Raw genomic sequence first — 41,206 nt, forward strand, 5'->3', positions numbered from 1 at the left:
AGAGACAAAAGGACTGGCTAAAGAAAAGCAGCTAGAGAATTTATTTTACTCATCAGACAGTCATTGTGTTAGAACGAATGCCGATGAGTAGGTAGTGTCTGTCAGATTAAGTTTAAGCTAGTACAGTTTTCATTACGTCGTAGTTTGCCTTTCACACCCAGATAAGTACCATTAAAATTATTGTAACCCTGGCGGTCTTCATTTTCACGGTCAAATGCTACACCGCCAATCAGTGTCAGGTTTGGCAATGTATTTTTATTCAGCCAGCGCACATCGGCTCCATAATAATAACGGGTAAAATCAATTACCCCTCCTGCATGTTTAGGTGCTGCCTCGCTTTGGCCGGAATAGACTGGTATTGCACCACATGGCGTCGGCCAGCATACATCATGACATACAGACTGTTATGTTCATTAACAGGCTTATCCCAGGTAAAGCCGGTTTGGCTCTGATCAATTTCCTTGCGCATATTATAATCCCTAACATTCTGAGCTACCTGGCGCGGATTCTCCTGCCATTGCTCGCGCGTAAGTCCGCCTGGGTCTGCGGCCCGGATACGCACTTGATTTATAATCCAGTTCAGGGTACTGCCATCATTCAGATTCCAGGTAAATTTGGCATTGTTCAGCACTTTGCGTGCATCACTGTATTGCCGATAACCATTGGTATCAAAATAACTGGAATTGATGTTATATGCTGGTAACCATGCTGTATCGCTGCCACCTTGCATCTGCAATGAAGTTTGCTGTTTAGCAAAACGGGCGGAATTAAAACCCAGACTCACACTAGGCTTGCCCTCCCCTTCTCGCGTAGTCGCCAGAATAGTTCCGCCTGAAGAATTACCATATAATGAAGAAAACGGCCCACCAAGCACTTCTATTTTCTCTAGCGAATTCAAATCAATATTAGAAGTTTGTCCCTGCCCGTCCGGCATTGATGCCGGAATACCATCAACGTAAATCCGAATTCCTCTCACCCCAAACGTTGAACGGGCGCCAAAACCGCGCATGGAAATCTGCATATCCTGAGCGTAGTTTTCCCGCTCTAAAGCCTGCAAACCGGGAATGCCTTTCAAAGCATCAGAAATATTGGTTTTTGACGTATTTGCCAGTTTTTTCGCATTCACGGTATAAACAGATGCTGCTGTATCCAGCCATACTGTATTAGTACGCAAGGCTTCCACTTCAATATCCGGCAGACGAGCTTCATCTTTATCTTCGGCATAAGCCATGGCTGGCAGTATTGCCAGTGATAAAACTAAAATCTTAAGATGGGTGCGAATCATAGTGTTAGGCACTGAGAAAATTAATATAGAATCTCCGGAACAACAACTTAGGCAAACCAATTGCTCTTATGAATATTTACCGTAACATCAGTATATTCTGTATCACACATAAAATCAGTCATTTATCAATTTTATGCATAAAAATATAAACCCGACAATATAAGCAATTTTTTGCTGCTGAACGTAAACATTACCGTCTGAAAACATATCCATTAACACAGAACCCAACACGATTATCAGACAATAAAAAATGCTGCCGGTTATCAACCAGACAGCATCTTTATAACTTTATCCAGTCCTACAACAATGGGCCAAACAGGCGCACTGTATTTTCCACCAGCCCCCACCATTTTGAACGCGCCTGCCATGCCTTGAGTTCAATAAATTCACAGTCACGCAGATAGCCGTTCTGTAATGCGACCACTGACTCAGTCATACCTTCATCATAAATCGCCAGACTAATTTCCATATTCAGATAAAAGCTGCGCATATCCATGTTTACGGTACCAAACAGGGTGTAATCGCTATCCACAGTTAAGGTTTTGGCATGTAACAACCCGCCCTTAAACAGAGCGATTTTGACTCCGGCCTGTAATAACATCGGGTAATACGCACGTGAAGCATATTTCACTAGTTTGGAATCAACTGCTTCCGGTACAATCAGCGTAACATCGACACCACGGGTAGCCGCTGTAGTCAGAGCCAGCAGCAAAGCATCATCTGGAACAAAATAAGGCGTAGTAATGATAATCCGGCGCGTGGCGGCATGAATGGCATTGACAATTGTGTCATAAATAACCGGGCTGCCCTGTTCCGGCGCAGACGGAATAACTTGCACCACGATGCCATTCTGTTCCTGCTGGGCAACCTGTAAATTATGCATAAGCGCCTGTTTACCATAGCTATCCACCCATTGCTGCACCTGCATCAGATTGGATTCAGTCTCTACCGCCATATCACCGGCAAATACCGCTGCCAGCGGCTGTACCAAACTACCCTCACAACGCATCATGACATCTACCCATTGTCCGACACCGGCATTCTTTTTGAAAAAGCGCGGATCCACCAGATTAAAACTACCGGTGTAGCCAATTTTCTGATCTATCACCGCAATTTTGCGATGATTACGCAAATCTGCCCGCACAAACAAAGTACGCCAGAGCTGAATAGGTAAAGCTTCAGTCAGGGTAATACCAGCACTGCGTAAACGCTGCGGCCAGTCACTGCGCCAGAATCTGGCACTGCCAATACTGTCGACCAACATACTGGTTACCACACCGCGTTGTGCTGCTGCCATGGCATCGTTGAGTAATGCAACAATTTCACCCTGAGGATCAACAATATAAAATGCCAGCAGACAGCTGGTTTTAGCCTGCTGAATATCATGGCGGATAGCAGCAATAATTTCCTCATCATTGGTGATCAGGGTTAGATGATTGTATTCCGTCGCTTCAAAGCCAGTTTTATCAGCTGCAATCAGGCTGATACCATGATAGCGTGCATTCAGGCCACTACAGGCATGCTGGTTAAAATCATGCAGATAAGTTTCACTAAATCCCTGATAGAACTTCACCAGCTCATGCTGCCGGCGCAAACGACGCGAACCCAGCCTTGGTTCCCCGATCAATAAATAGCCCACGGCACCAACTAGAGGAAAAGCCATCAACATCAAAATCCACGCAACAGATACACCCGTATTACGCTGGTGGTACAACACCCGTACCACCAGCACGGTTACCACCGCCACGTGTAACACAACAATCATTTCTGCCCACGGTATATTATGTAACATATAAGCCAACCTGTTGTTTCTGAAACCATCAGATACGGTAAATTATAAAGAGATAGGTAGATAATCTGAAAAAACAATTGCAATACCGGTCAGACAAAAAATTCTGGCAGGTACAGAAAATATATCCTGTGCCTGCCGTAATAATAGGCTGTACTCGCCTGAATTATCTGTTTTAACTGGTCATTCGTTTGCCAATATAGCAGCAATTAGTTTTGATGGTATTCAACTGACAAACGATGCACTGCATCTACTGCAAACTTCACCATTTCCGGATCAGTAAACTGATTAATACCATGTCCGAGATTAAATACATGCCCACTGCCTGCGCCATAACCAGCCAGCAAACGCTTAATTTCACATTCAATACTTTCTGAATTACCAAATAATGCCAGCGGATCCAAATTACCCTGCAAGGCTACCCGCTGCCCTACCTGATGGCGAGCCTGATACAAATTAACTGTCCAGTCCACACCCAAAGCATCGACGTCTAGTGCAGCCAGTTGTTCCAGCCATTGCCCGCCGCCCTTAGTAAATACAATCACAGGTATTCGCCGTCCATCTGCCTCACGCTGTAAACCAGACACTACTTGTTGCAGATAGAATAAATCAAATTCCTGAAATGCAGCATCACTGAGAACACCGCCCCAAGTGTCAAAAATCTGTACAGCCTGAGCACCCGCAGCAATCTGTTCATTCAGGTAGGCAGTTACTGTCTGCGCATTAATATCCAGTATCCGATGTAACAATTGCGGGCGTTGATACAACATGGTTTTCAATAAACGAAAATCCCGGCTACCCCCGCCTTCAACCATGTAACAGGCCAAAGTAAACGGACTACCGGAAAAACCAATCAGTGGCACACGCCCATTCAACGCCAGCCGAATACTACGCACTGCATCAAACACATAGCGCAAACGGCTCATATCAGGCACCTGTAAACGTGCCACATCCTGTTCATGCTGTAGCGGATGGGTAAATTTTGGTCCCTCACCTTCAACAAAGTGCAACCCCAACCCCATGGCATCTGGTACAGTCAGAATATCGGAAAACAGAATGGCAGCATCTAGCGTAAAGCGCTCCAGAGGCTGCAAGGTAACTTCTGTAGCCAGTTCAGGATTATGGCATAATGCCAGAAAGCTGCCAGCCTTTGCCCGTGTTGCTCGATATTCCGGTAAATAACGCCCTGCCTGCCGCATCAGCCATACCGGTGTATAGTCTACCGGTTGTTTCAGTAAGGCACGTAAAAATGTATCGTTATGTAAAACTGCCATAATTAACCTCAGGCAGCTAGCACATTAAGCACTAACTGCCTGTTAAATCAAAACTAAACTAAAGATTACAACTCATCATCACTGATGGTAGCCAATATCTGGTTGCGTTGCTGCTCGGCAGCTTCGCTCTGGCCAGACTGCTCCAGCACCTTGGCCAGCAGCAATCTGGTCACATTATTATTGCGTGATTGTAAACTGGCTTCCAGATAGCTTTTAGCCTTACCCCACAATTGCTGCTGGTAGCTCAATTCACCCATCAATAATAACAAATCCGAGTCTTGCGGATGCTGTTGCAACCATTTATCCGCCGTAACCATATTCTTTTGTTGCTCTTTGCCGCTTAAATACTGGTTAGCCTGATTAAAAGCAGGTAGCAATGCTGCATCATGAGTACGCGGATAATATTTTTTTACCCACTTCAATGCCTGAGTATACATGCCCAGCTGAAGATATTTTTCCACAATATCCACACTAAGTGTGCTTTCCTGCTCATCTACCGGTATTAACCTGAGGCTGTTTTTCAGTTCAGCCGAGTCTTTGGCCTCTGTCAATAACTGCCGATAAGCCCAGCAGCGGTAGTGTAGCTGTTCACTGTCACTTAAAGCACCTGCACGGATTAATTTGTCAACCTGCTGCAATACTCCCTGTGCATTACGCTGTTCCCAGTCATAACGTAATTGCAGCTTAACCAGCCGGGTTAAATTCGGGTTGATTTTAGCGGCGGCGTCCAAAGCATTTTTTGCCTGTTGATCATTGTGTTGTGCCAATGCAGATTGTGCCAGCAGCAGATAGCGGGATAGCTGCTGTTTTTGCGGCAGTTTGGCAACATCATTCAAATACCGGTCACGGGTTGTAATGTCATCCATCTGATCTGCACTGTGCGCAGCCAATAATAATGCCAAGGCACGGCTGTGCTGCCCCTGCTTGTTGCGTAACACCCGTTCTGCCTCTCGAGCAGCAAACTGGAATCGCCCTTCAAAATAAGCCAGACCAGCATGATTCAATGCTGTTTCAACCTGATGACGCTGATGATTAATGCGCCAATGCTGCCAGTGTCCGGGTAAATGCACAAAACCCATCACGATGCGTAACAGAATATTCAACAGCACCACAGCTAACAGAACAATACCAATAAAAAGCTGCAAATTAATGCGTACCAGAGTCTGCTCAACCACAATGTATACATCACCACTGTAATACTTCGCACCCAGTACTACAGCAACCGCAACAATGAACAGAACAATCAACCATAACAAAGATCTCATAATGTATGTTCTCCCTGCTCGGAAGAGGCTGCGGACACATTATTACTGTTTTCCAGACTGACCGGCCTTTCAGAATGTAAAGCTGCTGGAGCAGAAGCACTGCTGGCAGCAGAAGCACTTAAATCCGGCAGCGCTGTAGACATATCCATTCCAGACTGATTCTGATATTCACGTACAGCAGCCAGACTGGCAGACAGATTACTGTCCTGATTGGTTTGCACATTAAGCATTTTTAATTGCACCAGCTCTTTCAACCAGGATTGTGTTGCCACTGAGCTACCATCGAAATACTGTTTTACTGTCGCTTCGGCGCCGTTCAGATCAGCCACATACACTTCACCACGACGCTGAATAAGAGCAATACGAGCATCGAGTAAACGCAGGCGCAGATTTTCACGCACAAAATATATCTGCTCTGGTGACATCAGCATCGAATCATTATGATTGATATGACGTACTTCTACCATGCCGCGCAGAGAGTGCATAGTAGTTTGCCAGGTACGTTGCCACCATGAAGCATTCGGATTAATTGTTGCAGTAGCCGGGGCAGCACCTGGCTTTAACTGACCATCTACGACCAAAGGCAAGCCGGCAACGGCTGATTCCAGACGATTCAGGCGTAAAGAAGCACTGGCCGTGTCCAGATATGGACGGTTTTTCAGGTTTTCCAAGTCACTGCTGATGGCTTTTTTGATTGGCAATAATTGTGGCTGATCAAAACGTGATAAACGGTTATCCAGATTTTCGAGTACATTTACGGCTACCGGCACATTGCCAGAAATCAATAACTGCTGCGAGGCCAGATTAAGCGTAGCTTCAATTTCATCAACCAGCCAATCTGTGCGGCTTTTCACCAGCTCCTGATAGGCACGGGTAAGACGGTCAACATTCTCACCCTGAGTTTTCTGCTGCGATTGCAGCTCCTGCAACTGTCGACTCAATCCATCAATGCGTGCCAGGCCTGTTTCTACGGTAGCCGCAGTTTTACTGGCATCAATACCAGCATTATCGATTTTATGATCAAATTGCAGTTGTTGGGTTTTAAGCTGGTTCTGGCCTTCAACAAATAAAAAGCCACTGGCTCCTAATGCCAGCAAAGATAATACCAGAGCCCCCAGCGCAATCCCTTTACCCGAACCGGAATGTTGCTGTTTTACAGAAGTTGACTGGCTAGGTACATTGGGTGCAGACATGCCTGATCCTGTGTTGTTTTTTTGAAAATCCGTAGTTTGATGTGCGGTATCTTTATCTTTTCCTGTACTTTCAGCAGCCGCAGAAGTAGCCGATTCTGGAGGTGCACTAACCTCACCCTGTTTATTCACCAGTAATGGCTGCTTCCCCTGTTCAGGAAGCTGGCTAGACTGTGCATCTTGTTGTTCACTCATTCGGTATACTCCCTACATAATAATTGGGATAAACAACACTCCTGCGTCACTATCAAAGCGTGCTGTGAGAACGCAAAAGTTCCAATCCACGGCATAAATCCGATACCAGTAGTGTCGAGACACCATACTCTGTTAACGCAGTTGCTGTGCGCGGATGGTGAACTAAGTATAACAAGCTTTTGCTAACTGCGTACAAATCTGGCGGCAACTGCGTAAACCATGCCTGCACAGCTGCGGTTGTCGTCATATAAACCGCCTTCAAACTTCCCTGCTGTGCCTGTTGTGTTAATACTGACCAATCAACTGGCTGTGGCTGGCGCTGGTACACCTCAGCGACCTCAATCTGCCAGCCCTGCTGATGCAATTGATTAATGATTAAATCACGTCCACCAACACCACGAATCAGCAGTAGCTTACCTTTTTGCTGCTGCCACAAAGGTAAACGTAAAACTGCCTCACTATCATGTCCGTCACTGGGATTTAAAATTCGCTTGAATCCATAAGCAGCTAATGTTCTGGCTGTAGATGCCCCTACCGCCACATGCAGTAATTTTTCTGACTGAGAAACATATTTGGCCGCAATATGCACAGCACTGGGACTAACCCAGAGAACAACATTCTGAACCAGACTTTGCAAAACTAACTGTTGTAAAACTGCTGACCGTGGTTGCAATTGCTGATATTCAAGCAATAGCGGTATCCAGCCAGCGCGGATACAACAGTCTATATCAGCAGTCGCAGCCAATCGCGGGCGCATTAGTGCCAGACAGGGTTGAGCATTCATCGGCCAGATAATACGGCATTAATCAGCTGTTGTGCGCCCTGCTGGGCTAACTGCTGAGCCACTTTTAAACCAAGCAGCTCCGCCTCTTCCATGCTGGCCTGTGCACTGGCACGCAGCACAGTTGTGCCATCAACAGAAGCAACCAGACCACGCAACTCAAGCATGCCAAACTTTTCAATACAATATGCAGCCAGAGGAACCTGACAGCTACCCCCCAAAACCTTTGCCATAGAACGTTCTGCAGTAACACAAGCAGCTGTAACAGGATGATGAAGTGGTTGTAGCAGCTCCAGTAAATCCTGGCGATGGGCTGCAACTTCAATTGCTAATGCGCCCTGCCCGACAGCCGGCAACAATAAATCAGACGGTAATATATTTCGGATACGCTCATCTAACCCCAGCCGCTCGAGGCCGGCTGCTGCCAGAATAATTGCCGCATACTCCTGTCTATCCAGTTTATCCAGACGCGTCTGTACATTCCCGCGCAAAGGCTTTACCTGCAAATGCGGATATCGCAACCGAATCTGCGCTTCACGACGCAGGCTGGAAGTACCCACTATCGCTGCAGCCGGCAAGTCAGCCAGGCTGGCATATTGATGAGAAACAAAAGCATCCAGCGGATTAGCACGCTTTGTTATAGCTGCCAGTACAAAGCCTTCCGGTAGTTGCATAGGTACATCTTTCAGAGAATGAACTGCAATATCAGCAGTTTCCTGCTGCAAAGCCAATTCAAGCTCTTTGATAAACAGCCCCTTACCACCTATTTTTGATAAAGACTGATGCAATATCTGGTCGCCCTGGGTCGTCATACCCCGAATATCAACAGATAAATCAGGGTACACCGTTTGAAGACATTGCTGCACATAACGTGCCTGCCACATAGCCAGAGCACTTTCACGACTGGCAATGACTAAATTTTTTTTTGTCATACTGATACACAAGAATCAAGAAAATCAGAGCTGAAATTTTAGCACTAACTAGAGAAAGTACAGATTTTAATCAACCCTATCCAGGCTGGACAAAGAATGTGCCTCAGGACGCCGCAATAATTCACGAACCAGACTACTCACACCAGCCTGCGCTGATGCACGAATAAACTGTACATTTTGCAAACCTTCATACGGCTGTGGATCAATCAGAAAAGTTTCTGTCTCGGGCGGAATATACTGCACTAAACCAGCTGCTGGATAAACCTGTAAAGAAGTGCCGATGATTATCGCTATATCAGCAGCACGCATCAATTGTATTGCCGGCTCAATCATGGGAACTGCCTCACCAAACCAGACTATATGCGGCCGCATCAGGAATCCACTGACGTCAACATCCGCCATGGTCTGATCAGAAAAACAGTCTACAATATAATTCTCATCGACACTGCTTCTGGCTTTTAATAGCTCACCATGTAAATGCAGCACATGACTACTTCCAGCCCGCTCGTGCAAATCATCTACATTTTGAGTAATAATATTTACATCATAGCCACTTTCCAGATGCCTTAAAGCAAGATGGGCAGCATTGGGTTGAACATTTTGCAACTGGTGCCGTAAACGATTATAAAAATCCAGCACTCGTAAAGGGTTGCGGGCAAAGGCCTCAGGCGTGGCCACATCGTCTACCCGCTCCCCATCCCACAAACCACCATGATTACGAAAAGTCTGTAAACCACTTTCAGCGCTAATGCCAGAACCTGTTAAAACAACTACCCGTTGCCTGGTTGAAGAAATAGACATGTTTAAATATGCACAAAAGCGGTAATTGCTGCTTTTAACCGTTGTAGCCCGGCCTGTAAATCAGCATCAGTCAATAACAGACTTGGAGCCAGACGCAACACATCGTTACCAGCAACCAAAACCAGCAAGCCATGTTGCAATGCTAATTGCATTAACTGTGCCGCCCGCCCGCTATAGGCCTCAGACATCACACAGCCAAGCAACAGCCCCTGTCCCCTCACCTGAGAAAACACACCCGTTGTTGCACCTAATTCCTGCAATCCAGCCTGCAATTTTTCTCCCTGCTGCTGCACATTCTGCATGGTTTCCGGTGTATTGATAATATCAAAAGCAGCGCAACCAACAGCACACGCAAGCGGATTACCACCGAATGTGCTTCCGTGACTGCCGGGCGTAAAACTGCATCCAACCTTGGCGGTAGTAAGCATGGCACCTATCGGAATACCACAACCCAGTGCTTTAGCGCTGGAAACAATATCCGGCTGCACATCATAGTGCTGATGTGCAAATAATTTTCCGGTACGCCCCATACCAGTCTGCACTTCATCAAAAATCAGTAGTGCCTGATGTCGGTCACAGGCCTTTCTGGCTGCCTGTAAAAACTCTGCGGTTACCGGCAATACACCACTTTCTCCCTGTATCGGTTCAATGACAACTGCACAGGTTTTATCACTAACCGCAGCTTCAATAGCGGCAACATCATTAAACGGAATATGCCGAATCCCTCCTGGTAACGGTGCAAAGTCATCACTATATTTTGGCTGCCCCCCAACCGAAACAGTAAACAGCGTGCGCCCATGAAAACCATTAACACAGGCTATAATCTCATGTTTATCAACGCCCGAGAAATGATCGCGTGCATATTTGCGAGCCAGCTTAAATGCAGCTTCATTTGCCTCAGCTCCAGAATTACAAAAAAACACCTGCTCTGCAAACGTATGCTTTACCAGGCGCTGCGCCAAATCCTGAGCTGGTTGAGTGGTATAAATATTGGAAATATGCCACAGCTTATGCGCTTGCGCTGTAAGCGCTTCAATTAATACCGGATGGCAATGACCCAACGCATTAACTGCAATACCTCCAGCCAAATCAATGTATTCCTGCCCATTCTCATCCCAGACTCTGCTGCCCAGCGCATGCTCAGGAAGCACGGGCGCAAAATTAAAATTAGGTGTTAGATAATTATGCATCTTTCTCTCTATTTATCTATACAAACATTATTTATCAATAGCATAAAATTACAATAATCAACAGACATTAAGACCTTGATATTTAGTTATATCATAAACCTGATAAATCAAAATGGAAACCATTGCACAATTAGGTACTCTATATCCAAAAAGACTGTAGCAATTGAAGTAGGATTAGCAATCACAAGCTTACTATAGAATTTAGTTAATACACATAAAACCATAACTCATCTATTTGGTAACTTAAAATCAGATTACTTAACATTAAGAAACAAATCAAGCACAAGCACTGAATGATAGTGCACATTTCTCCTGATCCCTATTTCTACTATGCAATATAAATATTATAATTTATTTCAAATATTTATAAAAATATCGCATAATCATATGTATACAATAAGAAAAATCCATTCATCACAGCATATTAACACTTACACTGTATTTAACTTAATACCTAAACTTCAACAGCACTCAAATACATCCGCATTATTCAAATTATTACCACAAATTCATTATACCGAACCAAAGTACAGCCTCAGAATATGTACTTATACTGACTCGCCATGGCAAATTTGCTCAACTGGTTTTCTCTCTTGCAAGAAAAGGCCAAGGCGTATAAAAACAGGCCACAGAAATTTATTTGCTTGATAAGCATTACCCCAAGAAAACACATTACGAAAATAGAAACCGCTGTACCATACAGTTTAAATACCTCACTGCAATATGGAAATCATCTGTTTACGCTATTCACCATTTGTTACTGGAAAGCGATATTACAGTACTGTACCCATTATTGCTCAACGCCTCTTTATCCAATATTAAAGTGATAATAGCCCATGATGAAGCGAAAATAATTTATGTTTTTTGGGCATTGATGAAAATCACATCAACATGCTGTTTGTTAATGACGCAAGCCGTGAAAAAGCCGCAGATAGATTACTGTTGAAATACGCCATTAAATATTTTTCTGCAAGCCAAATAAATATTCATGAACATAACCCGCAGGGTAATGCGCTTTAGCGTCACATGAGGTCTGCCCAGCCTGGCCACTCTAAGCTTGAATGATCACAGAAATCCGTTTCTCTTGCTACATAAAAGGCTGGATTTATCATGTTTACTCCCTCTTCCTATGAGAGAGAGTAAACTGGTTACTGGTCTGTTACGGGATATACTAGTCCATAGAGCAAGCAAATTACATCTGACGCAAACGATTAATCCGGTTGTCCAGAGAGGGATGGGTACTAAAAAGAGGATCAGCAGCCTCACTGGCAATTCCCAAAGCTGACATATCAGCCGGCAAATGACTTGTTTCACCTTTCAAACGCTGTAAAGCCGCAATCATTTTCGGCGCCCCCACCAGACGGGCTGCGCCAGCATCTGCACGATATTCACGCTGGCGGCTAAACCACATCACAATCAAACTCGCCAGAAAACCAAAGACTATCTGTAAAATCATACTCACCATAAAGTAAGTATTCTGCGACACCTCACCCTCATCATTTCTGGCTGTAGCCTCTGCAATACGACGAGCCCAGAAAAAAACAAAGGTATTCACCACACCCTGTAACAGCGTCATTGTCACCATATCACCATTGCCAATATGTGCCATTTCATGTGCCAGTACCGCTTCTACTTCATCCTGCGACATACCGTGCAATAGGCCAGTACTGACAGCAACCAGCGAACTATTACGTGTGGCACCAGTAGCAAACGCATTAGGTTCAGGCGAATCATAAATAGCTACTTCCGGCATAGTAATATTCCACTGACTGGCCAGATTGGCAACAGTATTTAACAGCCATGCCTCTGCTGCCGTTTGTGGCTGACCAATTATTTGACCATTAACCGACCTGAGCGCCTGTGTTTTAGACATGATCAGAGAAATAAAAGAACCGGTAAAGCCAACTACAGCGGCCAGCAATAACAGACTACTGGTACCATTACCATAGACATTAATCCCCAAAAGCGCACAGAGAATATTCAGAACAACATTAATGACAATGACAACTGCAAAATTGGTAGCAATAAACAATACAATGCGTTTCACATTATGCCCTTTTAATTTCTGCAAAATTTAATCAGCACAATATTAGTGACATACTAAAACATTAATAATCAGTTTTTCATCAAACTGGTTGGTGAAAATCAAAAACAGAATTCCCATAAAAGTATTATATAAAAACGATCAGGGTATCGAATTTAATCATCCGAATTATGACATCTAAACCATTTCAACCAATTTATATATGTCTTTATAATATTATAACAGCAAAAACAGATAAGTATCAGAGACGCACTTCTCCATGGCCCAGAACAATCCATTTCTGACTGGTTAGCCCATGTAAGCCTACGGGACCACGCACATGAATTTTATCAGTAGAAATACCAATCTCAGCACCCAGACCATACTCATACCCATCTGCAAAGCGGGTAGACGCATTAACCATTACACTGGCTGAATCTACAGCACGTAAAAACAATTGTGCATGGGACAAATCATTGGTAACAATAGTATCAGTGTGATGGCTGCCATAGTGATTGATATGATTGATGGCCTCATTAACATCAGTCACAACTTTAATAGACAGAATCGGCGCCAGATATTCGGTTGACCAGTCAGCTTCGCTTGCCGGGATAACTTTATCAGCCAAAATTCGCTGAGTATGCACACAGCCACGTAACTCAACATTTTTTTCAGCATACTCTTGCTGCAGCAAAGGCAATAATTCTGCTGCACGACTGGCATGAACCAACAAAGTTTCCATGGTATTGCAAGTACCATAACGTGAAGTTTTGGCATTTACAGCAATATCAATCGCCATTTCTGTTGCAGCAGAGACATCAATATAAACGTGACATACCCCGTCCAGATGCTTAATAACTGGTACACGGGCCTTTTCATTCACCCGCTGGACCAGTCCTTTACCACCACGGGGAATAATCACATCTATATACTCAGGCAAATTCACTAAAACATCCACACCAGCTCGATCTGTTTCGGTAAGCAGATTGACAGCAGCTTCCGGTAATTCTGCCTTTTTAAGTGAGGCTGTAATAACAGCAGCAATTGCGCGATTACTGTTAATCGCTTCGCTTCCTCCACGTAAAATACAACTATTACCAGATTTCAGGCATAGAATTGCAGCATCCAGAGTAACATTTGGTCGCGATTCATAAATCATGCCAATAACACCTAACGGTACACGCATTTTACCAAGCGTAATACCACTGGGCAGAGTACGAAACTCATCCATCTCACCCACAGGATCAGCAAGTGCGACAACCTGATGCACGCCATCGATCATGGCCTCAATACTGCGCTCGGTAAGTTGCAACCGATCCAGCAACGCAGCATCCAGCCCCTGCTGACGTGCCAATTTCATATCAATTTCATTGGCAGCAAGAATTACTTCTTGCTGTGCAGCCAAATCCTCCGCAATAAAAGACAAAGCCAAATTTTTTTGTGCAGCAGAAACAGTAGTTAAAGAAAAATAAGCTTCTTTGGCTGCTTTGGCCGTTTCAGTAATATATTTGGTTAATACCATGCGAATTTACTTTCCAGAAAACAACGCAAAAATCATTCTTATTCTCATATAAAATCACACAGGACACATTTACCCAACTACAACAACCCTTGCATATACCCTGAAAGCCGAATTATACGTAAACATTATTACGCTTAATAGAGCAGCAAAACAGCGGCAAAACTAATCAATATGTGTATCTGTTGAATCTTTAAACTGAGTCTGCGGCTTTAGTACAATCAGATTATCTACTGCACCTATCGCATTAATATCCTTACCCGGATAATCAAGTTCGGTCAGAAAATGACGAATACAATTGAGGCGAGCACGTTTTTTATCATCAGACTTAATTACTGTCCACGGCGCATCACCGGTATGCGTATGAAAAAACATATCGTTTTTGGCTGCGGTATAATCATCCCAACGATCCAGAGACTGAATATCAACAGGCGAAAGTTTCCAGTGTTTTAACGGATCGTCACGTCGAGAAATAAACCGGCGCAACTGCTCTTCTCTTGAAACCGAAAACCAGAACTTAAACAAATAAATACCACTATTTACCAGCATCCGTTCCAATTCTGGCGTCTGGCGCATAAATTGTAAGTATTCATGAGGCTGACAAAAGCCCATCACCCGTTCCACACCAGCACGGTTGTACCAGGAACGATCAAAGAACACCATCTCTCCACTGGTAGGTAAACGTTCAATATAGCGCTGAAAATACCACTGACCTTTTTCTGTCTCGGTAGGTTTTTCCAGAGCCACTACCCGAGCACCACGTGGATTAAGATGTTCCATGAAGCGCTTGATTGTTCCACCCTTACCGGCAGCATCCCGACCTTCAAACAAACACACAATCTTCTGGCCAGACTGCTTAACCCAGTTTTGCACTTTCAATAATTCAATTTGCAATCTGGCTTTTTCACGTTCATAGGTTGCACGTCGCATACGTGTCCGGTAAGGATAGCTTGCTGGCAAAGGCGCTGTAGAGGAATCTTCATCCGAGTGTTTACCCTGATACTCCAGCACACTTTTTTCAAAAACATTTAATTTGGTATCTTTATCCTGGTCATTGGCTTCATTAGACTGGCCGGATTGCAATTGCTGCTCACTCATATTACTCCTTTCCTCTCTGGCTCCAAGTAAACCAAAAATTTTCTTTTTTAAGAAAAGTGATAATCCGTGTAAGTATTGTAACTCAATGTCGCATTTACTTACCAAATAATCTGTCATTATTCAAATAATCTATTGAGTTATTGATATATCTGCATAACTTCTTTAGGTAACCACCAACCTGATTACCTGCTATTGTCGCCATTTACACAGAAATACAACTTATCCATACATACATCAACATCCTGTCTATATACACCATTAAAAACGGGTAATCAAAACTGATTACCCGCTGCAAAAGGTCATAAGTATGCTGATTGCTAAAACAGTGAGTCTAACTGGCCATTATTGCCAGACTGCGGAGCAATTGGTATTTCACCAGCATCATCAGCACCCTCGTTATCATTTGTTCTGGACGTTACCGGGCCATCTGCTCGATTATCCAGCGGCAAATCAGGATTGGTTGTCTGATATTCTTTAAGAAAATATTCACCAGATTTCTGCACAATACCAGCTGGAACCGGGGTATTAACAATCGGCTTGCCCTTCAATGCATAGCGCATATAATCCAGCCACACAGGTAAAGCAATAGTACCACCAAAGGCCGAACGTCCCATGCTGCGAGGGCGGTCAAAACCAATATATACTGCACTGACCACATTCGGATTAAAACCCACAAACCATGCATCCTTATTATCATTGGTTGTGCCCGTTTTACCCGCAATATCACTTCGTCCCAGTGCACGAGCGCCATAAGCAGTACCATGATTAACCACATCCTTCATCATGTGATATAAAATATATGCATTACGCGGATCAATAGCCAGCGGCGCATTCTGATTGGCCACTAGTGGCTGCATCTGGGCGCGTAAATTACCACGACTATCATAAACTCGGTCAATCACATAATTGGAAACTTTAAAACCGCCATTGGCGAAAATAGCAAAACCTTCCGCCATCTGCATGGGCGTTACCTGACCACTACCCAGTGCCATGGATAAACTGTTCGGAATCTGATCTGAACGAAAACCGAAATGTTGCACATACTGTCTAGCATAATCAACGCCCATTGCCATCAATATACGGATTGAAACCATATTCTTGGATGCTGTTAATGCCTGACGCAGCGTAATAAACCCGGCATAACGTCCATCCGAGTTTTTAGGAGTCCAGGCACGCCCTCCAGCCCCTAGCCCAGGCAATACTATCGGAGCATCATTTACCATGGTTGCAGGAGTAAAGCCCTTTGCAATAGCTGCAGAATAAATAAATGGTTTAAAAGAAGAGCCTGGCTGACGCTTGGCCTGAGTAGCACGATTAAAACTGCGCCGATAATAATCATAACCACCAACCAGTGCTCTTACTGCACCAGTTTGTGCATCCAGAGCAACAATTGCACCTTGCAATTCCGGCTGCTGCACAACACGAAAACTCTTACCATCACTGCGCACATGCACCACTGAACCAATACGGATAGAAGCTTCTCCCCATTTAGCATTACCAATGGCACGTTTAATCCAGTTATAGCTATTGCCGCCAATACGACTTTCGCCCACACCGGCTATGTATACCACTATAGAATTTGAATCCAGTGCAGTCACGACAGCTGGCAACATACCATCCACGGCTGAACGATTAGCCAGATACTGTTCTATCTGCTCATCACGGATATCATCCGGAATCTTACTCAGATCAAAAAAACCTTCTGCTCCGCGATAAACCGAACTCTTATCAAAATTAGTCAGTACTTTACGCAATGCCTGTGTAGCTACGGCCTGATCCTGTGAATTAACTGTGGTATAAACCCGAAAACCCTGAGTATAGGCAGCATCACCATATTTTTCATACATCTGCTGACGTACCAATTCTGCGACATACAGAGCGTTCTGGTCGATAGCTTGCTGATAATGTACATACTGTAGAGGTTCAGCAAAGGCCGCTTCAGCCTGAGCAGGAGTAATCTTGCCCAATTCAACCATATTATTCAGGATATAGCGTTGACGCATTTTAGCTCGTTGCGGATTTACAACAGGATTAAAAGTGGATGGTGCTTTGGGTAAGCCTGCCAGAATCGCTGCCTCTGCCAAATCCAGTCTTTGCACCGGTTTATTAAAATACGCCAGAGATGCGGCCGCAAAGCCATAGGCACGCTGACCTAGATAAATCTGATTAAAATAAAGCTCAAGAATCTGATCTTTAGTTAATTTCTGCTCAATCTTGTAGGCAAGAAGAGCCTCATTAAATTTACGTGTATATGTGCGCTCATTAGTGAGATAAAAATTACGCGCTACCTGCTGGGTAATCGTACTGGCACCTGACTGTACGCCGCCAGTCATATTAGAAATCAATGCGCGGGTAATACCAATAAAATCAACTCCACCATGCTCATAAAAACGTTTATCTTCAGCGGCCACTACTGCGTCTTTGAGCACCTGAGGAAAGTCATTGATCCGGGTAAAAGCACGTCGTTCTTCCCCAAACTGCCCCATTAGCTTCCCATCAGCAGAATAGATTGTTAGCGGCATCTTGGGTTGATAATGTGTCACAGCCTCTAAAGACGGCAATTTAGGATAGGTAGCCAAAATCGCAATTGCCACCAGACCTGCAGCAAAAAGTCCCAGTCCGACCAACAGACCTACGGTAGATAGTAATAATTTTCTAATCATAATCAACTAATTTTCATTTAAAGGCTGCGAAACATATTCAAAATAAAGTAAACTTTGTTCTTCATTTAGTTAACAATGCACAACGGCAATTTTTAAAGCACGTAACATTTATTTGATAAACAGACAGAAAGCCCTTTCATGAAACTGAATAATTTCAAAATAAATTCAAAGAATAAGAAGGTGGCCACAACTTCCTCGGGACAGTGTCTTGGTATCAGTATTACTGATAAAAGCATTAACATGGTGCTATTGAGTGCACGCAGTTTAAATCAATTTCGTCTCGAAAAATACGTTGTTGTCCCTCTGCCAAAAAACATAGTTGGTAATGGCAACATCGAAAACCATGAAGAACTTGTTGCTCATTTACAACAGGCAAAACATAAACTACAAAGCAATTGCCGCAACATTACCGTAGCCATTTCTCAAAAACAGGCTTCCATTCAGTTCCTTGATCGGGATGAGGATACAGAGTATACCGAAGAAGAACAGGTTATGGCTGAACTAAGTCAATATGACTCTCTTGATGACGTCAGTTATGATTACCAGAGCGTTATTACCACTGATCGGGGCAAGGAAAATCTGCTACTGGTCAACAGCAAACGGGATGATGTCAATATCCTGATGGATGCTTACAGTGATGCAGGAATCACACCCACTCAAATGGATGTCGATTTACTGGCAGTAATAAACAGTGCCATTACGTGGATCAATATCAGACAACCAGACCTGGCCGATAAATGTATTGCTGTATTCAATATTGATTACAGGGAAACGCAGGCAATTATCATGCGTCATGGCAAGCTACTATACAAACAGGAAATTAATCTTGGCTATGATCATTTGATGCAGTCTATACGACGCAGCTATCAACTAACTGAAGAAGAAGCCTGGGACATGCTCTATAGCCCGTCCAAGCCTGAAGATTACAACTCAGCCGTAGCACAGCCATTTCAGCAACAGTTTATTCAGGAAATTCAGCGGGTTTTACAGTTTTACTTTACTTCTGCCATTCAAGAAAACGAAATTGAGGAAATTCTGATTTTTAGTTATGGCAACAACGGAACCAATGGTTTCACTGACAGTATCAGACAGCAAACCCGCATCCCTGCACAACAGATTAACCCCATACTGTTAGCACAACCTGGTAATAATATCGAACAGGCAAAATTACAACAGGACAGTAGCTTATTAACCATTGCCTTTGGGCTGGCTGTAAGAGGATTATAAGATGTTACCTTTATTGAAAATTAACCTGTTACCTTATCGTGAAGCATTACAGGCCAAACAAAAGAAGCAGTTTCAGACTCTATTGGCAGGAGCAGCCATAATTGGTCTCGGACTGGCGTTTCTGGGCTATATGGCTTTTGATGGTCGAGTAAGCAGTCAGGAAAGCCGCAATCAGGTTTTAAAAAATGGTATAAGCAAACTGGATGCAGAGATTAGCGAGATTGCCAAACTGCGAGAGGAGCGAAAAAACTTTATGGCGCGACAGGAAAAAGTTGCGGAACTATCTAATAAACGTTTTGAAGCAGCCCGTATACTGGATACACTGGATGCTGTAGCGCCTATGGGATTATATGTAACCAGCATCGAAGCTCAGGATGCCAATACTTACACAATTAATGGCAAAGCATTCAGTGATGCCAAAACTGCTGCATTTATGAGCGCACTACCAGGTAAACTTTTTAGTACACCTGAATTGTTAAATATTAAGCGGGTTAATAATACACAAGAATTCAGCATCCGCGTACGTTTGAATAGCAATATTGGCCAGCAGGAAGACATGATAGAAACTAATCAAGCCATTAGTTCAAATGCAACACTTGCAGAACAAAATCAGGCAACAGAAAAACCACAGAATCAGGTTACATCTGGTGCATCAGCAGCATCAAATTGAAGGAGTAGCTGAATATGGCAAAAAACATTGACCTCAAAGCAATAGATTTAAACTCCCTACACCAACAAGGCAAACCTGTACAACTGGGTATGGCCGGAGGCATTATTGTTGTTATTCTGGTTCTGGCCTATTTCTTTGTTTATAGTGGCCAAAATGGACAATTGAGCCAACTGAAACAGGAAGAGGAAACACTGAAACAAACTTACACAGAAAAAAGTCAACAGGCAACCCATCTGGATGCACTGAAAGCGGAACTAGATAGCATAAATGGTTCATTTCATTTATTATTGAAGCAGCTGCCAACACAGGCAGAAATTCCTAATCTGATTCAGGAGTTGCACGAATGTGCAACCAAAAATGGATTGAATATGGATAGTGTGACACCTGCACAAGCACAAAATACTTATTCAGGAAATTCAGGAAATCAAACAGATAATAACGCTGAGCAGCAGGTTATTCAGACATTACCCTACAATATTACCCTAACCGGTAATTACAATCAGATCAGTCAGTTTATGCGTGATGTGGGAAAATTATCACGTATTGTCACCTTAAACGCCATTGTTCTGAAACGTAATGATAAAGATAATACGCTTACCTTAAAAGCAGTTGCCAATACTTACAAAGCGTTAACCGATGCAGAAATCAAAACACAAACTAATGATAAAAAAAGATAAGTTTACGTTCTCTGTAATCACGGTACTTTAAAATAGATAAGCAATGGATTAAACATGAATAAATATCTACTCTGCCTTTGTATTCTGACATTAGGTGCATGTTCGGCAGCCAATGAAGATCTGCACGAATGGATGCAAAATACCAGTCAGCAAGCAAAATCCAAACCTATTAAATCAAAACAAACTGAAATAAATATTCAGCCCAATTATAATCCTCCGGCGCTGCCACAAATGAATATCTTTGATCCTGCACGTTTAAAAGCCGGATTACAAGGAACCAATGCCCCTGACTTAAACCGTCCCAGACAGATTCTGGAAAATTATTCTTTGAATGAGTTGCATTATGTCGGCCTGATTAAAGCTGCAGGCAAAGCACCCTCAGCATTCATTGCTGTAGATGGACATGTATATACTGTTAAACTGGGTAATTATCTGGGACAGAATTACGGACATATAACAGCAATAACACCAGATGAAATCGTTATTTCAGAATTAGTTGAAGATTCATATAGTAACTGGTCAAGCCGACGTGCCAGCTTACCATTACAGGCGGCAGACAGCACTTCTGCAAAAACATCCAGCCGGAACTGAAAAAAGTAACCCATTTAAAATTAAGAAGGTATCAATATGAAAATTAAAACCATATCTATTTTATCCACTCTGGGTCTGGGTTTACTGAGTCAGAGTCTACTGGCGGGTAATATTACCGCTATTAAAGTTGGTGCTCTGCAGAAGCAACAACGCCTGATTAAAATCCAGTTTGATAAAGATCCTGCCCTACCACGGGGTTTTACTACCGAGAATCCAGCACGAATTGCACTGGATTTTGCCAGTACCGGATTAGCAGTACCACAAAATCTGCTGAAATTTAATGACTCGGTCTTGCAGCAAATTAAAGCTGGTCAGACTTCGGGTCGCACACGCGTTATGCTGTCTTTAGCAAAAGCAGGTCAATATAATGCCGCAATTAAAGGTAACGAAGTCTGGGTATACGTACAAGAATCACTTCCAGCAAAAAATAAAGTTAACAGCAAACAGACTCCGCTTGTTAACACTAAACCTGTATTGAATGCACCATCCTATCCGGCAAGCAGCAATATTACAGAACAGGTAGTCAGCCGTCAGTCGGTAAGCGCAGATAGCAATACATATAATACCGCTGTTCCGGTTAATGTAGATTTTCAAAAGGGTAAAAATGGTAATGCCGTAGTTTCCATTATTGGGCTAAATGGCAAAGTCCAACCTGTAATTAAACGCAATCCGTCCAGCCTGACTTTAACCTATAAAAATGTACCTTTATTAACTGAACAGCAACGCAATCTTGATGTTACTGATTTTAGTACACCGGTACGCACTATTCGTTTGCACAGGATAGGTAATGATACTGAAATTAATATCCAGATGCAGGGTAGCTGGGAATACAATCAGATTAAAAGTGGCAATAATCTGATTGTAGAAGTATCACGCAAGTTTGAATTAGACAGCGAAGGTTTAAAAAATACCAATAAATCTTTTAAAGGTAAACGCGTTTCTTTAGACTTTCAAGACATTGATGTTCGTACCATTCTACAAATTCTGGCAAAAGAATCTGGTATGAATATTGTCGCCAGCGACAGCGTTCAGGGGAAAATGACTATTTCATTAAAAGATGTTCCCTGGGATCAGGCGTTAAATCTGGTGATGGAATCACGCAATCTGGATATGCGGCGTAATGGTAACGTAATTAATGTTGCTCCACGTGATGAATTACTGTCCCGTGATACTGCCACTCTTGAACAGCAAAAGAAAATCGATGATTTAGGAGCACTACTTTCCCAAACTTTCCAGCTAAAATACCGGAGTGTAGAAGAGTTCAGGAAAATTCTTAATCTTTCGGAGGATGGAACAAGTTCGGATCCAGAACATAGTATTTTAAGTCCTCGAGGTAGTGCATTACTGGATCCTGCAACTAATACCCTAATTATTACCGATCTTGGTAGTGTCATTAAAAAATTTGAGAAACTGGTAGCACAAGTTGATGTTCCCTCCCAACAGGTATTGATAGAAGCGCGAATTGTAGAAACTACCGATAGTTTTGCACGTGAATTAGGAACCAAATTTGGTTACTCCAGACTTACAGGTAAAAATATAATTGGTGGACATATTACAGAGAAGAGTTGGAATACTAGTACTGGCGAGGCATCGGTTAAATTTGATTCACCAAATGTTAATCTTGGTGTAATTAATCCAACTTCCATCGTGTCTTGGGTACATAATTTTGCTTCAGGTGCATTGTTCCTTGAACTTTCAGCTGCACAAACTGAAGGTAAAACCAAAATTATTTCTTCACCGAGAGTATTAACTCAGGATCGCAAAGAGGCCAAAATTGAATCTGGTTATGAAGTGCCCTATCAGGAATCAACTTCTAGCGGAGCCACCTCTATCAGCTTTAAAGATGCTATTTTGGGATTAAAGGTTACACCACAAATTACTCCAGATGGCAATATCATTATGACATTGAAGGTACAAAATGATAAACCGATCTCCTGTTCAAATGTTGCACCTGATGTACCGCTGACTAGTGATATTTGTATGCAAAAACGAACTGTTGATACCCAAACCATGATAGAAAATGGTGGTACATTAATTATTGGTGGTATTTATAATGAAAATAATGGAAACACTATAGATAAAGTACCTTTATTAGGTGATATTCCAGGTGTTGGTAATTTATTCAAACACAGAAAAAAAACTCAACAACGTAATGAAGTACTGGTTTTCATTACGCCACGGATTGTTGAATCCACTAATACTCCCCTAAAATATTGAGGTAGAACAGTAGATTAATTCAGCCAGTCAGTAAAACAGACTGGCTTTTCTTATTTAAACAATAAATAAATTTTGAGTTTTAGATTATGCTGGTCTTTAAAATATCAAATCAGCAAAGCCCCATATCATATTTTAATAGCTCAAAATACATAGAAACATTCTTTTGTTAATTAATGAGTCATCCATCATAGAAACTCTGCAAGTTAATAAAGGCATACTTATTTATTTTATATTTTTAAATTTAGCACTATTCATCAACTATCTACCATAGTTTACTAATGCATAAATTGCAACACTCAGTTACAATAACAAGCATGGATAATATAGCTGGCAATCTGATTCTGATCGGTTTGATGGGAGCAGGTAAAACTACTCTTGGTAAACAACTGGCAAATAAATTACGCCGTCCCTTTTATGATAGCGATCAGGTAATTTGTGAACGTACCGGTGTTTCCATCCCAACCATTTTTGAACTTGAGGGAGAAGCAGGATTTCGCTGTCGTGAGGCAACGGTTATCAGCGAGCTGGTACAACAAAAAAATATTGTTATTGCTACCGGTGGCGGCACCATTTTACAAATCGAAAACCGGCTTAAACTGCAACAGAATGGCCATGTCGTTTATCTTCATGCCCAACCGGAAGTCTTACTGAGTAGAATTCAGCATGATAAAAACCGCCCCCTGTTACAGGTCTCTAACCCACTAGCCAAACTACAGGAATTATATACTATACGTGATCCTATTTATCGTGCCACCGCACATACCGTAATAGATGTAGGCAGTCCTTATTGTACTCATACCGTTAGCCGGTTAATTCGATTACTGCGCCAGCCTTCCCAACAACTGTCTCTGTTATAAATCATCATGCATACCCTTTCTGTTGCAACCGCCTCACATCAATATCCAATTTTTATTGGCAGTAATTTGCGTGAATCCGCGCACAGTATTCTTGCACCCTATCTCAATAATAAAATTGCCATTATTAGTAATGATACAGTGGCAGCATTGTACCTGCCGCAATGGCAGCAGATTCTGACCCAGTCAGGTTATGAGCATTTCAGTATTATTTTGCCCGATGGCGAACAATATAAAACCTGGCAAACACTGAATCTCATTTATGACGGGCTGATGCAACACAGAGCTGAACGCCAGACTACTTTATTGGCTTTGGGTGGGGGTGTCATTGGCGATATGGTAGGCTTTGCGGCTGCAACTTATCAGCGTGGTACTCCTTTTATTCAGATTCCTACCACGCTTCTTAGTCAGGTAGATTCATCTGTTGGGGGTAAAACAGCAATCAATCATCCCTTGGGAAAAAATATGATTGGCGCGTTTTATCAGCCTCAGGCTGTATTTATCGACTTAAACAGTTTACAAACCTTACCTCCTCGCGAATTTTCCGCTGGTTTGGCAGAAGTAATTAAATATGCAGTATTAGGTGATGTTGAATTCTTACAATGGCTGGAAAGCAATATTGCTGCATTAATTGATCAGAATTCATCTGTACTAGCTCAGGCTATTTATCGCTGCTGTCAGATGAAAGCCGATATTGTAGGCAAAGATGAAAAAGAAACGGGTATTCGCGCTTATCTCAATCTGGGACATACCTTTGGCCATGCCATTGAAGCAGAAATGGGCTATGGCAACTGGTTGCATGGAGAAGCTGTTGCAGCGGGTACAGTACTGGCATGCCGCTTGTCTGAACAACTTGGCTATCTGCGCCCAGAAGATACTACACGCGTCATTACTATATTATCTCAGGCCAATCTGCCCGTTGTTCCTCCACGAATGTCATTGAACGCATGGCTTACCCATATGAGCCATGATAAAAAAGTAATTGATGGAAACCTGCGTTTTGTCGTGCTGAAAACCCTTGGACAGGCCACGTTAGCTGACAATATAACAGCTGAAACACTAGCGATAACATTGAAGCAATATATCTCCTGAAGCATGTTAGAATCCCTATCTGCCAAATTATCAACTTTTATGTTAAACGCAAGATAAAGTATGACCAACAAACCTGACCTGCAAGCAAAAGGCAATAAAGATCAAATTCGTAGTATCCGCAGCTTTGTTCTTCGCCAAGGCCACATGACTGCTGCACAACAACGTGCCATTGATACACAATGGGCACAATTCGGTATTGATTTCAATAAAAACATAGTAGATTTAGACACTATATTCAATAGGAATGCACCTAAAATTCTGGAAATCGGCTTTGGCATGGGTGTCGCAAGTGCCGCAATTGCCCAGAATCTGCCTGCATGCGATTTTCTGGCTATTGATGTACACGGCCCAGGTGTAGGTAATCTGCTAAAACTGATTCAGGAACAGAATATTCAGAATATAAAAGTGATGCGCCACGATGCAGTAGAAGTGGTCAATCATATGCTCAGCAACGATAGCCTGCATGGCATTCATATTTTTTTTCCGGATCCCTGGCACAAAAAGCGCCATCACAAACGTCGCCTGATCCAGATACCCTTTATTGCCCAATTACTTCCAAAACTGCAAAAAAACGGCTATATTCATCTGGCAACTGACTGGCAGGAATATGCCGAACAGATGCTTGAAGTGTTAACCAGCTTTCCGGAATTACAAAATACTGCTAATGATTTTGCTACAACACCCGCCTATCGGCCGGAAACAAAATTTGAAGCACGCGGTAAACGTCTGGGACATGGTGTGTGGGATTTGGTTTTTGTAAAAAAATAACAGCAAGAATTAATAAGAGTAAAGACATTTAAGGTACAATCACCTTGGATTGCATTACGGCAATTCATTTTTCCGTCAAATAACATTGCTGTCTTCTAAGGAACTGAGATGTTTCAGAATGTCGAATACTATCCAGGAGATCCTATATTAGGTCTGATGGATCAATACAAACAGGATTCGCGCAGCCATAAAGTGAATCTGGGTGTAGGTGTTTATTATGATGATACTGGTCATGTACCTGTCCTGGAATGCGTTAAAACCGTAGAATCGCGAATGGTTGAACAGCATCTGCCGCATGATTATCTACCCATGGACGGGCTGCCAGGTTATCGACAAGCCTGCCAAAGGCTATTGCTCGGCAGTGAACATGAAGCCATTAAAAACGGTCGGGTTGCCACTATTGCCAGCCTTGGCGGTTCTGGCGCTTTACGCATAGGTGCAGAATTTATTCACCACTGGTTCCCACACGCAAAAGCTTACGTCAGCGATCCTACCTGGGGCAACCACATCAGTATATTTGAGGGCTCAGGAATAGAAGTACATAAATATCCCTACTATGATCCTGAAACCATCGGCATTAAATTTACAGAATTAAAACAGTTTCTTCAACAACTGGAAGCAGGCAGTATTATTTTGTTACATCCCTGTTGCCACAATCCTACCGGTGTTGATCCTACTCACCAGCAATGGGATGAACTGCTGGAAATTATCAGACAACAGCAATTAATACCTTTTATGGACATAGCATATCAGGGATTTGGTGACGATATTGATACTGATACCTATGCTATTCGCAAAGCTGTTGATATGGGCTTATGTGTTTATATCAGTAATTCATTTTCCAAAAATCTATCCATGTATGGTGAACGTATTGGTGGTCTGAGCATAGTCTGTCCTACAGCTGAAGAAGCCCGCCTGGTACAAAGTCAGCTCAAATTTACTATTCGCCGTTTATATTCAAGCCCTCCCGCATACGGTGGCCACATTGTTGACCATGTGATGAATAATAGTCAATTATTTCAACAATGGGAGCAGGAAGTTTACGCCATGCGCGACCGTATTCGTGCCATGCGCTCTCGTTTGTACGAAGTATTGCAGACTAAAATCCCAGAACGCGATTTCAGCTATTTCATTAAACAGCGTGGCATGTTCAGTTTTACTGGCTTAAGCCCCCAGCAGGTAACACGCTTAAAAAGTGAATTTGGCGTGTATTTAGTCGAAAATGGTCGCATGTGTATGGCCGGTTTAAATAGCAGCAATATAGAATATGTAGCCAATGCAATGGCTGAAATATTGAAATAAAAGCGCTTTCTAAATGATAAAAACTGGCTGGTTTAACTTATTACCAGCCAGTTTTTTTAATGAAAAATGTTAAATTAGATCTAAAATTAATTATTTTCATTTATCTTTGAGGTAGCAAATCGGCGCACCCGAAAAGCCAAAGCAATATTCATTACACCAAACAATGCGGCATAAACACCAATAACCCATGTCAGTGCGATACCGCCTTGTACAGGATTAACAAACAAAATAATACCTACCAAAACCGACAATATACCCGCAACAATCATCCATCCTTCGTTATGAATAGATTGACGCAAACGAATAGCAGCGATGATCTGCAATATACCACTAACTAATGCCCAGATTGCAATCAATGTAATCAAAACCAGCCAAGTTATTCCCGGGACAAAAAAAGTCAGCATACCAGCCAGAATACTGACAATACCCCAAATCAGCATCAGCCACCAATCCTGATGCGTCTGGCGACCACTGATAGCAATTACTACGCCCATCACTCCATCGACCAAAGCATAAATGCCAAAAAACATTACCATGATCAAAATGGATATAAATGGATAAAACCACGTCAGTAAACCAAAAATTAAAGCCGCAATCCCACGTATCAGTATTACCCACCAGTTTTCAGACAGTAAATTAGCCAATGGACTACGAAAAGAAAGATTATTCACTATATTTCCTCTATTTAAATATAAACCACAAATAATAAATTTTAAAACCCAATATTTCAGCAAGCTTATTGATAACGCCTTCCCTGATATAACAACCAGCCATCAGCATGACGGTGAGCGGGATCATGATGTGTCCAATGTATCAGGCCACCACATTCATTACTAATATATTCACCAGTAAAAACAACCTTATCTCCGCGCTGCAAACCCTCTAATCGGGGCGCCAGATCAATATTATGTACTACCAAAAGAGTACCATTATCAGTCTTGAGTATAAATCGCTGATGACGAATACCCTTATTATCATCGGGCAAGGTTTTAATCACATTACCCTCTCCATATACCTGTACCTTATCCAGATTTTCATTTTGAGCCTGCTGAACAGGAATCGCTCCCAACACCGGACTGCTGGTCGATGGTGCGCCGGTAAAATTATTCCGAATCGATTTAAAAGATTCTACTATCTGCTCTTGCGCATGACTCTTTTGCTGTTCATCCACCGTGCCATATTGCCACCACCAGAGGCCCAATGCCACAATGACCAATAAAATAATATTTTTCATAGCGAGGAATTTATATGGCCCACTTGTAAACACTTAAACCATCATACAAAATGTAATTACAGATAGCAAAAATATTAATAGATTCAGGCAAAAAAAACAGGCTACCCGGAAAAACGGGTAGCCTGTACAGCAAGCAAAAAATTGATTTATTTCTTATAAGCCAATGCCGCCTTGATAAAAGCAGTAAACAAAGGATGGCCATTCTTCGGCGTTGAAGTAAATTCAGGATGGAACTGACAGGCAAAAAACCAAGGATGATCCTGCAATTCAATAGTTTCCACCAATTGCTCATGTCCCGTAGATACACCACCAATTACCAGACCTGCCTGCTGTAACTGAGGCAAATAGTAGTTATTAACTTCATAACGATGACGATGACGCTCACGAATTAGCTCATTACCATAAATAGCTCTGGCCAGAGAACCGGCAGCCAACTTGACTTCCTGCGCACCTAAACGCATTGTGCCACCCAGATTAGTATTAATATCACGCTTTTCAATCTGGCCATCGCGATCCTGCCACTCACTAATCAAGGCTACGACAGGATGCTGAGTTTTCAAGTTGAATTCAGTTGAATTGGCGCCTTCCAGATTTGCCACATCACGCGCATATTCAATCAGAGCAATCTGCATACCCAAACAAATACCCAAATAAGGTATTTTCTGTTCACGTGCATAGCGTACAGCAGCAATTTTACCTTCCACCCCACGAGTACCAAACCCGCCTGGAACCAGAATAGCATCCATATCCTGCAAACAGGCTGTTCCATCTGTTTCCAGAATTTCACTATCAATATAGTGAATATCTACATCCGTTTCAGTTTGAATACCGGCATGTTTTAATGCTTCGGATAAAGATTTATATGACTCAGTCAAATCCACATACTTGCCCACCATGGCAATTTTTACTTTATGCTTCGGATGTTGTACTGAGTAGACAATCTTGTTCCATGCAGTCAAATCAGCCTGCTGAACATTCAGTTGCAATTGTTCACAGATAATACTGTCAATACCCTGATCATGCAGCATTCTCGGTACTTCATAAATACTGTCTACATCATAGCAGCTGATAACAGCACGTTCTTCAACATTACAGAACAGAGCAATCTTGCGTTTTTCTTCTTCCGGCATTGGCCGATCCATACGACAGATCAGCACATCCGGCTGGATGCCGATTTCACGTAATTCCTTGACAGAATGCTGTGTTGGCTTGGTTTTGATTTCACCGGCAGCGGCAATAAAGGGAACATAAGATAGATGAACAAAAAGAGTATTCGCTCTTCCCTGCTGGCTACGCATCTGTCTGATAGCTTCCAGAAAAGGAAGAGATTCAATATCACCTACCGTGCCACCGATTTCCACAATAGCAACATCATAGCCGGCAGCACCTTCATGAATCTTACGTTTAATTTCATCAGTAATGTGCGGAATAACTTGAACTGTTCCGCCCAGATAATCACCACGACGCTCTTTATGAATTACACTTTCATAAACCTGACCAGACGTAAAATTGTTGCGCTTTTGCATAGTGGCATCAATAAAGCGCTCGTAATGCCCTAAATCCAGATCAGTTTCAGCACCGTCCTCGGTAACGAATACCTCACCATGCTGAAAGGGGCTCATTGTACCCGGATCAACATTAATATAAGGATCCAGTTTAAGCATGGTCACTTTAAGACCACGAGATTCCAAAATAGCAGCAGTAGACGCAGCGGCAATGCCTTTACCCAGTGAAGAGACCACACCGCCAGTCACAAAAATAAACTTGGTCATGACAATCAGCAGGAAATTGAATTTAGCATTTTAGCCGAAACCAGCACTAAAAGAAAGATATTACCAGTCACAGACTGTGCAAGAATATGCAATAATCCCGTCATCCAGATTGGCGTAACATTCACGGCTGTGGCATAATTAGCCACCGTAATCCTTAAATTTATATTATGTTGCAATCTGGACATATTTTCATTGTTTCTGCTGCTTCCGGAACAGGCAAAACCACACTGGTATCACGCCTGAGTGCCAATCAGCCGGATATCCGTATTTCTATTTCCCATACCACCAGAATGCCGCGTGAAGGAGAGCAAAATGGTGTACATTACCATTTTGTCAGCCGTAGTGAATTTGAGGAAATGATTGCAGGCAATGCGTTTATTGAGCATGCCAATGTATACGGCAACTATTACGGCACCAGTTTAAAAGCAGTAGAATCATTAACACAGCAGGGCTACAACGTTATCCTGGAAATAGATGTTCAGGGAGCAGAACAGATCCGTCGTTTACTGCCAGAAGCAACCAGTATTTTTATTTTACCCCCCTCAATGACTGAACTGACCGAACGTCTGCAAAACCGTGGCACTGATAGCGAAGAAGTCATTGCCTACCGTCTGGAAAAATCACGCGAAGAAATTGAGCAAAGCAAGCTGTTTGATTATGTAATTGTCAATCAGGAGCTTACTCAGGCAGAGCAGGATTTACTGGCAATTATTCGCTCGGTTGGATTACGTGCACAAGCACAAAGTCAAACAATTACCCGGATTCTAACCGGAGAATAATTTTTTTAAACTATTTCTTACTTACCTGATATCAGGATTGGAATTCAGATTATGGCTCGTATTACTGTAGAAGATTGTGTCGGACGCATTCCCAATCACTTTGACCTAACCATGATTGCCGCTTTGCGTGCACGCCAGCTAGCCAATGGTGCTACCGCACTGGTCGACGAAGATCATGACAAACCCACTGTAATTGCCCTGCGTGAAATTGCCAGCGGACAAATTGGAACAGAATTACTTAACCAGCAAAAATAATACAGGCAAATAGCCATGTTTCCACCCAGCCTACCCTATAAACCGCCAGCAAACCAATGGCGTGATAAACTGTTTTCACACACAGAATATCTAAACAAACAGGAACGCTGGAAATTACTGGAACAGGCTTGTGCCTATATTTACTCTCTGGCAGAGCAAACTGGCAAAACTGCGCTACTTGAACGCAGTTTTGCCATTACTACATCACTGGCTGAAAACCAGCACCGTGTACAAGCACTTACAGCAGTTTTAATCAAAACAGCTTTCGAGGATTTATCCATCACTTCTACAGATAACCATATGCCCAGCGAAGCTATGGGTCCTGTAGGCATGAAGATTTTTAATGGGATTAATACTTTATCACACACCAGCATAGCAACCCAGCTGGAATGCTGTCAGCAGCAAATAGAAAACAGTTATCAGGCCATTATTGCTGAAGCACAGAATAAACTTCTGAATATTGCTTCTTACCTCAGCAAAGAAGACTTAAATCTGCTTAATAAAGCATGTGAATTTGGTGCCATTGCGCATCAAGGGCAATTTCGCAATAGCGGCCTGCCTTATATTACTCACCCTCTGGCAGTTGCCACCCAACTGGCAGAATGGCACGTAGACATACAAGCTTTATGTGCCGGCGTACTGCATGATGTACTGGAAGACACTGGTACTACCAAAGAAGAAATCATTGCAGCATTTGGCGAAACCATCGCCAATATGGTTGATGGATTATCGAAGCTGGAAAAGCTCGAATACAATAGCCAGCAGGAAGCTCAGGCCGAGAGCTTCCGCAAACTGATAATGGCAATGACTCAGGATGTCCGCGTAATTATCGTCAAATTGTCAGACCGATTACACAACATGCGTACATTATCGGCAAAAAAACCAGCGAGCCGAAGACGCATTGCCCAGGAAACCATGGAAATCTATGCACAACTGGCTAACCGAATCGGATTAAATCACGTTTATCGTGAATTGCAGGATTTAGCCTTCAGGCATTTATATCCCCATCGCTATGAAGTTCTGGCAAAAGCCATTCAATCATCCCGGCGTAACCGACGCGACGTAGTCGGTAAAGTATTGCGCGCCTTCAGCCAGCGTCTGGTCAGCGCCAATATCGAAGCACAGGTAAGAGGCAGAGAAAAAAACCTTTACAGCATTTATGAAAAAATGCGCCGCAAAAATCTGCACTTTGCTGACGTAATGGATATTTACGCTTTCAGAGTCATTGTCAACAACATTCCTGCCTGCTATACCGCCTTAGGTGTTTTGCATAATCTTTATAAGCCCAAACCCGGGCGAATCAAAGATTACATTGCCATCCCCAAAAACAATGGCTATCAAAGCCTGCATACCATTCTGATTGGGCCATATGGCCTGCCGATAGAAGTACAGATACGCACCCATGAAATGGACACCATAGCCGAACGCGGCATTGCCAGCTACTGGATGCATAAAGATGGCGAACAGAATAGCTTTGATCAGGCACAAATGCGCACCAACCAGTGGCTGCAAAGCATTCTCGACATTCAGGCTCACAGTGCCAATGCCATTGAATTTCTTGAGCATGTAAAAACTGATCTGTTTCCGAATGAAGTATATGTTTTCACCCCCAAAGGTAAAATCATCACCTTGCCAGAAGGGGCCACACCCGTCGATTTTGCCTATGCAGTGCATACCGATATTGGCAACCGCACCGTATCAGCACGCATCAACCATAACCTGATGCCATTGCGCACCCGTTTACATACAGGTGATACAGTAGAAATCATCACCTCAAGTAATGGCCATCCCACACCAGCGTGGCTAGGCTTTACCGTATCCAGCCATGCACGCAGCGCCATCCGCAGCCAGATAAAAAAAATGAATCGTTGCGATGCCATACGTCTGGGTGAAAAGCTATTACAAAAAGCACTGTCCAGCCTGTTGCCAGAAAATGTTTTACTGTCCGACAGCCTGAAAGACAAATATCTGGCTGATTTGCGCCTAAAAAACACCTCATTTGAAAACATCCTGTGCGAAGTTGGCATGGGATTACTGCAACCTGTTTCAGTGGCCATGCATATTGCCGAGCTGGCAGGAGAACACTTTAACAACACCATCAAACTGGCACCCATTAACCTCACCGGCAATGAATCAGCACATATTCATCTGGCCAAATGCTGCCACCCTATTCCCGGCGATGCCATCAAAGCACTGCTGATTAAAGATGAGGGAATCATCATACATCGTGATACCTGCAACACCATCCTGAAAACAGATCCCGAGCTTCAACTGGATGCCAACTGGGATATCATGCAGGCAGACAACTACCAAGTCACCCTGTGCCTGAATGCTATCGATAGCCATGGTCTGCTGGCCACCATCGCTGAGGCCATCTCCTCCAATGGAAGCAACATTAAATCGGTAGAAACCACATCAAAAAAACTTGAAGGCGTGGAAGGATTTATCGAATTTCGCTTTGTATTACAAGTAAAAGACTTAGACCAGCTCAACCTGATTACACGCGATCTGCACTCCATACCCCAGATTCGCCGAGTAAACCGTATCTAACACAGATATTTGTAGAAAATATCAGTATCAATCGATTCAATATCATCTTGACGACACAGATTTAATCAGCCATAATTAAACCTTATTTATTTAAAATAACCATATATCTGTTTATACTTTTACATACAGATATAGCCATCATTTACACCTTGGGAGGTGATGTTGTAGACGGTTATGCGGTACCGTAAACACCGCCTTTGCCATCAAATGGCAGTAATTCAGTATTTACCATACTGATTAATAAATCAGTAACAAAATTAATTTACTCAGGAAAAAACATGCCTTCTGTACGTGTAAAAGAAAATGAACCTTTTGAAGTTGCAATGCGCCGTTTCAAACGCACTGTAGAAAAAACCGGCCTGATGACCGAACTACGTGCACGCGAAGCTTACGAAAAACCAACTACCGAACGTAAACGCAAAAAAGCGGCAGCCGTAAAACGTTTGCAGAAACGCTTACGCAGCCAGCAATTGCCACCAAAATACTATTAATTGGTTAATTGGTATCGCCGGCTCATAAAATCTTGTAGCTGGGTAAACACCATTGAAAAAACAATACCGCAGGCTATTGCTTGCGGTATTTGCATTTTAACGAGTAAAAACTGTAGCAAACCAGAATCACAGCAGTAAACTACCAACTATCAATTCACTTAATACTTATTCATTTCATTGCGAGCATCCATTATGAGCCTAAAACAACAATTGCAGGAAGACATGAAAACAGCCTTGCGCAACCATGACTCAACTACCCTGTCTACCATTCGCATGGCACTGGCTGCAATAAAACAGATCGAAGTAGACGAGCGAATCGAAGTAGACGATAGTCGCTTCACAGCAATCATCAGCAAGATGGTCAAACAGCGCAAAGAATCTGTACGTATGTATACTGAAGGTAGCAGAGATGATCTGGCCGAAAAAGAGCAGGCAGAAATCAACCTGCTACAACAATACCTGCCTAAAATGCTAGATGACACCGAAATCGAAGCCGCAATCAAAGATGCCATTGCCAGCGCAGGTGCCACACAACCAAGTGACATGGGCAAAGTAATGGGTGTTTTGAAAAAAACACTGGCTGGCAAAGCCGACATGAGTGAAGTCAGCAAAAAAATCAAACAGCTTTTAGCCTGATAATTAACAACAGCAGCACAAACAAACCTAAAAAACAGGTTTTAAATCTTTAGCATAGAAGTAGACAGGCGTAGTTGGCATGATACCAGGCGAATTTATTGACGAACTATTGAATAAAATCGATATCGTCGACGTAATCGAAGAGTTTGTACCGCTGAAAAAAAGCGGAGCCAACTACATGGCCTGCTGCCCATTTCATAAAGAAAAATCGCCCTCCTTTTCCGTTAGCCCCACCAAACAGTTTTATCACTGCTTTGGCTGTGGCGTGCATGGTTCCGCCATAGGCTTTATTATGGAATATCAGGGACTGAGTTTTCAGGAAGCCGTACAGTTTCTGGCCGACCGTATTGGCACAACCGTCCCAAAACAGGCCGGCAACAGTAATCCACAGGCACAAAAAGCACACAAACAACAACAGCAAACCCTTGAGCAAACCACCGCCGCAGCCGCCACCTACTATCAGCAGCAACTAAAAACCTCATTGCGTGCCCAAAATTATTTACAGCAACGCGGCCTCAGTGACGAAATCATCATACATTACGGCCTCGGCTATGCCCCGGATGACTGGCAGGCACTAGCCAAAGTCTTCCAGCCCTATCCAAGCAATGCACTAGTAAACAGCGGCATGGTTATCACCAAAGATGACCGCCATTACGACCGCTTTCGCGATCGCATCATGTTTCCCATCCGCAGTACACGTGGCCAGATAATCGGATTTGGTGCCCGCATCATTGAAACCGGCGAACCTAAATACCTCAACTCACCAGAAACCCCCTTATTTGATAAAGGCCGAAACCTGTATGGCCTGTATGAAGCACGAGCTGCAATCAAAGAAGCCCAACGAGTACTGGTAGTAGAAGGGTATATGGACGTAGTCGCACTGGCACAGTTTGGTTTGGGCTATGCCGTAGCTGCACTGGGCACAGCCACCACAGCCGAACATGTACGCCTATTAATGCGACAAAGCGATCACATCTATTTCTGCTTTGATGGTGATACTGCCGGCAAAAAAGCCGCCTGGCGCGCATTAGAAAATGCCTTGCCCCAGCTAAAAGATGACAAAATTTTACACTTCCTGTTTTTACCGGCCGAACACGACCCCGATAGCTACGTACGCAGCCATGGTTTAAAAACCTTTGAAGACGCTTTACTCAATCAAAGCCTGCCATTATCAGCCTACTTCTGGCAAACCTTGACTGAAAACATCGATCTCAACACACAAGAAGGCAAAGCCGAACTGATTAAAACGGCCAGCCCCTTACTGGCACAAATCAAGGCACCGGCATTGTCTTTCCTGCTCCGTCAGGAACTTAGCCAGAAAGTAGGCATAGACGAACATAATCTGGCTCAGCTACTGGGACAGCAGCAACCCAGACAACCGGCCATACAACAGAAAAATTACCGCTTACCCCAGAATACATTCCGGCAGCCCCCTGTCATGTCACTGGCACAAAAGCAGATACGCGCACTATTGATAAATCCACAATGGGCCGTATATATAGAACTACCAGAATATCTCGACCTGCACGGCGACTATGCATGCCTCGCTGCGCTGGCCGAACGCATACAAGCCTCCGTTACACCACTGAACAGCGGTGCCGTGCTGGAACTGATGCGTAACACAGAATTTGAACCCGTCATCCGGCAGATTATCCATGACTATCTGGATTCACCGGATGTTATGCAGCCAGGAAATGAAGATGACTGCACCACGTTCAAACAGGGCATGCAAAAATTACTGGACAACCTTAAGACACAGCAGATTGATGCGTTGAAGCGCAAACTCCAGCATGGAAAACTAAGTGCCGACGAAAAACAGTTACTACTGCTGCTCTTAAGCCCGCCCAAAATACCGTCAGCATAGAATGACGACCATTACAACCGCTTGCAGCGACAAAGCCGCTGCAAATACATCGAGTAAACCATGGCAAACTCAACACTGAAAAAGACTACCATCGATACCAGCCAAGAGCAGGATGACGCACGCCCATTAACCGCAGAAGAACAGCGCGCCCGTTTGCGCCAGCTCATTATTCAAGGCAAAGAACGTGGTTACATCACCTACGCCGAAATCAACGATGCCCTGCCTGACGAAATGTCAGATGCAGATCAGATTGACAACATTGTTTCCATGATTTCTGGCCTCGGCATTCAAGTTACCGAAGAAGCACCTGATGCCGAAAGTCTGTTGATGGGCGACAACACCGCCAACATGACCGACGATGATGCAGTAGCTGAAGCAGAAGCAGCACTGTCCAATGCAGATAACGAATTCGGCCGCACTACCGACCCCGTACGCATGTATATGCGCGAAATGGGACAAGTAGACCTGCTAACCCGCGAAGATGAAATCATCATCGCCAAAAAAATCGAAAATGCCCTGCGCAACATGATTCAGGCCATTTCCGCCTGTCCCGGTTCAGTTGCAGAAATACTGACCCTCATCGACGCCGTACGCAAAGATGAAATCAAAGTAGATGAAGTAGTCGAAGCCATCGTCGACCCGCATGAAGAACTACTGGACGAACTCGGCCTAGGACTAGACAGCAAAAGCGACGATGCCGAAGTTGTTGATGACAGCGACGACAGCGTAGAAGTTGACGACGACTCTGAAGAAAGCGACGAAGAAAACGCAGCACTGGCCGCATCCGCTAATCTCGAAGAACTGCGCCAGAAAACCCTCGAACATTTCGACGGTATTCAAAGCCTCTATGAAGCCATGGTTGCCGCCTTACAGGAAAAAGGCAGCCAGCATGCCGACTACCTCAAACTGCAACAAGAAATTGCCGAACAGCTATTGCAAGTGCGTTTTGCTACCCGTCAGATAGAAAGCCTGTGCGACAACCTGCGCATGCGCGTTAGTCAGGTACGGCAACTCGAACGCGACATTCGCGATATCGCCCTCAACCGAGTACACATGGAACGCGACTACTTTATCAAAAGCTTCGCCAACCGCACTACCGATCTGGGCTGGGTAGATGAAGAACTCTCCCTGAACCGTGTCTGGAACGAAGCCCTGCGCCGCTTCCAGTATGCCATCATCGAAAAGCAAACCGAACTGGCCAACCTCGAACAAACCGCCCAGATTTCACTGGACGAACTCAAACAGATTAACAAAAACATGGTCAAAAGCGAGCAGGAAACAGCCGCGGCCAAGCAGGAAATGATTCAGGCCAATCTGCGTCTGGTTATCTCCATTGCCAAAAAATACACCAATCGCGGCCTGCAATTTCTCGACCTGATTCAGGAAGGCAACATCGGCCTGATGAAAGCTGTAGACAAATTCGAATACCGGCGTGGCTACAAATTTTCCACCTATGCTACATGGTGGATTCGTCAGGCCATCACCCGCTCAATTGCAGATCAGGCGCGTACCATCCGCATTCCGGTGCACATGATTGAAACCATCAACAAAATGAACCGCATTTCCCGCCAGTATTTACAGGAAAACGGTGAAGAAGCCGATTCCGCCAAACTGGCTGAACTGATGGAAATGCCGGAAGACAAAATCCGCAAAATCATGAAAATCGCCAAAGAACCCATTTCCATGGAAACACCGATTGGCGATGATGACGATTCACATCTGGGCGACTTTATCGAAGACGCAAACAATGTAGCACCAGCAGATGCAGCCATGTACTCTAGCCTGCGTGAAGTAACCAAAGATGTACTCGAAAGCCTCACCCCACGCGAAGCCAAAGTACTGCGCATGCGCTTTGGCATCGACATGAATACCGACCACACCCTCGAAGAAGTCGGTAAACAGTTTGACGTTACCCGTGAGCGTATTCGCCAGATTGAGGCCAAAGCCCTGCGTAAACTGCGCCACCCTACCCGCTCCGACCGGCTGAAAAGCTTCCTCGACAGCGACGAAAACAAACAGTAAACTTTTTATCTTTTAAAACCAAAATCATCCGCGCACAGCGGATGATTTTTTATGTAAAACCTTGCAATAGCAATCCATCTTGGCTACAATACGCGCTTCACGGGTCTGTAGCTCAGGGGTTAGAGCAGGGGACTCATAATCCCTTGGTCGTGGGTTCGAACCCCACTGGACCCACCAAAAAACCCCACCAAATTTTGCATCAGGCAGAATTATTATCAAAAACCGCTATCAAGCGGCTTTTTTATTCCAACGCAGTCCAAAAATCAACAATCAGGCAAAAAACTAATTATCCAACCTAGCCGCTAGTATTCTTCTTCTCAGCACTACCGATAACCCACAAAATAAAATAAGCAGCCACATAAAACAGCTCAGATAAAAAATCCTGATAATAGCTTTCTTTTGCCAATTAGCAAACATTTCACCATTACCGCCAATAGCTTCCTTTCGACGATTTCTCAATTAATAGCTCAAAATAAGTAACAACAACTTTAAAGCCTTATATTGCATTGTGAATTGTCAAATAGTTAACAAATTAAAAGACAAATAATAAATCAAAACAAAAAACAATTATTTATCATTTAGTTATATTTAAAAAAGAAAGTATTATTGATTTAGAAAAAACCAAAACTCTCTTGTCCACTGCTGACACCTTAGATATAGAATACACCAACCACCTAAGTAACTCCAACCACCTGAAAGCAAAATAATTATTTTAATATGGCTAAAACAATAGCCATAATTGCCATAACAGGAAATTACTAAATTACACATAATAACCAAAGCCACAATAACAATACTAATCAGCTCATTAATAAGCAAGCACTGTCAAAAACAAATACCCAAAATAAAAAAGCGTATACCTCATACTTCTTCCACGTATAGGCACCAAATTAATCGAAAGACTACATTACCAACACAATCTTGGAGTTGAAAATTAACCTAGAATTGCGATAGTCAGACAGTAAAAAAAGAGAATATTGCAGCAAACTTACCCTAATATTCATCAATCAGCAAAAAAATTCAACTAAACAATTTCCAAGCTATCAGATCAGTTATTCTGAGCTTTTAGAGGAAATTGGCTTCCATTTGGTGTAAAAAAATTAGAACAGCTTCAAAAAATTTTAAGTTGGCTACACACATTAAAGACCTTCAATTTATCGCTATTTCCCTGCACAGCCTTGTAGTAGCGGCAATATCATGCTATGAATCCAACCGTCGTATCTGACAGCGTAAACCAAGTGGCTGAGCAATATAATTTAATATTCACATTAGCAGAGCGCATTAGAAAGATGTACATGGATTTAAGTGCTAACTTACCAAACTTTAATGCCGTTGAAAGTTACTGATTACCACTACCTGCAACTAATATTATTACCCAAAACAAAAAATCCTCTTTTCACATATAAATTGTCAACCGCATAGAAAAGATTTATACTTCCGAATTGATAGAAATATGGCAGAAAAATTAATATTTTTAATAATTAAGTAGTTAATTTAATATTTAATTAGTGCCAGCTCAAATACAATCTGGCCGTTAACCGCTTTTCATTCAGTATTTATCCCATTAAGCCAACATCAATACTTTTAATCACTTAAAAAGATTGCTCATATTTAAACGCATTTTGGAAAAAAACATAATCTAATAGCATAGACACATAAAAAGAACCAAGCCAACAAAATAGCTTAAACCAAGCTATTTAGAATCCACAATCACAATATTTTAGCCTTTTTACAAAATCCAAATGGCATATATATTTTAAATATTCCATATCCTTATATACTTATATCCAAAAACTGTCGAAAATACCTTTCGAACCAGCCCAATTTATTCCACCAAACACCAAAAACCTGCTAAATATTGAGAATGACCATATAAATATTAAAAAAGCATACCTTCCTTATCTTCATAGTTGCAAAATTAACACACCTATTTATATTTTTTGTTATCTTTATTTATAGCTAACAATACCACCAATAAAGGCTCTGAATCTAATTACATACCAAAAACATAAAATATCATTATCAATAAATTACAAAAACTTCTATTAACATTTATAATCTTATTAATATTGTCTTGACTGTTTTAACCTGAAAAGTATTGTTTTATTGAGTACAACTATTAACTTTTCACTCCTTACCATATATAGCATAAAAAATGAGTATTCTTATGAAAATATTACCCTTTTTTCATCACCTTCAC

At 42.8% G+C, this 41,206-nt stretch carries 33 protein-coding genes and 1 tRNA gene; 17 read left to right on the forward strand and 17 right to left on the reverse strand.

Annotation, left to right across the window (positions count from 1 at the left end):
* Window positions 1-101: 101 nt before the first annotated feature.
* The 14 genes from BGI33_RS13340 to BGI33_RS01745 form a co-directional block, all read right to left on the reverse strand.
* Window positions 102-272: a hypothetical protein gene (locus BGI33_RS13340; RefSeq protein ID WP_218965097.1), complete on the reverse strand. Its 171-nt coding sequence runs from the start codon at window positions 270-272 to the stop codon at window positions 102-104.
* Window positions 273-304: 32 nt separating this feature from the next.
* Window positions 305-1,231 carry a TonB-dependent receptor plug domain-containing protein gene (locus BGI33_RS01680; protein WP_218965098.1) on the reverse strand — a complete coding sequence of 309 codons (927 nt, stop codon included), beginning with the start codon at window positions 1,229-1,231 and terminating at the stop codon, window positions 305-307.
* Window positions 1,232-1,583: 352 nt separating this feature from the next.
* A complete protein-coding gene (gene cls / locus BGI33_RS01685; protein WP_100089663.1) occupies window positions 1,584-3,077 on the reverse strand; it encodes a cardiolipin synthase in 1,494 nt (497 codons plus the stop codon).
* Window positions 3,078-3,283: 206 nt separating this feature from the next.
* Window positions 3,284-4,348, reverse strand: coding sequence for a uroporphyrinogen decarboxylase (gene hemE, locus BGI33_RS01690; protein ID WP_100089664.1), 1,065 nt, complete (start codon window positions 4,346-4,348; stop codon window positions 3,284-3,286).
* A gap of 65 nt (window positions 4,349-4,413) precedes the next feature.
* Window positions 4,414-5,613, reverse strand: coding sequence for a heme biosynthesis HemY N-terminal domain-containing protein (locus BGI33_RS01695; protein ID WP_100089665.1), 1,200 nt, complete (start codon window positions 5,611-5,613; stop codon window positions 4,414-4,416).
* Window positions 5,610-6,998: a uroporphyrinogen-III C-methyltransferase gene (locus tag BGI33_RS01700; RefSeq protein ID WP_100089666.1), complete on the reverse strand. Its 1,389-nt coding sequence runs from the start codon at window positions 6,996-6,998 to the stop codon at window positions 5,610-5,612. The genes BGI33_RS01695 and BGI33_RS01700 overlap by 4 nt, the downstream gene beginning before the upstream one ends.
* Window positions 6,999-7,050: 52 nt before the next feature.
* Window positions 7,051-7,782 (reverse strand): uroporphyrinogen-III synthase, encoded by a 732-nt coding sequence (locus BGI33_RS01705; protein WP_100089667.1) that lies wholly within the window; start codon window positions 7,780-7,782, stop codon window positions 7,051-7,053.
* On the reverse strand, window positions 7,779-8,711 hold the full coding sequence (gene hemC, locus BGI33_RS01710) for a hydroxymethylbilane synthase (protein ID WP_100089668.1): 933 nt from the start codon (window positions 8,709-8,711) through the stop codon (window positions 7,779-7,781). Before hemC ends, BGI33_RS01705 begins: the two co-directional genes overlap by 4 nt.
* Before the next feature lie 66 nt (window positions 8,712-8,777).
* On the reverse strand, window positions 8,778-9,512 hold the full coding sequence (locus BGI33_RS01715) for an SIR2 family NAD-dependent protein deacylase (RefSeq protein ID WP_100089669.1): 735 nt from the start codon (window positions 9,510-9,512) through the stop codon (window positions 8,778-8,780).
* Window positions 9,513-9,514: 2 nt separating this feature from the next.
* The gene (locus BGI33_RS01720; protein WP_100089670.1) at window positions 9,515-10,702 is read right to left on the reverse strand and encodes an acetylornithine/succinyldiaminopimelate transaminase; all 1,188 of its coding nucleotides are present in this window, start codon (window positions 10,700-10,702) and stop codon (window positions 9,515-9,517) included.
* A 1,192-nt stretch (window positions 10,703-11,894) separates the two neighbouring features.
* Window positions 11,895-12,749 carry a protease HtpX gene (gene htpX / locus BGI33_RS01730; protein WP_100089671.1) on the reverse strand — a complete coding sequence of 285 codons (855 nt, stop codon included), beginning with the start codon at window positions 12,747-12,749 and terminating at the stop codon, window positions 11,895-11,897.
* Window positions 12,750-12,987: 238 nt separating this feature from the next.
* A complete protein-coding gene (locus BGI33_RS01735; protein ID WP_100089672.1) occupies window positions 12,988-14,247 on the reverse strand; it encodes a glutamate-5-semialdehyde dehydrogenase in 1,260 nt (419 codons plus the stop codon).
* 162 nt (window positions 14,248-14,409) lie between these two features.
* A complete protein-coding gene (gene ppk2, locus BGI33_RS01740) occupies window positions 14,410-15,342 on the reverse strand; it encodes a polyphosphate kinase 2 (protein ID WP_100089673.1) in 933 nt (310 codons plus the stop codon).
* Window positions 15,343-15,659: 317 nt separating this feature from the next.
* Window positions 15,660-18,005 (reverse strand): penicillin-binding protein 1A, encoded by a 2,346-nt coding sequence (locus tag BGI33_RS01745; RefSeq protein WP_100089674.1) that lies wholly within the window; start codon window positions 18,003-18,005, stop codon window positions 15,660-15,662.
* A 180-nt stretch (window positions 18,006-18,185) separates the two neighbouring features.
* Between BGI33_RS01745 and pilM the strand changes: the two genes are divergently transcribed.
* From pilM to BGI33_RS01790, 9 genes are all read left to right on the forward strand, one after another.
* Complete coding sequence (gene pilM, locus BGI33_RS01750; protein ID WP_180297075.1) at window positions 18,186-19,232, forward strand: type IV pilus biogenesis protein PilM; 1,047 nt, start codon at window positions 18,186-18,188, stop codon at window positions 19,230-19,232.
* Window position 19,233: 1 nt separating this feature from the next.
* A complete protein-coding gene (locus BGI33_RS01755; RefSeq protein WP_100089676.1) occupies window positions 19,234-19,902 on the forward strand; it encodes a PilN domain-containing protein in 669 nt (222 codons plus the stop codon).
* Between the two features lie 14 nt (window positions 19,903-19,916).
* Complete coding sequence (locus BGI33_RS01760) at window positions 19,917-20,579, forward strand: type 4a pilus biogenesis protein PilO (RefSeq protein WP_100089677.1); 663 nt, start codon at window positions 19,917-19,919, stop codon at window positions 20,577-20,579.
* A 54-nt stretch (window positions 20,580-20,633) separates the two neighbouring features.
* Window positions 20,634-21,170, forward strand: coding sequence for a pilus assembly protein PilP (locus BGI33_RS01765; RefSeq protein ID WP_100089678.1), 537 nt, complete (start codon window positions 20,634-20,636; stop codon window positions 21,168-21,170).
* A 36-nt stretch (window positions 21,171-21,206) separates the two neighbouring features.
* Entirely contained in the window at window positions 21,207-23,387 is a 2,181-nt protein-coding gene (gene pilQ / locus BGI33_RS01770; RefSeq protein ID WP_100089679.1) for a type IV pilus secretin PilQ, read from the forward strand.
* Window positions 23,388-23,701: 314 nt separating this feature from the next.
* The gene (locus BGI33_RS01775; RefSeq protein WP_180297076.1) at window positions 23,702-24,244 is read left to right on the forward strand and encodes a shikimate kinase; all 543 of its coding nucleotides are present in this window, start codon (window positions 23,702-23,704) and stop codon (window positions 24,242-24,244) included.
* Between the two features lie 6 nt (window positions 24,245-24,250).
* Window positions 24,251-25,333, forward strand: coding sequence for a 3-dehydroquinate synthase (aroB, locus tag BGI33_RS01780; RefSeq protein WP_100089680.1), 1,083 nt, complete (start codon window positions 24,251-24,253; stop codon window positions 25,331-25,333).
* Between the two features lie 60 nt (window positions 25,334-25,393).
* The gene (gene trmB, locus BGI33_RS01785) at window positions 25,394-26,101 is read left to right on the forward strand and encodes a tRNA (guanosine(46)-N7)-methyltransferase TrmB (protein ID WP_100089681.1); all 708 of its coding nucleotides are present in this window, start codon (window positions 25,394-25,396) and stop codon (window positions 26,099-26,101) included.
* A 108-nt stretch (window positions 26,102-26,209) separates the two neighbouring features.
* Window positions 26,210-27,403, forward strand: coding sequence for an amino acid aminotransferase (locus tag BGI33_RS01790; protein ID WP_100089682.1), 1,194 nt, complete (start codon window positions 26,210-26,212; stop codon window positions 27,401-27,403).
* A gap of 86 nt (window positions 27,404-27,489) precedes the next feature.
* On the opposite strand, the gene BGI33_RS01795 is transcribed toward BGI33_RS01790, so the two are convergent.
* The 3 genes from BGI33_RS01795 to BGI33_RS01805 form a co-directional block, all read right to left on the reverse strand.
* Complete coding sequence (locus BGI33_RS01795) at window positions 27,490-28,137, reverse strand: HdeD family acid-resistance protein (protein WP_218965099.1); 648 nt, start codon at window positions 28,135-28,137, stop codon at window positions 27,490-27,492.
* Between the two features lie 2 nt (window positions 28,138-28,139).
* Window positions 28,140-28,637 (reverse strand): DUF3465 domain-containing protein, encoded by a 498-nt coding sequence (locus BGI33_RS01800; protein WP_100089683.1) that lies wholly within the window; start codon window positions 28,635-28,637, stop codon window positions 28,140-28,142.
* Between the two features lie 146 nt (window positions 28,638-28,783).
* The gene (locus BGI33_RS01805) at window positions 28,784-30,409 is read right to left on the reverse strand and encodes a CTP synthase (protein ID WP_100089684.1); all 1,626 of its coding nucleotides are present in this window, start codon (window positions 30,407-30,409) and stop codon (window positions 28,784-28,786) included.
* Between the two features lie 167 nt (window positions 30,410-30,576).
* Between BGI33_RS01805 and gmk the strand changes: the two genes are divergently transcribed.
* The 8 genes from gmk to BGI33_RS01845 all read left to right on the forward strand — a co-directional run bounded on the left by gmk (window position 30,577) and on the right by BGI33_RS01845 (window position 39,183).
* Window positions 30,577-31,188, forward strand: a complete 612-nt coding sequence (gene gmk / locus BGI33_RS01810; RefSeq protein ID WP_100089685.1) for a guanylate kinase — start codon at window positions 30,577-30,579, stop codon at window positions 31,186-31,188.
* Between the two features lie 51 nt (window positions 31,189-31,239).
* A complete protein-coding gene (gene rpoZ, locus BGI33_RS01815; RefSeq protein ID WP_100089686.1) occupies window positions 31,240-31,443 on the forward strand; it encodes a DNA-directed RNA polymerase subunit omega in 204 nt (67 codons plus the stop codon).
* Between the two features lie 15 nt (window positions 31,444-31,458).
* Entirely contained in the window at window positions 31,459-33,993 is a 2,535-nt protein-coding gene (locus BGI33_RS01820) for a RelA/SpoT family protein (RefSeq protein ID WP_100089687.1), read from the forward strand.
* 278 nt (window positions 33,994-34,271) lie between these two features.
* Window positions 34,272-34,484: a 30S ribosomal protein S21 gene (rpsU, locus tag BGI33_RS01825; RefSeq protein ID WP_100089688.1), complete on the forward strand. Its 213-nt coding sequence runs from the start codon at window positions 34,272-34,274 to the stop codon at window positions 34,482-34,484.
* Window positions 34,485-34,676: 192 nt separating this feature from the next.
* Window positions 34,677-35,120, forward strand: coding sequence for a GatB/YqeY domain-containing protein (locus tag BGI33_RS01830; protein ID WP_100089689.1), 444 nt, complete (start codon window positions 34,677-34,679; stop codon window positions 35,118-35,120).
* Window positions 35,121-35,199: 79 nt separating this feature from the next.
* Window positions 35,200-36,984 carry a DNA primase gene (gene dnaG, locus BGI33_RS01835; RefSeq protein WP_100089690.1) on the forward strand — a complete coding sequence of 595 codons (1,785 nt, stop codon included), beginning with the start codon at window positions 35,200-35,202 and terminating at the stop codon, window positions 36,982-36,984.
* Window positions 36,985-37,044: 60 nt separating this feature from the next.
* Complete coding sequence (rpoD, locus tag BGI33_RS01840) at window positions 37,045-39,006, forward strand: RNA polymerase sigma factor RpoD (protein ID WP_100089691.1); 1,962 nt, start codon at window positions 37,045-37,047, stop codon at window positions 39,004-39,006.
* 101 nt (window positions 39,007-39,107) lie between these two features.
* Window positions 39,108-39,183, forward strand: a tRNA-Ile gene (locus BGI33_RS01845).
* Window positions 39,184-41,206: the final 2,023 nt, after the last annotated feature.

Source organism: Snodgrassella alvi, assembly GCF_002777425.1.
Taxonomy (GTDB): Bacteria; Pseudomonadota; Gammaproteobacteria; order Burkholderiales; family Neisseriaceae; genus Snodgrassella; species Snodgrassella alvi_B.

Bases quoted from the DNA above. Each gene is read 5' to 3' on its own strand.
- cls (WP_100089663.1), bottom strand. From the start codon at position 3,077: ATGTTACATAATATACCGTGGGCAGAAATGATTGTTGTGTTACACGTG.
- aroB (WP_100089680.1), top strand. From the start codon at position 24,251: ATGCATACCCTTTCTGTTGCAACCGCCTCACATCAATATCCAATTTTT.
- BGI33_RS01735 (WP_100089672.1), bottom strand. From the start codon at position 14,247: ATGGTATTAACCAAATATATTACTGAAACGGCCAAAGCAGCCAAAGAA.
- BGI33_RS01775 (WP_180297076.1), top strand. From the start codon at position 23,702: ATGGATAATATAGCTGGCAATCTGATTCTGATCGGTTTGATGGGAGCA.
- dnaG (WP_100089690.1), top strand. From the start codon at position 35,200: ATGATACCAGGCGAATTTATTGACGAACTATTGAATAAAATCGATATC.
- BGI33_RS01695 (WP_100089665.1), bottom strand. From the start codon at position 5,613: ATGAGATCTTTGTTATGGTTGATTGTTCTGTTCATTGTTGCGGTTGCT.
- BGI33_RS01755 (WP_100089676.1), top strand. From the start codon at position 19,234: ATGTTACCTTTATTGAAAATTAACCTGTTACCTTATCGTGAAGCATTA.
- BGI33_RS01820 (WP_100089687.1), top strand. From the start codon at position 31,459: ATGTTTCCACCCAGCCTACCCTATAAACCGCCAGCAAACCAATGGCGT.
- BGI33_RS01700 (WP_100089666.1), bottom strand. From the start codon at position 6,998: ATGAGTGAACAACAAGATGCACAGTCTAGCCAGCTTCCTGAACAGGGG.
- ppk2 (WP_100089673.1), bottom strand. From the start codon at position 15,342: ATGAGTGAGCAGCAATTGCAATCCGGCCAGTCTAATGAAGCCAATGAC.
- BGI33_RS01790 (WP_100089682.1), top strand. From the start codon at position 26,210: ATGTTTCAGAATGTCGAATACTATCCAGGAGATCCTATATTAGGTCTG.
- rpsU (WP_100089688.1), top strand. From the start codon at position 34,272: ATGCCTTCTGTACGTGTAAAAGAAAATGAACCTTTTGAAGTTGCAATG.
- BGI33_RS01765 (WP_100089678.1), top strand. From the start codon at position 20,634: ATGAATAAATATCTACTCTGCCTTTGTATTCTGACATTAGGTGCATGT.
- rpoZ (WP_100089686.1), top strand. From the start codon at position 31,240: ATGGCTCGTATTACTGTAGAAGATTGTGTCGGACGCATTCCCAATCAC.
- BGI33_RS01800 (WP_100089683.1), bottom strand. From the start codon at position 28,637: ATGAAAAATATTATTTTATTGGTCATTGTGGCATTGGGCCTCTGGTGG.
- pilQ (WP_100089679.1), top strand. From the start codon at position 21,207: ATGAAAATTAAAACCATATCTATTTTATCCACTCTGGGTCTGGGTTTA.
- BGI33_RS01715 (WP_100089669.1), bottom strand. From the start codon at position 9,512: ATGTCTATTTCTTCAACCAGGCAACGGGTAGTTGTTTTAACAGGTTCT.
- BGI33_RS01805 (WP_100089684.1), bottom strand. From the start codon at position 30,409: ATGACCAAGTTTATTTTTGTGACTGGCGGTGTGGTCTCTTCACTGGGT.
- BGI33_RS01830 (WP_100089689.1), top strand. From the start codon at position 34,677: ATGAGCCTAAAACAACAATTGCAGGAAGACATGAAAACAGCCTTGCGC.
- BGI33_RS01720 (WP_100089670.1), bottom strand. From the start codon at position 10,702: ATGCATAATTATCTAACACCTAATTTTAATTTTGCGCCCGTGCTTCCT.
- BGI33_RS01680 (WP_218965098.1), bottom strand. From the start codon at position 1,231: ATGGCTTATGCCGAAGATAAAGATGAAGCTCGTCTGCCGGATATTGAA.
- hemC (WP_100089668.1), bottom strand. From the start codon at position 8,711: ATGACAAAAAAAAATTTAGTCATTGCCAGTCGTGAAAGTGCTCTGGCT.
- trmB (WP_100089681.1), top strand. From the start codon at position 25,394: ATGACCAACAAACCTGACCTGCAAGCAAAAGGCAATAAAGATCAAATT.
- BGI33_RS01745 (WP_100089674.1), bottom strand. From the start codon at position 18,005: ATGATTAGAAAATTATTACTATCTACCGTAGGTCTGTTGGTCGGACTG.
- BGI33_RS01760 (WP_100089677.1), top strand. From the start codon at position 19,917: ATGGCAAAAAACATTGACCTCAAAGCAATAGATTTAAACTCCCTACAC.
- hemE (WP_100089664.1), bottom strand. From the start codon at position 4,348: ATGGCAGTTTTACATAACGATACATTTTTACGTGCCTTACTGAAACAA.
- gmk (WP_100089685.1), top strand. From the start codon at position 30,577: ATGTTGCAATCTGGACATATTTTCATTGTTTCTGCTGCTTCCGGAACA.
- rpoD (WP_100089691.1), top strand. From the start codon at position 37,045: ATGGCAAACTCAACACTGAAAAAGACTACCATCGATACCAGCCAAGAG.
- BGI33_RS01705 (WP_100089667.1), bottom strand. From the start codon at position 7,782: ATGAATGCTCAACCCTGTCTGGCACTAATGCGCCCGCGATTGGCTGCG.